Source organism: Geobacter sp. PheSNFMC (genome assembly GCF_059620965.1).
In genome coordinates this window covers 1-52,487 of sequence record NZ_JCAMRN010000049.1, presented here as the reverse complement: position 1 = coordinate 52,487, position 52,487 = coordinate 1, and the positions used below count along the sequence as shown (strand labels likewise).

Genomic DNA, 52,487 nt, shown 5'->3' with positions numbered 1-52,487 from the left:
TATGATATGAGATAGGCCGTGAACACGACTCTCCCATTACGCAAACGTCTCAAGTGGCACCTGGGCGTCTTGGCGGCCATCGTCGCGACCCTGCCGGTACTGCTGCTTCCCGCGCCGGCCGCCGTGGCCCTCGGAGGAGCGGCCGGCGCTCTCGCCTTCCGGCTCCTGGGCAAGGTGCGCCGGAACACCATCGCGAACATCAGAAACGCGCTCCCCGCACTCCAGGCCATGGAAGGGTGGGATCCGGCTGCGGGAACGCCGGAGGAGATCGCCCGGCGCACCTTCGTCAACCTGGGGCGGACCGCCGTGGAGATCATCAAGCTCTGCTACGGCCAGGGACAGGGCCTGGTGGAGAGGACGGAACTGCGGGGAATGGAGCACTACCTGCGGGCAAAGGAGCGGGGCAAGGGGGTCATCTTCATCACGGGGCATTGCGACAACTGGGAGATCGTGGCCCACGCCTTCGGCACCCATTCCGACGGCATGGCCGTGGTGGCCCGCCGCCAGAAATACGAGCCGCTGACAAAGCTGCTGGAGCGGCTGCGCAACCGGCACGGCAACAGTATCATCTATGCCGACGGCGCGGCACGGCAGATCTTTTTCCGCTTGAGGAAGAACGGGGCCATCGGCCTGCTCATGGACCAGGCAGTCCATCCCGGCGAGGGTGAGTTGGTGGAGTTTCTCGGAAGAAAGGCATGGACCACCACCATGCCGGCCCTGCTGGCGGCCAAGACCGGCGCGGCCCTGGTCCCCGGATTCGGGAGGCGGGAGGGGAATCGTCACGTGCTGGAATTCTTCCCCGAAATAGCACCCGACCCCGCCGGCGATCCCATCGCCACCACCAGGCTCCTCAACCGCGCCATCGAGGCGTACATCGTCCGCTACCCGGACCAGTGGCTCTGGGTCTATAACCGCTGGAAGCGGGTACCAACGGAACAGTAGCCGCCCCGTATCCCCTGCGGCAATCCCGCGAGCTAATGGATGGCACAGCCGGGGTGCGGCGGCTCAGATCAGGCCGGGCGCCTCCCGGCAGCGGCCTTCAGCTTTTCCATGTCGAAGATCACCACGCGGCTCCCGTCCACCTCGATGAGCCCCTCCTCCTTCAGCTTGCGGAACGAACGGGACAGGGTCTCGCTCACCGTGCCCAGGCGTGACGCCAGCTCCCCCTTTTTCATGTCCAGATCCAGGTAGGTCGTTCCCTGGAACGAGGTGGACTTGCGCTCGGCCAGCTCCACCAGGTGGGCGGCCAGGCGCGCCGGCACCTCCGCGAAGGTGAGTTCCTCGATCTGCCGGGCAAAGCGGCGCAGCATCAGAGACAGCGACACGATCAGGTTCAGGGAGAAGCGCGGATTGCGCTCCAGCAGCCCCATGAAGCCCTCGCGCGGGAAGAAGATCGCCTCCCCCTTCTCCACGGCCCGGGCCTCGGCCGGGTACTTGCCGTCGCCGAAGAAAGCAGCCTCGGCAAAGGTTTCGCCGGGATGAACGAAGTGGAGGACCTTCTCCTTGCCGTCGGGCGAGACCTTGCAGAGCTTCATGCTCCCCTGGGCCAGGAGGTAAAAACCGTTTGCCGGCTCCCCTTCGGCAAAGACGGTTTCCCCCCGGGCAAAGGGGCGGCGGGCTGCAATGACCGCCACTTCGGCCAGGTGGTTCTCGTCCAGGCCGGAAAAGAGAAGCGATTTCCTGAGGATGTCCCTGATGTCCATGAAATGTCCTTTCAGTCCCGGGCGACCGCGCATCCCCGGGCACCGAGGGTTTGTCTCACCATGAGGCGGAACAGGTGCTCCATGCCCGACTGGACGTCGGGTGATTCGATGATGCCCAGGGCCCGGGCGATGGCCTCGAAGGTGGCCAGCCCCTGGGGATGATTCTCCCGCCGGACGCCCCACTCGGTGGGAGGGCCCGGCGGGAGCCGGACCATCTCTGCGCGGGCGAGGCCGGGCAACCGTCGGCCCATGCGGGACGCCTGGCGCCAGGTGCCGTCGGGCACCACCAGGGTGACGGGCCGTCCGTCCCGTTCCAGCAGTTCCCGGTCCAAGACGGGGACGTCGTCGCCGGGATAGAGCAGAAGGATACGCCGCGCCGGGGTGTCCAGATCGCTCAGGTCCAGGGAGCGGCCCAGTTCCCCGTGGATGCGCAGTTCGCTGTTGGGGAGCATCTCCAGGGCCAGGGGGCCGGTAGCCGTGGTTTTCGAGTATTCCCGGTGGTGCATGACCAGGACCACGCGGGTAGCAAGGGAATACCGCGGCAGCGCCGGGCAGACGCACCGGTGGATATGCATGCGGCACCGCGCGCAGCGCTCGCTCCGTTTCGATCTGGTACCCACGGTGTCTCAGCGCTCCACGAACTCGGCCACGCGCCGGGCAACCAGCTCAGGGGTGAACCCGTACTGTTCGGCCAGCACCTTTTCCGGGGCCGAGGCGCCGAAGCTCTCCAGGCCGATGAACAGGCCGGCCGGACCCAGGAGCCGCCACCAGAGGCCGCCATGCCCCGCCTCCACCGCCACCCGCGGGACGCGGCCCGGCAGGCAGCGGCGCCGGTAGCCTTCCGGCTGGGCCAGGAAGGCCTCCAGGCAGGGGATGGACACCACGCGGGCCGCAACCCCGTTACCGGCCATAATTTCCGCCGCGGCCAGGGCCAGTCCCACCTCGGACCCGCTCGCCATGAGGACCACGGCCGGGGCCGCACCCCCGGAGCGGACCACGTAGCCCCCCTTGGCAAAGGTTCTGGGGTCCAGGGACTCCTCCCGGGCGATGGCCGGCACTTTCTGGCGGGTCAGGACAAGGGCCGTGGGGCCGTCCGTGCGCCGCAGGGCCGCGGCCCAGGCCAGAGCCGTTTCGGGACCGTCCGCCGGCCGGATCACCCGGAGGTTAGGGATGAGCCGCAGGGACGAGAGCTGCTCCACGGGCTGGTGGGTGGGACCGTCCTCACCCACGAAGAGGGAATCGTGGGTGAACACGTACACCGCCTGCTGCTTCATGAGCGCCGCCAGCCGGATGGCCGGCCGGCAGTAATCGGCAAAGACCAGGAAGGTTGCGCCGTAGGGGATGAACCCGCCGTGGCGGGCCATGCCGTTCATGATGGCGGCCATGGCATGCTCGCGCACGCCGAAGTGAAGATTGCGCCCCCCGTAGCTGCCGGGGAGCACGGAGGAGGAATCCTTGATCCGGGTGTTGGTGGAGGGCTCGAGGTCCGCCGAGCCCCCGGCCAGGGAGGGCACCGCGGCGGCGGCCGCCTGGAGGGCCTTGCCCGCAAGGGCGCGCGTGGCGCCGGCTTCGGCTCCCACCGCCGCCAGCAGCCGGGCCTCCAGATCCCTGGGCACCCCCTTTTCCGCCATCAGATCCCAGAGCCGTCCCTTATCGGAATTGCGGCGGCGCCAGCGGCGGAGCTCATCCTGCCAGGCGGCGCGCGCCTCGGCGAGCGCTTCCCGCCTCTGTTCGCAGATCTCCCGAATCCGCTCCGGCACGTGAAACAACTCATCGGGCCACCCCAGGCTCCTGCGCGTGGCGGCGGCCTCCTCGGCACCCAGGGGCGAGCCGTGGGCGGCGGCAGAGTCGTGCTTGCCGGGCGAGCCCTGGGCGATATGGGTCCGGGCGATGATGAGAGAGGGCCGCTCCCGTTCCACCCGGGCCCGCCAGAGGGCCTCGTCCACCTGGCGGACATCGTGGCCGTCAACGGCCTGCACGTGCCAGCCAAGAGCCGCGAAACGCCCCGCCGTGTCCTCGGAAAAGGCCAAGTCCGTGGAGCCCTCGATGGTGATTCGGTTGTCGTCGTACAGGTAGACCAGGTTGCCGAGCCTCAGGTGCCCGGCCAGGGATGCCGCCTCCTGGCTGATTCCCTCCATGAGGTCGCCGTCGCTCACCAGGGCGTAGATATGGTGGGCGCAGGGATCGAATCGCTCGTCGGCGAAGCGGGCGGCCCCCATGCGCGCCGCCAAGGCCATGCCCACCCCCATGGCGAACCCCTGCCCCAGGGGGCCGGTGGTCACCTCCACGCCGGGGGTGTGGCCGTATTCGGGATGGCCCGGGGTGCGGCTCCCCCACTGGCGAAACCGCTTCAGCTCATCCAGGGGAAGGTCGAAGCCGAAGAGGTGGAGCAGGCCGTAGAGGAGCATGGAGCCGTGTCCCGCCGAGAGGATGAACCGGTCCCTCCCCGGCCACTCCGGGTCGGCGGGGTCGAAGCGGAGGTGGGAGTGCCAGAGGAGAAAGGCGTAGTCGGCGGCCCCCATGGGCAGCCCCGGGTGACCGGAGGCAGCGGCTTCAACCGCGTCCACCGCCAGCATCCTGAGGGTATCGGCGCCCAGGCGGGCGTCTTCGTTGGTAAGGCTTACCGCGGCCATGATTCCTCCTTGTCGCCATAACGTACTTCTCAAACGCACGCATTCGGGTACACTGTCAGGACCAGGGAGAATCATGCCATGTCCGACAGACACGACCTCATCATCCTCGGCTCAGGCTCCACCGCCTTTGCCGCCGCACTTCGGGCCCACTCCAGGGGTGCCCGGGTGCTCATGGTCGAAAAGAGCGTCCTCGGCGGCACCTGCATCAACTGGGGGTGCGTGCCGAGCAAGACCCTGATCCACGGGGCGCTATTCTATCAGGAGGGGCGGCTCGGGGCAAGGCTCGGCCTCGGAGAGTGCGGAGACACCGTCGATCCGGCCCCCCTCATGGCCCGCAAGGAAGAGGTAGTAAAGCATCTGCGCACCACCAGGTACCTGGATCTGCTCCGGGATACGCCGGGTCTGGAGCTGGCCAAGGGGACCGGCCGATTCCTGGGCCCCGGCCGGCTGGAAGTGGTGGACCGGGTCTACCGCTGCGACCGTTTCCTCGTGGCCGTCGGCGGCACGCCCCGCATCCCGAAGATACCGGGCCTGGAATCCACCCCGTTTCTCACCAGCCGGGGCGCGCTCCTGCTGAAACGCTTTCCGGCGTCTCTCATCATCATCGGCGGCGGGGTCATCGCCGTGGAGCTGGGGCAGATGTTCCAACGCTTGGGCACCCGGGTGACCATCCTCGAGCACGGGCCGCGCATCCTCGCCCCCGTGGAGCCCGAACCGGCCCTGGCGATACGGAACGTCCTCAGGGACGAAGGAATGGAGATCGTCTGCCGTTCGCCGGTCTGCGCGGTGTCGGGAGACGGCTCCGCAGTGAGCGTTGAGGTCGAGCGCGAGGACGGACGCCGGACCTATACGGCGGAACAGCTCCTCCTGGCGGCGGGGACCGCACCGGCCACCCGCGGCATTGGCCTGGAACTGGCCGGCGTGGAAACCGACAGCCGTGGGTTCGTCAGGGTGGACGAACGGATGAGGACCGCGGCTCCGGGCATCTGGGCCGCCGGCGACTGCATCGGAGGAATGATGATCGCCACGGTGGGGGCGCGGGAGGGAATCATCGCCGTGGACGACATGTTCGCCACCGGCTGCGGCTGCGCCATGGACCACCTGAGCGTGCCCATGGCCATCTTTACCGACCCGGAGGTGGGGGCCGTCGGCTACACCGAACAGGGTGCCCGGGACGCCGGACTCGATCCGATCGTGAGCATTCTCCCCGTGTCGGCCATTCCCAAGGCCCATGTGACCGGGCATACGGCAGGCGTCATCAAACTGGTGGCGGAGCGGGCCACTGGACGGCTGCTGGGGGCGCACCTGGCCTGCCACCGGGGGGCCGAGCTCATCAACGAGGCAGCGCTGGCCATCCGGCTGAGGGCTACGTTCGACGATCTGGCAAACGCCTTGCACGTCTACCCTTCAATAGGAGAGGGACTGCGGCTCTGCGCCCAGGGATTCACGAGGGATGTCAGCAAGTTGTCGTGCTGTGCGGAGTGATGGACCATGGAACCGGGCGGGATCTACGCAAAAAATGTTCAGCTTGACCGGGAATTGTCACAGCGGCTGCACGGGGCGCTCACCTGCGGCAGGGAGGAACTCTTCCAGGTCGTGGCCGACCCCGCGCCCGAGGTGATCCGGGCAGCCCTGCGCAACCCGGCCCTGGACGAAAACCATCTTCTGGTACTGCTGGGGCGGCGGGACCTGGGCGAGGATCTCGTTGCAGCCATCGGCCGCCACGATGCGGTGGCCGAGAGCCACAAGCTGAAGGCGGCCCTGGTGCGCAACCCCGCCACCCCGGCCCAGTTGGTCATGGCCCTGCTGCCCCACCTCTATCTGTTCGAGCTGGTGGACCTCTGCCTTCTCGCCGGCGTGACCCCGGACCAGCGCGTCGCGGCCGAGCGCGCTGTCATCCAGCGTCTCTCCACCACCCCCCTGGGCAACAAGATCACCCTTGCCCGGCGCGCCACCGCATCGATTCTGGACGCCCTGCTCAAGGAGGGCGATATGCGGGTGGTGGAGTCGTGCCTCACGAACCCCCGCCTCAAGGAAGGGTCGGTCTTTCAACTGGTTTCCAGCTCCCGCGCCACCGGCGACGTCATCGCTGCCGTGGCACGCCACCAGTGCTGGAGCAACCGCCCCAACCTGAAGGCGGCCATGCTCAAAAACCCCAACACCCCCACCTCCCTGTTCAGCACCCTCCTCGCGTCCGCCTCGACCATGGAGGTCAGGAATCTGGCCGCCTCGGGGCGCCTGGGCGCCGAGCGCAAGCGCCTGGCAAGCCAGGAACTCAAGCGGCGGGGCTGCTGACCGCCCTATTCATACCACCGCCGCACGACAAAGGTCTTCTCCCCCTGCCCGTCCGCGTCCCTGAACCGGTCCGACGGCGCCCGCCCCTTCATTACCTCGGCCAGCACCTCCCCCAGGGGCCGGACCGCCACGCCGTCCCGCACCCCCGGCACCGGGCCGAGGCGGCTCTCGATGGTCCGTTCCCGGTCCAGCACGATGATCACGTGCCCCTTCCAGACGATCAGGTCCAGGGGCTCCAGCCGGCGGCGGATGGCCGCGGCGGAAAGGCCGGCAATGGGGACGCCCCGGCCGAAGCCGGTGAGCTCGCTCGTGTTCCGGGGAGTGACGCCGTTGGTGGCCTCGTAGAGAAGCCCCGAGCAGTCGAGCCCCTGGAGCCGCCAGCGGCGGTTCGTTTCGGCGGGGAGCCTGCCCGGTGGATGAAAGAAATCCACCATGGCCGGCACCCCGGCGCGCACATTGCCCCCCCAGACGTAACGGCTTCCCCTGGCAGCCAGAAGGCGGGCGATGATCTCGTCGCGGGAAGGGAGCGTCCGGGACCGCGGCGGCGGTTCCTCATCCGTGAGCCGGACGAAACGGTCATCCACGAAATAACCCGTGGCCGATGGATAGGAATAGTCGTCGGTGGTCACCCGGTGGACCACTGATGCGCCGTTTCGGACTGTCTCGTGGACCACGAACACCGTCCCCGGCAGGGCGATGAATTCCAGCTCCCGGATCTGGCCCTGTCGGTCCGTACGCAGGGTCGAGCCGTCCCTGCCGCCGAAGATGCCGGGGAAATCGAGAGTATTGAGGACCGGGGCCGGCAGCACCGCCACAGCGTAATGCTTCGCACCGCCCGCCCGGGCGACGAAGGTCATCATCAGAAAAACGGCCGCAGTTGCGGCCAGAAAGCATCTCTTCACACATCTCCCTTCTTCAAAAAATACACGAGGTAACGCATTAACCACAGAGAGTTCGGAGGGCCAGGGGGAGGATCAACAATCCGTGCTATCAGTGCGCACCCTCACCACCGCAGCTCCCCTCACGCAACCTCAGCCCCCCTGACACACCAAAAAGCAATCAGCCGCAGAGTTTATCCGCGATATCCGTGAACCCTGCGGCAGAAACGCCGTTTATGGATTCACTTGAGAAAATACTGATGTACCGCTGCCCCGGCCAGCCACACGCCGAAACTGGCCGCCAGGACAACCGGCAGCGGGAGATGCCGCCGGAAAAGGACATATGCCGCCACAAAGAAGAGGATGGTTGGGATGATCCCCCAGAGAACTCCCCTGGTGTACCCCTCCATGAGCCGGTAGTCCCCCGGCGATTCGGACCAGAGCCAGAGGAGCACCAGCAGGCTCGTGAGGGGCATGGTGGCAATGAGGCCGCCAAGGGTGGGGAACCGCTTGCCGATCCTGGCGCAGGCAATGATGATGGCAAGGCTGATGAGGGCTTTTACGAGGGTTTGCACCGTTGCCCCCTACTCATCCACCACCACGCTCACGATCCCCCGCAGGTCTCCCGCCGCGAAGCCGGTGGCCCGGTCGCCGGGGTAGCGCGCCTGCAGATGCGTCTTCACCTCGGGAGGGATCGAGTCTTCGGCACCGTGGCAGACGAGGCAGCCGGGTTGCACGAGGATCGGCTTCACGTAGCGCAGGATCTGCTTGCCCCCCACCCGGGCCGGCACGATCATCTCCCCCGGCAGGCTCCCCTGTTCCTTCATGGCGGCCAACCGCTCAAGGGCGCTGCGCTCGAAGGGGTCGGGACTGTTGGCCGGGTTTCTGATCCTGAGCGATGTCCGCCTGATGGACAGATGTTCGGTCCGCGCCAGTTCCGCCGTCAGTTTCTGGGCCTCAGCGAAGCAGACCTTCACCGCCTCTGCCGGTCCCTTCTCCTTCATCACGGTCATGACCCGCTCCCGCAGGGTGGCGGAAAGCCGGTCAGCGGCCATCCGGGCACGGGCGACCGCGTCGCCTTCGGCACCAAAGGCCGGGAGCGTACCGACCAGCGTCGCAAACAGGCAGGTGGCGAGCATGCGTTTCATCTGGTTCCTCCCGAACACGTGGCTCAGGCCTTGAGGATTGCCTCAACCAAGTCGAACAAGGGACCGGGCCAGACACCGAGGGCCAGGATGGCGACGGTCACGGTGCCGAGGCAGACCGCCTCCGCCGGGGTGGGGAGCGGGCCCGGGGCAGCCTCCTCAGCCGGTTTCATGTAGAGGTTCACCACCACCCGCAGGTAGTAGTAGGCCGACGCCGCTGCCGTGAGGATGCCGATGATCGCCAGGGGCGTCTCCCCTGCCCTGAGGGCCGCGAAAAAGATGGCGAACTTGCCGGCAAAGCCCACGGTGGGGGGAATTCCCGCCAGGGCAAACATGGCCACCGCCAGTACCACCCCCTGGAAGGGCTGCCGGTAGCCGATCCCCCGGAGCTCATCCACCTGCTCCAGCGGTCTTTCCTGTTCCAGGGAGGCCAGTGCGCCGAAGGCCGCCAGGCTCATGACCCCATAGGCAACGGCATAGAAGGCCGCTGCCTCGTAGCCCCGTCCACCCGAGAGAAGCGCCAGGGCCACGTACCCCATCTGGGCCACGGAGGAGTAGGCGAGCATCCGCTTCACATTGGGCTGGAGCAGGGCTGCCAGGTTCCCCACGGCCATGGAGAGGAGCGCCAGTCCCCAGAGGGGCGCCCGCAGGGGACCGATTCCCCCCAGGGGGGGCAGGATCAGCAGGAACAGGGCAATGGCCGCGCCCTTGGAACCGGCTGCCAGGAAGGCGGTCACCGGCGTTGGCCCCCCCTGGTAGACGTCCGGGGTCCAGAGGTGGGCCGGGGCCAGCGACACCTTGAAGGCGAGCCCTGCCAGGAGGAGCCCCCATCCCGCCAGGGCGATCCCGCCGCCCGCGGCCGAAGCGGCAACGGCCCGCCCGATCTCCAGGGAGCCGGTGGCACCATAGAGGAGCGCGATGCCGAAGGCCACGAATGCGGCGGACACGGCCCCCATGAGGAGATACTTGAGCCCCGCTTCCCCTGATGCCGGCCGGTTGCGATCGTAGGCCACCAGGATGTAGAAGGCGAAGGTCAGGGCCTCCAGCCCCAGAAAGAGGGTCAGGAAGTTGGCCGCGCTCGCCACCACCCCCATGCCGAAGGCGCCGAACAGGATCGTGGCCGGATACTCCTCTCCCTCCAATCCCTGGCGGTCGGCGTGGTCATGGGCAAGGAGCAGGGACAGGAGCGCGGTCACCGCGAAAAGCACCACAAACGACCGGGCAAACGGCGTGAACGCCACCCCCAGGGTCGGCGCCAGGGGCCGGGGGGGTGTCTGCAGAGCCCAGAGGGCCGCACCGGCGCAGACCGCCACCCCGATGGCGGTCCCGTACCGTCCCGGCACGATCGCACCCAGGATAAGCACGAGGACGCTCCCGCAGGCGAGGAGCAGAAGCGGCATGATGGTCCAGAGATCGGCGATGGTCACGGTGCCACCCCCGTCAGCAGCGCCACCGGCACCTTGAGGATATCCAGGAGCGGTTTCGGATGGACTCCGATGTAGAGGTCGATTACGGCCAGTACGGCCAGCACCGCCCCCTCGCGCAGGGTCAGGTCGGGCAGGCGCAGGGGTTGCCGTTCCGTCTGGAAGAGAACCTCCTGCACGAGTCGCACGGTGTAGATGAGCGGCAGCACGATACCGAGGAAGGCGATCGCGCCGGCTGCCGGCGTGGTCCGGAAGACTCCCACCAGGATCAGGAACTCTCCCACGAAGTTGTTGAGCCCCGGCAGCCCCGCCGAAGCCATGGCGAAGAAGAGGAAGAAAAAGGAGAAGACCGGCATCGTGCCCCAGAGTCCGCCGAACGCCGCCACCTCCCGGGTGTGGGCGCGCTCGTCCAGCATCCCCACCAGGGCGAAGAGAGCGGCGGTGGTGAAGCCGTGGTTCACCATCTGGAGAATGGAGCCCGACAGGGCCACCGGCCCCCAGGAGGCGATCCCGAGGGCGACGAACCCCATGTGTCCCACGCTGGAGTAGGCCACCATCCGCTTCATGTCCTCCTGGGCGTAGGCGATCCACGAGGCGTAGAGGATGCCGATGATTGCCAGCACGTAGAGGAGCGGCGCGAATCCTTTGGCCGCCTCGGGAAAGAGCGGGTAGCCGAAGCGGACCAGGCCGTAGGCCCCGGTCTTCAGAAGCAGCGCCGCCAGGATCACGCTGCCGGCCGTGGGGGCGTCGGTGTGGGCGTCCGGGAGCCAGGTGTGTACCGGAAACAGCGGAAACTTGATGGCAAAGGCCAGCAGAAACGCCCCGAAAAGCCACGGCGCCGCGGCATGGGCAATGGGGGCCTTGGCCAGGAGCGGCAGGGCAAAGGTGAAGGTGCCGGTGGCGTCGCCATGAATGAGGTAGACCCCGATGATGGCCAGCAGCATCAGGAGCGAGCCCACCAGGGTATAGAGGAAGAACTTCACTGCCGAGTAGATGCGGCGGCCGTGTCCCCAGATGCCGATCAGGAAGAACATGGGGATCAGCATCACTTCCCAGAAGAGGTAGAAGAGGACCAGGTCAAGGGCGAGGAATACCCCCATGATCCCGCTCTCCATGAGAAGAATCAGGAAGTAGTGGAGCGTGGCCCGCTCGGTGATGCCACGCCACGAAACGAGCATCGCCACCACCGTGGTGAAGGCGGTGAGCACCACCATGAGGAGGCTGATCCCGTCCATCCCCAGCAGGTACCGGATGCCGAACCGCTCGATCCAGGCGGCGTCTTCCCAGAGAAAATACCCTGCCGCGGCACCCGGCGCCGGCGGCATTCCCGAAGCGGCGAGGAGCCAGCCGGCCAGGGCCAGTTCCGCCACGGCAACCCCCAGGGCGAGGGGGCGAGCCCACTCCGGACGGTTCCAGACCGGCGCCAGACAGAGGCCCCCGGCCAGGGGGAGAAGAATCAGGAGGGTGAGGATGGGGTAGGAAGTCATGAGATCCACCCCCATGCGAGCCACCCCAGAATCAGCGCCAGCCCCGCCGCGAAGCTGAGGAGATAGACTGACACCCGCCCGCAGCTCCAGCGGCCGAATCCCTGGCCGGCCGTGCCGATACCGTCGGCCAGGCGGTCGAGGGAATCGTCGATCACCCCTTCGTCCACCCGGCGCCAGAGGAAGGAGGCGATGGCTTCATAGGGGCGGATGAAGAGGATGCGGTAGAGATGGTCCGCATACCAGCCGTTCAGGAGAAAGGCGGCGATCCCCCGGGGTTCCTCGGCCGCCGCCTCGATCCTGGCCCCGCGCCGCAGGCCCCCGTAGCGGTGGTGGGCAATTGCAAGTCCGGTGAAGGCCACGAGGGCCGCTATTGCCTCAACGGCCATCTCCTCCCCGTGGGAGAGGTGGGCGGCCCCTTCGGTGAGGGCCGTGGCCAGGAAGCGGCCGAGCCAGCCGTCGGCCAGAAACGCGGGGAGGTGGATGAACCCACCGATGAGCCCCAGGATCGCCAGGGGAAGGAGCATCAGGTCCATGATCCGCGGATTACGGTGAATCTCCGTTGCCCCATCGCCCCCGAAAACCAGATAGACCAGCCGGAAGGTGTAGAAGGAGGTGAGAAGCGCCGCCAGGAGCCCCAGGACGAAGAGTCCGCCGTAGAGCGCCCCCCCCTTGGCCCAGACCGCGGCCAGGATGGCATCCTTGCTGAAGAAGCCGCCGGTGGGGGGAAGCCCGGCCAGGCACGCGGCCCCGGCCAGAAAGGCCCAGAAGGTCACGGGCAGGCTCCGGCGCAGGCCTCCCATTCTGAAGATGTCCTGCTCGTGGTGGAGGGCCGCGATGACGCAGCCGGCCCCCAGGAACAAGAGCGCCTTGAAGAAGGCATGCACCAGCAGGTGGAAGGTGGCGGCAGTGACGGCGCCGGCACCGACCCCGAGCATCATGTAGCCGATCTGGCTGATGGTGGAGTAGGCCAGCACCCGCTTGAAGTCCCGCTGGACCAGGGCGCAGGTGGCACCGTAGAAGGCCGTGACGGCTCCGGTGACGGCCACGGCGGCCATGACCGCGGGAGCCCCGCTGAAGAGGGGCGACATCCGGGCCATGAGGTAGACCCCGGCGGTGACCATGGTGGCGGCGTGGATCAGGGCCGAGACCGGAGTCGGGCCGGCCATGGCGTCGGGAAGCCAGATCATCAGGGGAACCTGGGCCGACTTACCCATGGCCCCGGCCAGGAACAGGAGCCCCAGCGCCGTGATGACCCCCACGGGCATCAGGAACCCCATCTGGTTGATCTGGGTGATGGAGGCCGTCTGGAAGAGCTGGAAGCACCAGACAATGCCGATGCCGAGGGCCGTATCGCCGATCCGGGTGGTGATGAAGGCCTTGCGACCGGCAGTGGCGTTTTTCGGGTCGGAGTACCAGAAGCCGATGAGGGCGTAGGAGCAGAAGCCGACCCCCTCCCACCCCAGGTAGAGGAGCGGCAGGTTCTCCGCCAGGATCAGGACCAGCATGGCAAAGACGAAGAGGTTCAGCAGTGCGAAGAACCGGGCCGGACTCTCCTCCCCCGCCATATACCCCACGGCGTAGAGGTGGATCAGGCCGCAGACGAAGGTGATCATCACCGCCATCACCAGGGAGAGTGGGTCCAGGTAGAGGGCAATGGGGGCGGTGAAATCGAAATCCGCCAGCCAGGTGGCCAGCAGCACGGTCTCCGGCGCCTCGTAGGCCCCGAAGGCCAGGACCGTGCAGACGAAGGCACCCCAGACCGCGGCACAGGCCAGGGCCTCGCACACCCGGCGGGGGAGCTTCCGCCCCACCAGCGCGTTGAGGGTGCCGCCGAGAAGGGGCAGCAGGAGTATGAGGGAGAGATAGAGCTTCATCCCTGCAGCTCCCTGAACTCATCCGCATCAACCGCCTTCTTCCGCCGGTGGAGGTAGACCACCATGGCCAGGGCCAGGGACACCTCGGCCGAGGTAAGGGCCATGATGATGAGGGAGAAGACCTGCCCGTCCGCCATTCCCCAGCGGGCCGCGCCCCCCACGAAGGCGAGCATGGCGGCGTTGAGCATCACTTCGATACCGATGAGAAGCATGATCAGGTTCATGCGCCAGACCAGGACGCAGACGAGACCCAGGGCGAAGAGGAGGCCGGCCAGGACCAGGACGTGCTCGAAGGGGACGATCACCGCTCCCTCCTTTTGGCCAGGTAGAGCGCTCCCACCAATGCAAAGAGGAGCTGCATGGAGATCACCTCAACTGCCACCCCGTATTTCCCGAAGAGCGCCAGGGCGAATTCCTTCACGCCGATGGCTCGGCCCGCCGCCGATACCGCCTGGGCGCGGGAGACCAGAAGCGTCAGGACCGAGGCCAGAATCACGGCGCCGAGGGCCAGGGCGGGCCACCAGTCGCGGATGCCGGGGCGCCGGGCCCGCTCCGGCTGCCCCAGGTCCAGCATCATGATCACGAACAGGAAGAGGACCATGATGGCGCCGGCGTAGATGATCACCTCGAACACCGCCACCACCGGCGCGCCGAGCGTGAAGAAGATCACCGCCAGGGCGAAGAACGAGGTGACGAGGTAGACGATGGCGTGCACCGCGTGTCTCTCGGTGATGGCAAGGACCGTGGCGATGACGGTCACAGCGGCCAGTATGTAGAAGACAGTTGGTTCCATAAAAAGTCAACATCCGCCACAGAGACGCGAAGATGCAGAAAAAATCGGGAATCGATGCTTGGGGGCCCACAGAGGACCTGATCTTTTCTCCGTGCCTCTGTATCTCCGTGGCAGGTTCTTTGTTGAAATCACGGCATCAATCCCCGCACATCCACCGGCTCCTCCTCCCGCGCCCCCTCACCCCGGGGCTGGGCGACGCCGATGCCGGCGTGGCGGTAGAAGTTGTACTCCAGGTCCTTGCCGCAGCCGTCGATGAGGAGGTCTTCCTTCTCGTAGACCAGCTCCATGATGTCCCGCTCGCAGATCTCGTAGTCGGGGGTCATCTGGATGGCCAGGGTCGGGCAGGCCTCGGCGCAGAGGCCGCAGAAGATGCAGCGGGAGAAGTTGATCCGGAACCACCGGGCGTAGCGGCGTCCCTCCTCTCCTTCGGCCGCTTCCATGGAGATGCAGTCCACGGGACAGGCAGCGGAGCAAAGGTAGCAGGCCACGCAGCGCTCGCCGCCGTCCGGGTCGCGGGTGAGTACGATCCGCGCCCGGTAGCGGGGCGCCGGCGTCCGCTTCACCTCCGGATACTCCACGGTCACCGGCCTGCGGAAGATATGCTTCCAGGTCACGAAAAGCCCGGTGGCGATGGCTTTGAAATCGGTCAGTATGGGCATGGTTCACGGGAGTGGAGGGACTCCGCCGGAGTCCCTCCACTGGTTCACGCGGCGGTCAGGCGGTGCCCGACTTGGCCCGCTGCGCCTTTTTGATCAGGTCCAGAGTGTCAGGGTGTCCGTTCGCTTCCGCATAGGTCAGGGCCGTATTGCCCAGCTTCATCTTGGCCAGGGGGTCTGCACCGGCCGTCAGCAGGTCTTCCACGCATTCGTTGCATCCGTAATTCGCAGCCAGCATGAGGGGGGTGTGCCATTCGAGATCCCGCGGGTCCACCTGCGCGCCCGCCTCAAGCAGCGCCCGGATGGCTGCCGCCTGACCGTTGGCCGCCGCGTAGTGGAGGGCGGTCTTGCCCTTCTCGCTCTTGGCCTCCAGGTCGGCACCGCGGCCGATGAGATCCCTGATCGCATCCACCTCCCCTGCCTTCGCCGCGTCGATGAGCGGCGTATGCCCGTGCTTGTCCTTGGTATTCACGTTCTCAACCATGACACGTCCTCCTTTGCTTCGTTGCGTGTTGGATTCTCTTCTGCGGAACGATGACCAGTGTGCGAGTGTCAGACCGTGATGCGGTTGTGCGTGGTGCGAACGTTCTCTCCCCCCTTTCTCTCGATGGTGTTTGTCTCTCCGTTACACGAACATCAGTACCCATCCGGTGATCAGGATGTTGAGCAGGGCCAGCGGCGTCAGCACCTTCCATCCCAGGTGCATGAGCTGATCGTAGCGCAGCCGCGGCAGGGTTCCCCGCATCCAGATGAAAAAGAAGGCGAAGGCAAGTGTCTTCACCGAAAACCAGACAAAGGGAGGCAGCAGCGGCCCCTGCCAGCCGCCCAGAAAAAAGGTGGTTGCCAAACCGCCCAGGACGATGATGTTGATGTACTCGCCCACGAAAAAGAGACCGAAACGCATCCCCGAGTACTCGGTATGGAACCCCGCCACCAGCTCTCCCTCCGCCTCGGGTATGTCGAAGGGGATCCGCTTGCATTCGGCTGCGATGCTGATGAGAAAGATCAGGAAAGCAACGGGCTGGTAGGCGATGAACCAGACCCCCTCCTGGGCCGCCACGATGTCCGACAGCCGGAGCGACCCGGCCAGCATCACCGTGGGCACCAGCGACAGCCCCATGGAGAGCTCGTAGGAGATGAGCTGGGCCAGCCCCCGGATGGAGCCCAGGAGCGCGTACTTGGAGTTGGACGCCCAGCCCCCCAGGGCCACACCATACACCGCAATGGAGGAGAGCGCCAAGAAGAAGAGGAGCCCCACATTCAGATCCGCCACCTGGAGCGGGATCTCCCGGCCGAGGATCGTGACCGGCGCCCCGAAGGGAATCACCGCAAAGGTGAGGATGGCCGGGACGGCCGCCATGGCCGGGGCCAGATAGAAGAGCCACTTGTCGGCCCCGGCGGGGCGGAAATCCTCCTTGGTCAGGAGCTTGATGAGATCCGCCAGGGGCTGCAGCAGGCCGAAGGGCCCCACCCGGTTCGGTCCCTTGCGGTCCTGGATCCAGGCCAGGAGCCGCCGCTCGGCGAACACCAGGTAGGCCGCCAGGGTCAGCACCACGAAGAAGATCAGGGCGATCTTGGCCCCGTGGATGACTATGTCGATGGTGGTTTCGGTCATGATTCCCCGCCGGGTTCCGGCAGCGTAAAGTAGAACGTGGCGCCGGCGCCGGGCGTTCCCTCCGCCCAGATGCGCCCCCCGTAGCGGTCGATGATCCGCTTGACCGTGGCGAGGCCGATGCCGGTCCCCTCGAATGTGCGCGCGTCGTGGAGGCGCTCGAAGGGCTCAAAGAGCTTGTCTTTATGGACCATGTCGAAACCGACGCCGTTGTCGCGGATAAAGTAGAACCTCTCTCCTTCCCCCTCGCAACGGCCGAATTCGATAACTGCATTCTCCTTTGGGGCCGTATATTTCCAGGCGTTTCTCATCAGGTTCTCCAGCGCCGCCCGCAGCAACCCCGGGTCCCCCTCGGCAGTGAGTCCGTCGGCGATGATAAATTCCACCGTCCGTCCGGGCTCACCGTCACTCAACTCACGGGCGATGCTCCGCGCCAGGCGGCTCAAGTTCACCGCCTCGCGGACGGCCTCACCCTTCACGCTCCGGGAAAACCTGAGGAGATCGTCTATCAACTGTTCCATCTGCGTTGCCAGCCGGATCATGCGGATGAGGATGTCCCGCCCCGCCCCCTCCAGGCGGTCGGCGTAGTCCTCATAGAGGATGCGGCTGTACCCGTCCAGCCTCCGGAGCGGGCCGCGCAGGTCGTGGGAAACCGAAAAGCCGAATGCCTCAAGTTCGCGATTGGCGGTTTCCAGGGCCTCGGTGCGCTCCCGCACGCGCTGCTCCAAATCCGCGTAGACCCGCACATTTTCCATGGCCACCGACGTCGTGTCGGCAAGGGCCTGAATGACACTGATCTCCTGATCGGAGGGGCGATGGCGCCGGGCCCAGTAGGTGCCGATGGCGCCGATGGGGTCCTCCCCCCGGATGGGGACCATGGCAAGGCTCTGCACGAACGTGGGGCGATAGGCCTCGACGGGTATCCGCTCATCCTGGTAGATATCCTCAATGACCGCCGCCTGCCGGTTGAGCATGACCCACCCGCTGATGCAGTGCTCAAGGGGGAACCGGAGCCCCTTCCAGAGCGGGGCGATGGCATCCTCGTCCGCATAGAAGCAGTTACCGTTTTCCCGCAGGACAAAGGTGGCTCCGTCGGCGTTCACCAACTCCCGGGCGGCGGTCCGGACCACCGCCGTAATCTCGTCGAGGCTGCGGGCCCGGGAAAGCTCCTGCACAACGCGGACGAGCCGCTCCATGAGCCCGCCAAGCCGCCGGTTCTCCTCCTGGGCCGCCATGCGGTCGGTAATGTCCCGATTGCTCCCCCGACGGCCGAGGAACGTCCCGGAGCCATCGTGCACCGGCTGGCAGTGATGGCTGATCCAGCGCACCTCACCATCACGGTTTATGATGCGGAAGTCGATGGGGCAGACCCCTGCCCGGTTCGCCAGGGCGCCCGCCAGATGGTCCTCCACGAGCTTCCGGTCGTCGGGATGGACAATCCGCCGCAGAAGCCCCGAATCATTCATGAACTCATCGGGGCGGTGCCCGGTGATCCGCTCGCAGGCCGGGGAGACATAGCGGCAGACCCCCTCGGGGTCGAGCCAGAACTCCCAATCGGCTGCGAAATCGAGCAGCAGTCTGCAGATGTGTTCGTTCTCCATCGGCGTCCTCAATGGTGTGACGCATTGCCAGGGGATGGCGCCCGAGTGCATGCGCCGCCGCGCCGGGTTGTCTCTCCCATGCGGTCATGACGGCTGAACATGCCATTCACAGTGAACGGGTATTCCCAGGCGCCTGTCCGCTTTGCAATGCCCGTTTCGCCTCAACTATGCCTTTTTCACAAATTCCGACTTCAACTGTATGGCACCGACGCCGTCGATCTTGCAGTCGATGTCGTGGTCCCCCTCCACGAGCCGGATGTTCCGCACCTTGGTTCCGACCTTGACAACCGAGGACGAGCCTTTGATCTTCAGATCCTTGATCACCGTGACGGAGTCGCCGTCACTGAGCACGTTGCCGAAGGCATCGCGCACGACGCGCCGCTCTTCCGGGCTCTCTCCCGAAGCCTCAATTGGCCATTCATGGGCGCATTCGGGGCAGACGTACATGGCGCCGTCTTCGTAGGTGTATTCCGAACTGCATTGGGGGCATGCGGGTAACCTGCTCATGATGCTCCTTTTTCTGGTTTAGTAGTGGATTCTGCCTTCCTGCCGCTCTCCCTGAGGACGCGGCACAACGCGGAAAGTTCAAGGGCACGACGCAGGCGCTCGCCCGGCGTGAGGGATTGCGCTGATTCGCCGGGCTGTTTCTTCCGTGCTTTCATTGTTGCTGAAAGCGACATTTAAAACTCCCACAGCATCACCCCTTCCCCCTCCGGGTCAAGGCCCCGCAGCCGCTCCCATCGCCCAACAAAGGGCTCAGTAACCGCGTCTCCCCCACAGCGCTCAATGAGCTCGGCCACGAACCGCCAGGCAGGGCGGAGCTCCCCGCCGGGGGAGACGCTCCGGTGCACCCGCGGCGGATGGAGCGGCGCGGGCTTGTCGGGGGAGGCGTGGTAGCGGGCCGGGAGCCCCCGGATCGGAAGGCCGGATGCCATGACCTTCCGGAACCGCTGGGCGCGCCCTTCAAAGGTGACGTAGGTGCCGTCAGTCTCCACCCAGGCGGCGGTGGGAAGAACGATCTGGGCACGCCGGACCGTTTCCGTCGGGAGCCAGTCGGCGGCCACCACGAACGGCACGCCGGCCAGGAGCGCCTCGGGGATGTCGGCCTCCACGGCGATGATCCCCTTCACTCTTCCCGAGGCAACGGCCTCGGCCAGGGCAACCGCTCCGTGCTCCTTCATCAGAAGCCCCGCCCCAAAGGCGTTGGGGCCGGGAAAGAGGTACGCGATTTTGGCATCAGTATGGGCAAGTGACTCAGTGGCTGCGGGAGGATTGTTCCTGGTGCCGCAGATGACCACGGCCCTCTCGAATATCGCCAGGGGCACCTCTTCAATGATGCTGAGCTCGATGGCTTCGATGGAAACGGCCAGGGCCTGCGCCAAGGGCGCATGTTTCCCCACCAGGAAGACCGGCGCGCCGCTGCGCCATGCCTGCCGGACCGCCAGAAGCATCATCGGCCCTTCGTCCCGGAGGTCCGATTCGAGGATGACAACGCAGTCGGCCTTGCGTACGTCCGCCATGGATGCCGTCCTGCCGTCGGCAAGGAGGGAAACGGCGGCGGCTACCCGCTCCCCTTCGTCCCGCCCGGCAAAGTAACAAAGGTACTCCGTTCCGATGAGCCCGGCCAGCCGTGCCAGAAGGACACTCCCCTCCAGCGGGAGGCGGGGCGAGCCGATCAGGGCCAGGCGGCCGGGGCCGTAGAGCTCCATGAACTCTTCGATCCGCAGCATGGTGGCGTCGAGGGCCGCGGCCCATGAAACCTCTTCCCCGTCAACCAGCGGCACCCTCGGCCGCGCCGGATCGTTCACGGCGGCATTGGAGAACCGTCCCCGGTCGCAGATGAAGTGGCCGTTCACGGCGGGGTTCTCCCGGGCCATGGTCTTGAGCAGCTCCCGGTAGCGGGCCGCCGGCACGGTGTTGCAGCCGAGGGAGCAGTGGGGGCAGACCGAGGGGGCCATCTCGTAGTCCCAGTAGCGGGCCCGGAACCGGGCGGTCTTGTCGGTGAAGACCCCGGTGGGGCAGATGTCGACGAGATTTCCCGAGAAGGGGGATTCGAGCGTTCCCTCCTGGAACCGGCCGTAGTAGACCCGCCGGGCGCTCCCCATGACCCCGAAGTCGCTGCCGCCGGCATATTCCTGGTAGAAGCGGACGCACCGGTAGCACTGGATGCAGCGGTTCATCTCGTGCTGGATGTGCGGCCCCAGATCCTGGTTCACGTGGGTCCGTTTTTTCCCCTCGAAGCGGCGGATGCCGTGGCCGCCGGCCACGGTGTAGTCCTGGAGGAGGCACTCGCCCCCCTCGTCGCAGACCGGGCAGTCGTGGGGGTGATTCATCATCAGCCACTCGATGACCAGGCTCCGCATCTTCAGGGCCTCGGGGTCGGTGGTGGAGACCACCATGCCGTCCTGGGCCGGGAGCATGCACGACATCTGGATCCCCTTCACCGGCCCGTCCAGCAGCTTCACGGCGCAGAGCCGGCAGGCCCCCACGCTGCCGAGGGCCGGGTGGTAGCAGAAGTGCGGAATCCAGATTCCCGCAGTCTTGGCCGCCTCCAGCACGCTGGTGCCGGGAGGGACTTCGACCGGTATGTGATCGATGGTCAGTTTGGGCATGGTTTCAGGTTACAGGATAATCACCCGTGGTTGTTCCCCCTTGTCGTACTGGAGCGCCGTGACGAGGCTTCCCCAGCCAAGGGTGAGGATGATGCCGATACCGAGGAGAAGTGCCCCAACGGCCATGAAGATGCTCCCCACGAGTACCGCCAGAATCCAGCCGGCCAGGTCCCCCCTGATGGTTTCGAGGCTCCACCGGAAGGCGTCCATGAACTTCATCCGCCGGTCAATAATGCCGTACATGCCGGGCGCGACCACCACCGACAGGATGAACCCCGCCACCTGGCCGATGACCGGCACGTGGTTCAGGGCGAACATGGCCACGACCACGAGCAGGAGGTAGACGAAGAGGTCGCCGAAGCAGTCCCAGGCCCGGAAGATGTCCCCCGGCTCCGCCTTTCCCCCGCGGGCCACCTTGAGTACCGCCCGGGTGTAGCCGGCCAGAAACCCGATGTTGGCCACGGGAATCCACGCCACCAGGGCGAAAACCAGGGAGAGTACGAGGAGATTGCCGAAGTTCCCTGTCCAGAGCCTCGTGGCCCGGGTTACGAGACCGCCGATATCGTCAGCCGGTGCCGTCATACCTTTCCTCCGAAGGGGCAGCGCCCCAGCACGATGTGTTCACGGATCTCGTCCTCGAAGAGCCGCAGGAGCCCCTCGACCGGCCCCATGGCACCGGGCGCCAGGGGACAGAACGCGTAGTTCAGGTACTGCACGTGCTCCCGGAGAATGGCGATATGCTCCTCCCGCCCGGCGCCCGCCTCGATCCGGGCCAGGACGTCCTTCACGAAGGGGAGCCCCTCCCGGCAGGGGGTACACCAGCCGCACGACTCCCGGGCATAGAAGGACACCAGGTTCAGGGTTGCCGCCACCATGCAGGTGTTCCGGTCGAAGACCACGATGCCGCCGGTGCCGAGCCGGGAGCCCGCCCTTGCCACTGCGTCGAAGTCCATGGGAACGTTCCAGTGCTCCCGGGTAAAGAACGGCGTGGACGCCCCGCCGGGGATGCACGCCTTGAACTCCCGCCCCGGCAGCATGCCGCCGCAGGGTCCGTCGATGATCTCGCCCAGGCTCATCCCCAGGGGAAGCTCGAAGCAGGCGGCGTTGTTCACATGTCCGCTCACGCAGAAGAGCTTGGTGCCGGCTGCCTCGGGAATTGTCGCCAACCCCTTGAACCAGGCGGCGCCGCCCGCCACAATGGCCGGGATATTGGCCAGGGTCTCCACGTTGTTCACCACCGTGGGACGCCCCCAGAGCCCCTTCACCGCCGGGAAGGGGGGTTTGCTCCGCGGGTTGGCCCGTCTCCCCTCCAGCGCGTTCATGAGGGCCGTCTCCTCGCCGCAGATGTAGCGGCCGGCGGACTGGTGGACGTCCAGTTCCAGGGAGAAACCGGAGCCGAGGATGTTCTTCCCCAGCAGGCCCGCGTCCTTTGCCTCGGCAATGGCGCGCCGGCAGTTCTCCGCCGCCTCTTCGTAGCCCCGGCGGATGAAGATGAAGGCGTGGGCCACGCCGATGGCGTAGGCGGCCAGGGTCATCCCCTCCACCAGGGAATAGGGGTTCGCCTCCAGGAGTATCCGGTCCTTGTAGGTGCCCGGCTCCATCTCGTCGCAGTTGCAGATGAGATAGCGGGGGCCGGGGATGTCCCGCGGCACGAAGGACCACTTCTTCCCGGTGGGGAACCCGGCCCCGCCCCGGCCCCGCAGGTTGGCGTCGATCACCACCTGCTGGACATCGTTGGGCGACATGCCGGAAAGGGCCTTCTCCAGGGCCGCGAAGCCCCCCTCGGCCCGGTACTCGGCAAAGGTCACGCACCGGCCGGGACGGTTATGTCGGAAGAGAACCTGTTCCATTAAACCCTTTGTTCACCCACCTGCTTCGCCCCCCCTGTTTCGCTCACGCTCGCTTCCCCCTACAGGGTGGGGGGGGATTGAGGGGGGTCTTATTGCTCAACAAGAATGTCCTTCAACACCACCGCGTTGTTGTGCTTTTCATCCTTTGCCGCGAACAGGAGCGTCACCGTCCCGCCGGCCGCCAGCTTCCGGAGTCCATCCAGGAGTTCCGCCTTCGCGTCCAGCTCCCGCCGGTAGCGCTCCCGGAACTCGTCCCACCGGGCCGGGTCGTGGCCGAACCACTGCCGCAACCCGTCGCTGGGGGCGACCTCCTTCAGCCACTCATCGATGCGTGCCTTGTCTTTCGTGATGCCCCGGGGCCAGAGCCGGTCCACCAGGATGCGTTTTCCATCCTCCGGCGTCGGCTCGTCGTAGACCCGCTTGATTCTGATCATGATTTCACTCCTCCCTGGCGGAAAGAACCCGCTGCTCTGCAGCCAGGATTTCTCCGGCCCGCTCCGGTGTCACCCGGCCGTGGAGGGTGTCACCGACCATGAGAGTCGGGGCTTCGCCGCAATTGCCGAGGCAGCAGCAGGGCAGAAGCGTAAAGAGCCCGTCCGCCGTGGTTTGCCCCGTTTCGATGCCGAGCGCCGCTGCCAGGTGCGCCATGAGACTCTCCCCCCCCAGGGCCCAGCAGGAGATGGAGTCGCAGACGTGGATCACCCGCTTTCCCACGGGGCGGCGGTAGATCATCTCGTAGAAGGTGGCCAGCTCCTCCACCTGGAGGGGGGTGAGTCCCAGGAGCTCCGCCGCCTCCCCCACCGCCTCGTCGGTGAGCCAGCCGTAGTGGCGCTGCAGCTCTTTCATCACGTCCACGGCCGCCTCGCGGTTGGTGACGGCGTGGGCGACGCGGGACTGAAGTTCCTTTTTGAGAAGCTCCGGGATCATCGGCGTCACCTGTCCAAATCCGCCAGCACGAAGTCAATGGACCCGATGATGGCCAGGAAATCCGCCACGAGCCACCCCCGGCTCATGAGGGGGAGGGCCTGGATGTGCGGGAAGCTCGGCGTCTTGATCCGCACCCGGTACGGCACGTTGAGGCCGTCGCTCACCACGAAGTAGCCGTTCTCCCCCTTGGGCGCCTCGATGGCGCTGTAGTTCTCCCCCTTTGGCGGCGCCATTCCCCGTGTGGCATTGATGAAATGGTGAATCAGGGATTCGATGTCGTGGAGCGCGTCCCGCTTCTTGGGCAGCACGTAACGGTAGTCGTCGGTGATCCAGCGCCCGGCCGGCATCTCCTTCCAGCACTGTCGGACGATGTGGAGCGACTGGCGGATCTCCTCGATCCGGACCCGGTAGCGGGCCCAGCAATCCCCCCCCTCCTCGGTCGGAACCTCGAAGTGGAAGTGCTGGTAGCCGTTGTAGGGGATCTTCTTCCGCAGGTCCCACTCCACGCCGCAGGCCCGCAGGTTCGGGCCGGTGATTCCCCACTCCAGGGCCTCGTCCCCGGTGATGACGCCCACTCCTTTGAGCCGCGCCTTGAAGATGGGGTTTTCCTTCAGAAGGTCCTCGTACTCCTTGAGCCGGGCCGGCATCCAGTCGAGAAACGCCTTCACCGCCCCGTCCCACCCCTCGGGGAGATCGTCGGCCACGCCGCCGATCCGGAACCAGGAGGGGTGCATCCGGCCGCCGGTGACCATCTCCACGATGTCGAAGATCTTTTCCCGGTCCGTGAAGGTGTAGAAGACCGGGGTCATGGCCCCCACGTCGGCGGCAAAGGTGCCGAGCCAGACCAGGTGGCTGGCGATCCGGAAGAGCTCCGCCAGCATGACCCGGATGGTGATGGCCCGGTCCGGCACGGTGATGCCGCAGAGCCGCTCAACGCTATTCACGTAGGCCAGGTTGTTCTGGACCCCGGCCAGGTAGTCGATCCGGTCAGTGTAGGGGATGAACTGGTTCCAGTGCTGGCGCTCGCCGATCTTTTCGGCACCCCGGTGGTGGTAGCCGATGTCGGTGTCCATGTCCACGATCTCTTCGCCGTCCAGCTTGAGGACGAAGCGGATGATGCCGTGGGTGCCGGGGTGCTGGGGCCCCAGGTTCAGGATCAGGGTTTCTTCGTCAATTCTATCGAAGAAATCAGAGGCCGGCAGGGCCTGATGGCGCCGGGCGTCGTCCGTGGTGTAGGAAGGCATCTCCGTGGCCCGGAAGGGATGATCCTTTCGCAGGGGGTGTCCCTCCCAGTCGGGCGGCATGAGGATGCGGCGCAGGTTCGGGTGGTCGGCGAACCGGATGCCGTACATGTCGAAGGCCTCCCGCTCGTACCAGTCGGCCGCCGGGAAGACGCTTGTCGCGCTCGGGATCTCCGGCGTATCCCCTCGCAGCTCGGCCTTGATCCGCAGATGTCCGGGGATGTGGAAGTTCAGGAGGTGGTAATTGACGGTGAAGTCCGGGAACCGCGATCGCTCCCGGCGGCACGACTCGTCCACGCAGGCCACGTCCTCCAGACGCCGGAAAGGTGCGGCGCTCCGGGTCTTCAGGTGGCGCAGCACGTCCGGCAGCAGCTCCGGCGGGCAGCGGTAGGTGAGCATGTCGGTGGCGTTATCGTCCCGCACCACCCGGTGGCCGAAGACCGTTTCCAGTTCGCCGGCAAGACCGAAGTCGGGGAAGTGGTGCTTCGGGGCCGACGGCCGCCACATCTCGTCGGAGCGGGGCATCGGGAAATCTGGGTGCTGCACCGAGGTCCCCCTGATGGCGATCCCTTCCATGCCGGGTCCCCGGGTGTCGCGGGATTTGGTCACCCCGTCCACCAGCACCGGCCGGGTGGTTCCCTCGCTCCCGCCGGCCAGGTGGAGGACCTTCCTGGCGGGGCGTTCTTCCCGCCTGATTTTTTCCTGGAGCAGCATCAGCCCCTGGAGGAACGCCTCGGGGCGCGGGGGACAGCCGGGAACGTGGACATCTACCGGAATGATCTGGTTCACCCCCTGGACCACGCTGTAGACGTCGTACATACCGCCGGAGTTGGCGCAGCTCCCCATGGAGATGACCCACTTGGGCTCGGCCATCTGCTCGTAGAGCCGGAGGATGGAGGGGGCCATCTTCTTGAAAACGGTGCCGGCAATGACCATCAGGTCCGCCTCCCGGGGGGTGCCCCGGAGCACCTCGGCCCCGAAGCGGGAAACGTCGTAGCGGGAGGTGAAGGAGGTCATCATCTCGACGAAGCAGCAGGAGAGGCCGAAGAACATGGGCCAGAGGGAGTTGGCGCGCCCCCAGTTGATCAGGTCGTCCAGGCGGGCCAGGATGATGTTGTTCTGCGGGACCTCAGTCTCGGACATGGCCCCTCCGTGCACGGGACGGTCCCCAGTCGAGGCCCCCCTTCAGCCAGAGCCAGACGAGGCCGAGAAGGAGGATGACGATGAAGAAGGTGATGTGGACGAGGCCCGGAAGACCCAGCTCGCGCCAGGCCGTGGCCCAGGCGAAGATGAAGGCCGCCTCCACGTCGAAGACGATGAAGAAGATGGCGATGAGGTAGAACGGGACCGGATAGGCGAGCCGGGCCGAACCGGTGGGGATTGCGCCCGATTCGTAGGGGAGTTCCTTGTTGCGGTTGGTGGTCTTGGCGCCGAGCCACCAGGCGGCCAGAAGGAGCATGCCGACCAAGATGGATGCCGCAAGGGTGTAGAGCGCCAGGGGAAGGAACTCGGGCGGCAACGAGGGGAAGAGGGAATGTGATATGCCGGCTGGTTGCATTCTACTCTCCTTGGCGTCGAGTGAAATGCCGAGTTCATACTCTAGCGCAATCGGGACTCATGTCAACGGTTTTGAGGGAAACGCCGATGCCCTGCCACCTTAGCGCAGGGCGCCGCGGATCCGGGAAAGCACCGCCTCCCTGGGTAGTGCTCCGCTCCAGGTGGCGAGCACCTGTCCCTGCCGCAGGAGCACCAGGGCCGGAATCCCCCGGATGCCGAAGCGGGCTGCCAGGTGCGGGTTCTCCTGGGTGTTCACCTGAACCACTGCCGCCGTGCCGGCAAGCTCGCGCGCAACCTCCCGCACCACCGGTGCGAAGTCCCGGCAGAGGGGTCACCAGGGGGCCCAGAATTCAACCAGAACAGGATCATGATAACCGGCGAAGAATGGGTCGAAACTCCGGTCGGTAAGCGGTACCGGCTGGAAATAGAGGGGCGGGAGCACACCGCGGCACCTGCCGCAGCGGCCCGCAACCCCTTCCCTGGATGCCGGCACCCGGTTGGTCGTGCCACAGGCGGGGCAGGCAACGAGAAATGACTGGCCGCTCTCTGCCATGGGAGTTCCCTACGCCCGGTTGGCGAGGAATTCTGCCACCTGGGCCGGATGGGCATCTGCCTTGGCCACCTTGGACCAGTGCTTCACCACCGTACCGTCGGGACCCACCACCACTGTGGAGCGGATCGTGCCCATGGTGGTCTTGCCGTACTGGACCTTCTCGCCGAAGGCACCGTAGGCGGTCATCATGGCGGCGTCCGGATCCGACAGAAGCGTGAAGGGGAGGCCGAAGGCCTTGATGAACGTGTCGTGGGACGCGAGGCTGTCCCTGCTGACGCCGAGAAGCACAACGCCGCGCTCCATCAGATCCTGGTGCAGATCCCGGAAGCCGCAGGCCTCCTTGGTGCATCCCGGCGTATTGTCCCGGGGATAGAAATAGATGACGACCGTCTGCCCCGCGTAGTCTTTCAGAGAGTGCATTTTCCCGTCACTTCCCGCCAGGGTGAAGTCGGGTGCCTTTTGACCTTCCAGCGACATGCGTGCCTCCTTGGTGGATCGAATCCGATAGGAAAAACAGTTTACCCCATTCCCGGTCGTTGTCACCCCCGCCCGTTCAGGAGCGCGGCCACCTCCTCGGCGTAGACCATTTCCTCATCGGTGGGAATCACATAGACCGCAACGGGCGAGTCATCGGCGCTGACCCGCTCCTCCCGGTCCACGGAACGGGCAGTCCGGTTCCGCTCCCGGTCGAGCCGGATGCCGAAACACGCCATATCGGCGAGGGTCTTTTCCCGCACGAGCCATTCCCCCTCCCCCGAAGCAGCGCTGAAGACCACGGCGTCGAGCCGGCCAAGTGCTGCGGCGTAGCCGCCGATGTGCTTCCGGAGGCGGTAGGCCTCCATCTCCAGGGCCAGGAGACACCGCTCATCTCCCGCGATGGCCCGGGCCAGAAACGCCGGCCGGTCCAGCTTGAGGCCGGTGATGCCCGCAGAGCCGCTCCGCTGGTTGAGGATCCGGTCCAGATCACGGGGCGAGAGCTGTTCTTCCTGCATCATGAACGGGGGAATGCCCGGGTCGATGGAGCCGCAACGGGTTCCCATCATGGTTCCTTCCAGCGGCGTGAGCCCCATGCTCGTGTCGATGGAGCGGCCACCCTCAACGGCGCAGAGGGAAATCCCATTGCCGATGTGGATGGTGATCAGGTTGCAGCGGGCCGGCTCGCGCCCCAGAAGCGCCGCCCCCTGCCGCGCCGCATGACAATGGGAGGCGCCGTGGAAGCCGTAGCGTCTCACGCCGTGCTTCTCGTACCACTCCCAGGGGAGGGGATAAAGGTAGGCATGGAGCGGCATTGCCTGGTGGAATGCCGTGTCGAAGACCGCCACGTGGGGGATGCCGGGCAGAGTGGCCATGGCCCCCTCGATCCCCGCCAGGTTCGGGGGGATATGGAGTGGCGCCAGTTCCTCCATGGCACGCACCGCCTCAATGACCTTCCCGTCGATGGGAACCGTGGCGGTAAACCGCTCTCCCCCGTGGACGACCCGGTGCCCCACGGCGGTAATCTGCCCGACCCGGGAAAGGGGGCCCTCCAGGGGGTGGGTCAGGGTGGCGAGAATGAGGGCAACGGCTGCACCGAAACTGGAGCAGTCGGACTCCAGGTGATAGGGGTCACGCCCCGGCACTTCCATGGAGATGAACGAGTCGCCCAGTTCGATCCGGTCCACGTCCCCCCGGGCGAGGACGGTTCGCGTGGACCAGTCGAAGAGCTGGAAGTGGATGGAAAAGCCCCGGCAGTTGAGAATCAGGATAATCATGTGTCTTCCCGTAGCGTGGGATGCGGGGCCGGGTAGCTCCCGGCAACGGCCGCAAAAACGAGAGGGACGCAACCATGCCCGTCCCCTCGCCATTGGTGTCTCGGTATTCAAGACAACTTATTCAGTGTAATGCGATCCAGCGAAAAAAAACAGCCTGGAATTTTCCCCGCCGGACGCTATACTTTATTCAGGTAGCTACCTGAACCAGCACTGCCAAAAGGAGGGGCGGAACCTATCGGGGAAGTTTCAGCCAAACCACAACGTGGGCAGTATGCATCCGGCTACCGTTGACGCCGGAATATCCCGTGAAACGGGAACGCAGAAACAGGAATGGACAGAGGCCCGCCGAACAATGGCGGGCCTTTCATTTTCCCCCCAGCATCCCTTCCAGCTCCAGAAACCCCTCAATAATCCGCCAGAAATCCGCCCAGTCGGGAGGACAGTCATTATGGCCGCAGCTAAGCTCCACCAAGCGCCCGCGCCGGGCGGTACGGGCCAGTTCGCGCCCGTGGCCGACAGGGATGATGTCGTCTTCCGCGCCGTGCAGGATGAGGACTGCTCCACCGTAGGACTCCAGGGCCTTACGGTTGTCGAAGACATCACGCGCCAGAAATCCGGGAAGGAGCATCTGCCGTGCAAAGGGACGGATGGAGGTGAATGGTGACTGGAGGATAAGGGCCGCCAGCGGGCGCCTGAGGCTCAGGGCACAGGCGGCCCCGCATCCGAGCGACCTGCCGAAGGCGATCATGCGGCCGGAATCCGTGTCGGCCCTCCGCACCAGTTCATCATAGGCGGCCACGGCCGCAGCCGTGATTCCCTCCTCTGACGGCGACCCGCCGGAACGGCCGTATCCCGGATACTCCACGAGCATGACGTGCATCCCCATCCTGCGGAACCCCCCGACCTGGTCCGGCAGAACGTCAATCACCTCGCCGTTGCCGTGAAAAAAGAGGACCACCGGACGCCTGCTGCCGGCAACACCGCCCGTGGCCGGCAAAAACCAGGCTTCGACGCGACCGTAAGGGGTTGTGAGCCAGAGGGGATGGATAGCGGGCGAATCGGGTGGCTGGTCGGCCACGGAAAGGGAGCGGCCGGGATAGATGAGGGAGCGCTGGGCCAGGAAACAGAGCAGCGCGTACCCCGCGTAGGCGAGTACGGCCAGCATGACGATCCGGATGAGGGGATGCTCCATGGCTGCCCCATGAATGGCTGTCAGTAATGGGGAGGCGGCGTTTCCTCGCCAGGGGGGCGGACCGGCGACGGCGCCACTGCCAGAAACTGCGTCCGCAGGGACTTCAGCTCATCTTCCAACCGGTCAATGGTCTGCTGCTGGCGGTAGACCACCTCGTTCAGTTCCTGGATGGTGTGCTCCAGATGGGAAAGATGGATCTCGATGTCGGTGATACGGTTTTCCATGGCGGGTTCGCTGTCTGAGCAGGAATGAGGAAAAGGCAGCGCCAGGGCTGCCTTTTCCTCGTCCAGGCACGTAATTGGGCTACTTCTGCGACAGCCGGTGCACGCACTCGACCATGTGGATGGCGTTTTCCGGCGACACCGTCGGCAGGATGCCGTGTCCCAGGTTGAAGATGTGGCCGGGACGGCCGGCGTTCTCGTCGAGCACCCGCTTCACCTCGGCCTCGATGACCTCCTTGGGGGCATAGAGGACCGTGGGGTCCAGGTTCCCCTGGACGGCCATGTTCGGGCCGAGCACATCCCTGGCCTTCCCCAGGTTCACGTGCCAATCGAGCCCCATGACGTCGCCGCCGGCCTTCTGCACCCTCTCCAGCATGGTGCCGGCACCCTTGACGAAGTGGATCACCGGCGTGTTCTGGCGGTTCAGGCCGTTGATGAGCTTGGCAGTGTAGGGAAGGGCGTACTTCTCGTAATCGGTGGGGGAGAGGACCCCGCCCCAGGTATCGAAGATCTGGATTGCTTGGGCGCCTGCCTTGATCTGGGCGTTCAAGTACTCCATGTCCATCATGGTCACCTTTTCCATGAGGGCGGCGAAGACATCGGGAGCGGCGTACATCATCCGCTTGATGTTGGCCCAGTCCTTGGAACCTTTGCCTTCCACCATGTAGCAGGCCAGGGTGAACGGAGCTCCGCCGAAGCCGATGAGGGGTACCCGGCCAGCCAGTTCCCGGCGGAGGATCTTGATGGTGTCAAGGACGTAGGGGACATCCTCCTCGGGGTTGGGGATGCGCAGTTTCTCCACATCGGCCATGGTCCGCACCGGGTGCTCGAAGACCGGGCCGGGCACGAAGTCGAGCTTGAGCCCCATGGGCTCCACCGGGGTGAGAATGTCGGAGAAGAGGATCGCCGCGTCGACGCCCAGGATGTCGATGGGCTGGATGGTCACCTCTGCCGCCAGTTCCGGGGTCTTGCAGAGCTCCAGGAAGGTGCACTTGGAGCGTATCGCCATATATTCGGGAAGATAGCGGCCCGCCTGGCGCATGAGCCACACGGGAGTACGGTCAACGGGCTTGCCCCAGCACGCGTCGAGAAAACGATTATTCATTGAAAACCCTCCTCAGAGAAATTGTCTTTGGAATTTGATCGAAAAAACCCAAAAACGTGAGATTTGCGTCAGATCGGTGCACCCGCCGGGGTGACGAGGACGGCGCCAAGATGGCGTAACTATCGCGGCCCTTACGCCTTCTTCTGGAGGCGTATCGGCACGTAATTGCAGAACGGCTCCTCTTCCAGGTAATCCCCGTAGACCGCGTCGGCCCGGGCCCGGCAGCCGCCGCAGACGTTGATGAACTCGCACTCGCCGCATTTCCCCTTATACGCCTTGAAATTGCGGAGATCCTTGAAGATTTCCGAGTTCTCCCAGATTTCCCGGAAGGGGATTTCCTTCACGTTGCCGGCGGTACGGTGGAAATAGGAGCAGGGTTTCACGTTGCCGAAGCAATCGATCAGGCAGATGGTCTGGGCCGCGATGCACCCTTTACCGCCGCCGGTGGAGAAGGTCAGGGACCGGCGCTCGAACTTCACCCCCTCCTCCTTGGCCCGCATGGGGACCATCCGGTAGTAGTGGGGGGCGCAGGTGGGACGCATCAGGATCTCGTCCTCCAGCTTCTCCTGCTGGTAGTGCCACTCCAGAATCTCCTCATAGTCCTCCTTGGAGATGAGCTCGTTCATGATCTCCTCGCCCCGGCCAGTCGGGACGATCATGAACATGTACCATGCCGTGGCGCCCAGGCTCTTGGCCAGCTTGAAGGTGTTGGCGATATCGTGCTGGTTCCGCTTGGTAAAGGAAGAGTTGATGAGGAATTTCTGGCCGTTGCGCCGGAAAATCTCGGCGGCCCGCACCACCCCCTCGAATGCGCCGGGACACTGGCGAAAATCGTCGTGGACCGCGGCGCTGCTGCCGTCCAGGGAGAGGGACACCATCTTGATGTCTGCCTTCCTCATTTTGGCACAGATCTCGTCGGTGACCAGGGCGCCGTTGGTGGCCATGCACATGCGCAGCCCCAGGGATGTGCCATATTCGGCCAGCTCGAAGATATCCTGGCGCATGAGGGGCTCACCGCCCGAAAGGACAACAACCGGTTTCGAGAAATCAGCGATCTCCTTCAGGAGCTTCTTCCCCTCCTCGGTGGTGAAGTCGCCTTCGGAGGATGTCAGGTCAGAGGAACAGCGACAGTGGACGCACTTGAGGTTGCATTTCTGGGTGGTTTCCCAGGCAACCCACTTGGGAATGAATTCTTCGGCCATGGGTTCTCCGTTCGTGTGACAATCCTGTAAATCCTACTAAAATAACCTCGGCAGCACAAGAAGTTTAGCGGCCGGGGGCCGGTGCTACTCTGCCATCTTTCGATTGAAGATGGCCACCGTGGCGACAAAGGCGGCCAGAGCGGTAATGGCGAGGATGGCAAAGAGGCCGGCATCGAAGGCTCCAGCCAGGAGAGCCCTGCGGGAGCCCTCGAACAGTGCCGTGGTGGGGATGAGCATGACCGTGGCTCGCAGGGCTTCGGGATAGGACGAGACGGGAAAGAAGGCACCGGACAGGAAGATGAGGGGCATGATGACCACTGCCTGGACCTTGCCGATGGTCTCGGGCTTGTCCAGGAGCGTCCCACAGACCGTTCCGGCACAGGAAAAGACCATGGAACCGAGAATGATGAAGGAAAGATAGGCCACCAGGTGGGCCGGGTCGAACCGAACGCCGGTAAGGAGAAAGATGACCGCGGCCACGGCCACCCCCTTGAGGGCGCCCTGGGTGAAGCCGGAGAAGATTTTGCCGATGACGATGTCGTAGACGGTGATCGGGGTGACCCGGTAGGCCTCGATGGTCCGCTGGACCTTGCGGTGGAACCACATGCTCCAGGCACTCTCGTCGAAGGCAGCCGAAACGGCGGTCATGGTGATGAGCCCCGGCGCCATGAACACGGTGTAGGGCACCCCTTCCACATCGGCAATGTAGCCGCGGAGGCCAAAGCCGAAGGCGAGGTAGAAGGTGAGGGGAGCGGCCACCACCGCCGCCAGTTCCGAGAAAAGGCTGCGGCGGAGCACCAGCATGTCGCGTTTCCAGATGGAAAAGGCGCCTGTCAACACGGTTCCCCGCCTCCTGCGGCTCAGGTCACGCCCGGACCGGCGGGAGGCCGACGCTGCTGCGCGTTCAGCCACCATGGCGGTCCGTGGCCTATCCGGCCGTTACTTGTAGTTTTTCCGCCGGAAGAGGCCCGTTTTGATCGAGACGATACGGTCCAGAAACAGGATGCCGTCCAGGTGGTCCATCTCGTGCTGGATGGCGACAGCCTCGAAGCCGGAGGCCGTGATCTCCCGCTCCGTGCCGTCCGCGCCGTCCAGGAAGCGGACCCGGACCTGGGTGGCGCGCTCCACGTCACCCGTGTAGTCGGGGACGCTCATGCACCCTTCGCGCATGACCGCATTGCCCGACCGGTCAACGATCTCCGGATTGACCATGAGGAGCAGCCCGTGGTTGTTGTCCTTGCCGTGGCGGCTGCCCGAGACGTCAATGACGCAGACTCGCAGGGTGACGCCGATCTGGGGGGCGGCAACGCCCACGGAGCCGGGACCTTCGCGCATGGTCTCGACCAGGTCGTCGACCAGCCCCCTGATGGTTTCGTCGATGGCCGCAACGGTATGGCATACCTTCTTCAGGACGGGATGGGGATACTGCAGTATGGTCTGTGCTGGCATGGCGTCAGAGGGAAACCGGTGTGATGGAGCGCACCGAGATCTCCACATTCAGCTCCTTCCTGATTTCTTCAAGCATGGCCGACACCTGGTCCACCGAGATCCCCTCCGGCAGCGCGGCCTCGATCATCATCACGTAGACCGGCTCACCCGCCTTTCCCACCAGCTTGGTGTTGAGGTCGGTGATGTTGATGCCGCGCCCGGCCAGCTCCCTGGTCACCCGGTAGACGATGCCCGGTTTGTCCGACCCATAGACCGACAGCATGCAGATTTCCCCCTCGGGGGCAAGGTATTCCGCCTCATCGGGGGTCATGGTGCGGGCGGAGACGGTGAGATCCATCTCCTCGCCAAGCACCCGGAATTCTTCGAGCAGCCGGTCCTTGGTGAACGGCGTGGGGTGGGAGATGATGAGGATCATGGCAAACTCTCCTCCCAGCATGGTGGAGCTGGAGTCCTCGATGTTGCAGCCGAGCCGGTAGAGAATGCCGGTGGTGCCGGCAACGATGCCGGGCCGGTCCTTGCCGACGACGGAAAGGGCGAAATGGACGATGGAATCCTTGGTCATGGTGTGCCTCCCGGGGTCGATGCCCGGCAAATGTGCCTGCCGATGTGGGTCATTACTCTATAGCAGATGCGGGAGGCCATGGCAAGAACGGCTACCCGGGCCCCAGCCGCTCCCGGATCGTCTCCGGGAGGGAGTCGAAGGCCATCCCGCGGCTTTCGATGAAGCGGGGCATGTCCTGCTGCATGAGCTCTTGGAGCAGGGCAAGGAGCCGGCCTTCGTTGATGCCCAGCCGGTTCATTACCGCTTCCATCATTGCCAGGTCGTTCCGGTTGAAGGGGTGCGGATCGGGCGTGCCCCGGAACGTGGACTGGTCGCGGTTGACCACTCCTTGGGATACTTGCAGAAGAGGTCAGACGCCTTGAGCTTTTCCGGAATGGCTGTTGTTCTCCTCCCGCTGTGGTCGATTCCGTCCGTATGCCGTTGGCCACCGCTCAGGTAACGCAGACGAAATCCTCTCCCTCGCGCAAACCCGCCCTGCGGGCCCAGGCCCGAATTCCATCCCGCGCCCCCCGGGTTCCCACGGTAACGAGGATCTTTTCTGCGCCGCCCCTCATGTCATCCGGCGCCGTCACCGGCGCCCCGTGGAGGATTCGCCCCTGTTTCCGCGGATCCACGTCGAGCCATCGGCTCACCCTTACCCCCTCCCGCGCCAGGGCTCGTTGCCACGCCCTCCCCTCCAGTCCGGCCCCGGCCAGGGTGACGGTGTCCACACCCTGCAAGACCCCCTGCTGCAGGTGATGGATCTTGCAGGCGCGGAGGGCATCGGCGGCATATTCCCCCATGGTGCGGGTCGCGCGCTCGGGGCGTTCCCGCCAGAAGAACAGTACCTCCGGCAGCCGCCCGAACCTGACCCCCCCGGCTGCAAGCCTCAGCCAGAGGTCGTAATCCTCTGCCCAGCCGGTCTTCCGGTAGCCCCCGGCACCTGTCAGAACCTGCCGGCGAACCATGATGCTCGGGTGGATGACCGGCGACTCCACAAAGCGGTCCCGCATGATTTCCTCGTGGGACAGCAGGGCGTTCTGCCACTCTTCATAGGCACGCATACCAAGTCCCACCGAATGGCGGGGAAAGTGGCGAAACCGGGTGGCCACGAGTCCCAGGCCGGGATCCGCGTCAAGGGCCGCGGCCTGGCGTTCCAGCCGCCGGGGGTGGGAGACGTCGTCCCCGTCCATGCGGGCCACCAATTCCGCGCGGCAGTGGGCAAGGCCGTGATTCAGGGCATCCACCAGTCCCGTGCCCGCGTTGTCGAGCACCCTCACCCGCCGGTCCCGGGCCGCGGCCGCGCGCAACAGTTCCGGCGTACCGTCGGTGGAACCGTCGTCCACGACAACGAGCTCCCATGCCGTCAGGGACTGCCGGTACAGGGAGGCCAGGGCAGCGGGCAGGAAGCGCTCTTCGTTGCGGACCGGCATGAGGACCGACACGCGGGGTGCGCTCACGGCGCCTCCGGCATCAGGGTCTGGACCAACTCGGCGGGGAGACGCTTGGGCTTCATGCCCGGCCCGACGCAGACGAGGGTCACCTTGCCCCCAACCAGCAACTTGCCGTCCAGGCAGCGCACCACCTGCTGCCCCACGGTGAAGGAGGTCTTGCCCACCTCGAGCACCTCGGTCTCCACCCGGACCAGATCGTCCAGCATTGCCGGGGCACGGTAGTCGATCTCCATCCGCACGACCGGAAAGATGCAGCCTCGGTCGGCCAGTTCCCGAACCGAAAGTCCGCGCTCCCGCAGGTACTCGCATCGTCCCCGCTCGAAAAAGCCCAGGTAGCGCGCATGATAGACCACGCCGCCGGCGTCGGTGTCTTCATAGTAAATTCGAAATTCCACTCTGCCTCCTCACGAAAAAAAAGAGGCCGTGGGCCTCTTTTTCAGGGCAGTCGGGGCTGCGGTTACTTGAATCTCAGCACGACGCTGGATGTCGTGCCGGTCTCACGCTCCCGCAGTTGCAGTCGCAATTCCTTTGCGCTTCCGGCCTCGGCCGGGAAGAACAGGAAGCCGCTGGCGATGCTGTCAGCCGGCAATGTTTTTCCCTCAAGCCCTTTGTTGCGGATATCTTCGATAATGGTGCGCTCACGCTCGCCCGACGTCCCCTCTGACGCGCCGCCGGCAATGGCGCCGCCGGCTGCGCCGACAGCCGCGCCCTTGCCCACTGCCTCAGCTACGCTGTGACCCGAAACGATGCCGATGGCTGCCCCGAGAATCGCGCCGCCGGCTGCGCCGAGCAGTGCTCCCTTCCCTGCCCCCTTGCCGAAAAAGGAGGCGAACTGGGTCGACTTCTCGATCCGGTCGACCGCGGTTGTGTTGGGAATCACGGGGAAGTAACGGTTCTGGTCGTTCACCAGGAAGGTCTGGCTGGACACGATATCCAGGCTTCTCGTGCCCTTGTTGCTCATGACCACCTGCACTGGCATGACCCCGGTCCCGATCACGTCGAACCCGAAGGCATCGGTTGCTGCGGACGTGTCGGCAAAGGCCTCGCCGCCAATGGTAACGCCGTTCACCACCTGACTGTTGATGTAGTCCTCAGCGGGCCTGAACCCGACGTACTGGCTCCGATAGGAGGTGCAGGCCGAGAGGACGAGCGCCGGCAGCAGCACGGCAGCAATGGTTTTCAGGATGCGTATCTTCATTGTTTTCATCTCCCCTTTCCCCGACTGGCTGGCAGCGGGATTCGGCGGTGCCTCGCTGTTCGCGGGCGCCGCTTTTTAATGATACCACCTGCCGACCGGCGCGCATCAGCAGGGCTTGCTGGACGGGACGCGGGCCGACGGGCGTAAAATGCCGTTGAAGGCGGCAGAGAGGCGGCTTTCAAATTTCAGCCTTGAGCGGCTTTTGCAGGACTGCCCAACTCATTGCCTTCCCTGACGCCAAAAACCGGCGAGAGGGCTATTCTACCTGCCAGATCGTGCTATTGCAAAAAATTAATAAAAACCAATCTCTATCAGGGTACGCGCATCGCCTGAAAAGGGCAGACGATACTCCGCCACCCGGACAACGGTGAGCCCCATCTCCGCCAGAGGCCCGCGCGCGGCATCGGCCTCTTCCGCTCCCCCCTTCCCCTTCATGGCGATGATCGTCCCCAGGGGCATCAAGAGCGGCAGCGCCATCCTGGCAAAGGTGGGAATGTCGCTGAAGGCGCGCGATACGATCCGGTTGAAGCGGCGCCCGAGCACGCGGGGCAGATCCTCGCCCCTGGCATGAACGGCCTCGAACCTCCGGCACCCCAGCAGACGGGCCGCGTGACGCTGAAAGATGATCTTCTTTTCCACCGCATCAACCGACACCGCTGTCAGGTCCGGGAACACCAGGGCCAGGGGCAGGACGGGAAAGCCGCCGCCCGAACCCAGGTCGAGCAGTTCGTCGTCACCGCTCACCAGCCGGCAGAGGGCCAGCGAGTCGACAAAGTGCTTCAGGGCGATCTCCTCGTCACCGGTGATGGCCGTAAGGTTGATCTTCCGGTTCCACTTTTGCAGTTCATTGGCGAGGAGGGAGAACGAAGCGAGCAGCTCGTCGCTGATAGCGACGCCCAGTTCGGCAGCTCCCTCCTGCAGTATCCGGCAGGCCAGGGCGTTCACGACGACGCACTCCCGGATTTGATGGCCACGGACAGGATGGCCACGGCGGCAGGGGTGACCCCCTGGATGCGTGAGGCCTGCCCCAGGGTATCGGGGCGGAAGCGGAGCAGCTTTTCCCGCACCTCGGCGGAGAGCCCGGGGATGACGGCATAGTCCAGACCGGCGGGGATGCGGGTCCCTTCCAGCTTGCGCGCCCGCTCCACCTGGTCCAGTTGCCGCTCGATGTAGCCCTGGTATTTGATCTGGATCTCAACCTGTTCCTTCACAGCCGGCGGAACCAGATCCGAAGCCGGGTCGATCCGGGAAAGCTCAGCATAGGTGATGTCGGGCCGCCGCAAGAGCTGTTCAAAGGTCAAGGCATTGTGCAGATCAGTCATGCCGTGGGTTTCGAGAAACGACGGATCAGCCTCGGACGGCAGGAGTTTCGCGGCACGCACCCGTTCCAGCTCCGCACCGATCCGTTCGCGTTTTTCCAGGAACAGCCGGTACTCCCCGTCCCGGACGAGACCCACGGCATGGCCGCGCTCCCGCAGGCGCAGGTCGGCGTTGTCCTCCCGCAGCAGCAACCGGTATTCTGCCCGTGACGTGAACATCCGATAGGGTTCACGGGTACCCAACGTTACCAGATCGTCGATCATGACCCCGATATAGGCCTCGTCGCGGCCAAGCACCAGGGGCTCCTGACCCCGAACCCGCAGCACCGCGTTGATGCCCGCCACGAGCCCCTGCCCCGCCGCCTCCTCGTAGCCGGAAGTGCCGTTGATCTGGCCGGCGTGATAGAGGTTGCGGACGAGTTTCGTCTCCAGGGACGCATGGAGCTGGATCGGATCAACGTAATCGTACTCGATGGCGTAGGCAGGCCGCATGATCTCCACGTTTTCCAGCCCTTCGATGGAGCGGTAGAGGCGGTACTGAATATCGATGGGAAGAGAGGTGGAGAGGCCCGACGGATAGTATTCCACGGTATCGCATCCCTCCGGCTCCAGAAAACTCTGGTGGCGGTCCTTGTCCGGGAACCGCATGACCTTGTCCTCGATGGACGGGCAGTAACGGGGGCCGACCCCTTCTATGACGCCTGAGTAGAGGGGTGAGCGGTCAAGGCCGCTTCGGATGATTTCGTGGGTGCGTTCGTTGGTGTAGGCAATGTAGCAGGGAAGTTGGGGCCGATCGATCCGTTCCGTGGAAAAGGAAAACGGTACCGGCGGATCATCGCCGTACTGGGGTTCCAACCGCGAAAAATCGATGGTGTTCCCGTCCAGGCGTGCCGGGGTGCCCGTCTTGAGGCGGCCGACAGTGAAGCCGAGATCGCGCAGTTGGTCAGACAGCCCCACCGACGGCAGGTCTCCCGCCCTGCCTCCCGGGTAGTTGGTTAGACCCACGTGGATCAGTCCGCGCATGAACGTCCCGGTGGTGAGGATGACCGTTTTCCCCAGAAAGCGAACCCCGATCTTGGTCACTACTCCCCGTACCTGACCTTCTTCCACCACGAGGCCCGTGACCTCACCCTGCTTGAGCGAGAGCCGCTCCTGCTGCTCCATCACGTGCTTCATTCGGAGGCGGTAGAGCTGCTTGTCCGCCTGGGCGCGGGAAGCCCGCACCGCCGGCCCCTTGCGGGTATTGAGAATGCGGTACTGGATACCGGTGGCATCGATGTTTTTTCCCATCTCGCCGCCCAGCGCATCGATCTCCTTCACCAGGTGCCCCTTGGCGAGTCCGCCGATGGCCGGGTTGCACGACATGAGGGCGATGGCATCCAGGTTGATGGTGAGGAGCAGGGTTTCGCACCCCATCCGCGCCGCGGCCAGTGCCGCTTCGCAGCCCGCATGGCCGGCGCCCGCCACGATGACGTCGTACTGTTTTTCGTAATCAATGAGACCCATGACGTCCCGCCGCCTCCCTTCCCCTTTGTTTCACACAAGCATTTCAGGGATACTGTATCCCAGCCTTTTTCTTTCTACATTCAAGAGGTTGCGGCAAACGTTTCACGTGAAACATTATATCGACCCTTGAGTCAATCTCGACCCGCCCCATGCGTCGCGCGGCGGAGATGAACCTGCAGCGATCGTGCCCTCGGTTGGCGCGCCGGATCACTTGCCAATGCAAAACCGGTCGAAAATTACGTCCAGGATGTCGTCCGGGGTTGTCTCCCCCGTGACCTCTCCCACAGCGGCCAGGGCATCGCGCAACTCAACCGCCAGCAGTTCCAGGGTGAATCCCGACGCAAGCCCCTGCTCGAACGCGGCCAGGTGCATCGTGGCGCGGGACAGCAGATCGCGGTGACGAACCCGGGAGACAGCCACGTACTCGCGGCTGTCAATGGCTGCACCGTGAATGAACGTCTGGAAGATGGCGTTCCTCAACTCATCAATGCCGTGGTCCCGCGAGGTGGAAACCCTTACGGTGGGCACCTGGGCCAGTTCATCGGGTATCTGCACGGCCCGCGGCAGGTCGCATTTATTCTCCACGAGAATGATCCGTTTACCGGTAAGGGCAGCGAGGATCATCCAATCATCATCATCAAGGGGCCGCGAACCGTCGATCACCAGGAGAACCAGATCCGCCTCGGGAATCTTCTCCAGGGTGAGGCGCACCCCTTCCTTCTCAACTATGTCCTCGGTTTCGCGAATGCCCGCTGTGTCGATCATTCTGAGCGGCAGACCGCGGATATTGACCACCTCCTCGATGATGTCTCGGGTGGTGCCCGGCACCGAGGTGACGATGGCCCGCTTTTCCTGGAGAAGGGTATTCAGAAGACTTGACTTTCCCACATTGGGCTTGCCGGCGATAAGGACAGCCACTCCCTCCCGCAGGACCCGTCCCTCATCGAAGCCAGCGATAAGTTCAGCGACCGTTTCGGCGGCCTTTCTCGCATGGACCGTCAATGCATCCTGGGCGGCCGGGTCGATGTCGTCTTCGGGAAAGTCGATGAACGCTTCAACGAGGGCAAGAGCCTGGCGCAACTCGGTCATAACCATGTCGAGCCGTTGGGAAAGCCACCCCTGGCGCTGACGCTGGGCAAGGGCAAGGGCGGCATCAGTCTTGGCCCTGATCACGTCGATGACGGCCTCTGCCTGGACCAGGTCAATGCGGCCGTTGAGAAAGGCCCGGCGGGTGAATTCGCCGGGCTCTGCGAGACGCGCCCCGGCAGCAAGCACCAGCTCCAGGACGCGCCGGGTGACGAGATATCCACCATGACACTGGATCTCCAGCACATCCTCGCGGGTGTAGGACCGCGGACGCACCATGAGGACCGCCATGGCTTCGTCCACGACCTGGCCGGTGTCGAAATCAACAATGGTCCCATAATAAAAACGGTGACTCTCGAAGTCACCGTTGGAACCGCGCCTGAAGACACGGCGGGCGATCGAGGGGGCGTCCGGTCCGCTGACCCGGACGATGCCGACCCCTCCCTCCCCTGCCGCCGTGCTGATGGCGGCTATGGTATCTTCCACGTACATGGGCCGCTACTTGGCCTCCGCCGCAGTGATGCTGCGGTTGATGTAGTACTGCTGGACGATGGTGAGCACGTTGTTGACGAGCCAGTAGAGCACGAGGCCCGACGGGAAGTTGAGGAACATGAACGTGAAGACCACCGGCAGCGCCATCATCATCTTCTGCTGCACGGGATCCATCTGGGACGGCGTCATCTTCTGCTGGATGACCATGGTCACCCCCATGATGATGGGTGTCACATAGTAGGGGTCCTTGGCGGAGAGGTCGGTGATCCAGAGCATGAAGGGCGCATGACGCAACTCGATGGAGAACATGAGCGCCTTGTAGAGGGCGAAGAAGACGGGAATCTGCACGATCATGGGGAGACAGCCGCCCACGGGGTTCACCTTGTGGGTCTGGTATAGTTCCATCATGGCGCGGTTCATGGCCTCGCGGTCATTCTTGTACTTTTCGCGCAACTGCTGCATCTTCGGCTGGAGCTTCTGCATCTCCTTCATGGACTTGTAGCTGGAATGGGTCAGCGGGTAGAAGATGACCTTTATGATGACCGTGATGATGATGATGGCTATCCCGTAGTTCCCGGTGTACGTGTAAAAGAACTTGAGGCTCTGGAGCAGGGGCTTGGCCAGCATGGCGAACCATCCCAGGTCGATCGCCCGCTCCAGGCTGTTGCCCTGCGCCTTGAGAACATCGATATCCTTGGGCCCGAAGAAAAGACGATAGGCAAGTGCCCGGCCCTCACCGGGGTTGAGTGACAACTCGGGTGAGGAAATGGTGTTCTCCAGGTAACCCGAGGCTGTCTTGCGGATGGTCGTTGATGCTATGCTCCCCTCGTGGGCCAGTACGGCAGAGAGGAAGTACTTGTCCGCGAATCCGGACCAGAGCGGAGTCGCATGGGTCTTGGCGCCCGATTCCAGGTCCTTAACCTTGTCCTCGAACAGTTTGTCCTGGGCAAAGGTCGCCGGGCCGAAGGTTTCGAACCTGCTCTCCTTGACCTTCGGCACAAGGGGATAGGTCTGGATGGTCTGAACAGACGAGGACAGACGGGCGCTGCCGCTGTTGGCAACCCGGTATTCCATTTCCAACCCGTAGCCGTCGCCGGAAAAACTGTATGTCTTTGTCACCGTGATACCGGCCGGCGAAACCCAGGTGAAGGAGAGCTGTTTCTTCTCGCCGGGGCCCACGGTGAGTGCATCAGCACTCGGGATGAAGACCGCGTTCTGGTCGAGACCGAAACCGGGCGCGCGGATGCCGGCGGTAAAGTTCGACGGATTGTCCTCGGAAACCAGCGTGACGTTCTTGCCGCCCGGACCGGCTGTCTCATGATACCGCTTCAGGTCCAGGCGCGTGATGCTCCCGCCCTGGGTGGAAAAGGTCACCGAATAGGCGGGCGTGTCCACCGACACGTCCCTGGCGGCAACAGCCGGTTGGGACTGGACGGGAACGGCTGCGGGAACCGGTGCGGCAGCCACCTGCTGGGCCGGCTGGCTTTGCGTTGCAGTGGCAGCCGGCTTCGGTGTCTCCTTCGGGGGCGGCGAAAAGAGTGCCGTGTAGCCGTAAAAGAAGAGAATGGAGAGAACAACAGCTATCAAAGCCCTTTTTTCCATGTCAGCTCCTGATTTATTCGTTACTTGACGGGATCAACGCCGCCCGGATGGAATGGATGACACTTGAGGATCCGGATAGTAGTGAGCCAGAGTCCCTTGACGAGACCGTGCCGTGTGAGCGATTCGTGCGCGTATCGTGAACAGGAAGGGTAAAAACGACAGGTAGGCCCCTTGAGGGGAGACAGGTAGCGCTGGTAGATGCCGATGATGTAGAGAATACCCTTCAGCATTCCAAGCCTGCGAGGCGTTCAACGACCGGGTCAAGCTCCCGGCAGACGCCGTGGTAATCGAGCCGCTCGGCGCCTTTCTTTGCAATGACGTTCAGATCAATGCTCGGAAGGGCATCACGATGGTGTCGGTAATACTCTCGCACGAGCCGCTTGATGCGGTTACGTACCACAGCCGTTCCCACCTTGCGGCTGACGGTGATTCCAATCCGTCTCCGTCCTGTTTCACCCGGGGCCCAAAGAACAATGAAAGCGGACGTATGAAACTTTCGCGCCACTGCGGAGAGCCGAAGAAAATCGGCCCTCCGCAGCAGACGCTCATCCTTGGTGAAACGGAACAGGGTCGAATGTCCTTACTTGCCGCCGATGGAAACCGAAAGTCTCTTCCGCCCCTTGGCGCGGCGACGCTTGATGACCAGGCGGCCGTTCTTGGTTGCCATGCGCACGAGAAAACCGTGGGTGCGCTTGCGCGACGTGTTACTCGGTTGATAGGTCCTCTTCATGGGTTCTCTCCATACTGTGAAAATCGAAGCGTGTTCTCGGGGACTGCAAAGAGGATACTTTTAACCACAGAGACCCTTATATGTCAAGCATTTATTTACTTACCCCATAAAAATTGACCTTGCAAATTGGACCACCGTCTGCTAGGCTGCATCTTCCCAAAACTGCCGTAATGGCCGTAATGGCCACCATTTCAGGTTACAACCCCCCGGTTTTTCGTAGCTATTTAGTTATCAACAGGTGTTGAAAAACCTGTGTATAACTAATGAGTTTCACTATCTCCCGGCGAGTACGGGTTCTGAGCGACTGAGCTTCGCGTTTCCCGAGAAGGTCTGGTTTATGGAAGAGGTTTGGCTCCAGGCACAATCCAATCTCGCTAAGGTTCTCACGCATCAGACCTTTAATACTTGGATCGAACCGATCAAGTATCTCGGATCCAAGAGGAATGTGCTGCTTCTCGAAGCCCCGAACCAGTTCGTCAGGGACCGGGTGAGCGAAAGCTATCTTCCCATGATTCTCGAATCGGTTCAATCCCTTACCGATTCCCAGACCAAGATCGAACTTCTGATCGCAAAACCCAAGCTCGAAAAACCCAAACAGCCTGCGGCCCCCGAAGCCGCTGCCGCGGAACCGGAAACCTGTGCGGGGCCCGATCACTCGACCAACCTGAACCCCAAGTACACCTTCGACACGTTCGTCTGCGGCGGCAGCAACCAGTTCGCCCACGCGGCTGCCCAATCGGTGGCGAACAGCCCGGCCGGCAAGTACAATCCCCTTTTCATATACGGTGGCGTGGGGTTGGGTAAAACCCACCTCCTCAACGCGATCGGCAACCATGTCCTGTCGGTGAACCGCAAGGCGCGGATCTGTTTCTACACGTCGGAAAAGTTCATGAACGAGCTCATCAACTGCCTGCGGTACCAGAAGATGGACCAGTTCAGAAACAAGTTCCGCAAGATGGACATTCTTCTTATCGACGACATCCAGTTCATCGCCGGCAAGGAACGGACCCAGGAGGAGTTCTTCCACACCTTCAACTCGCTCTACGAATCCCACAAGCAGATCGTGGTGACGTCCGACAAGTTCCCCAAGGATATTCCCGGCCTGGAAGAGCGCCTCCGCTCACGCTTCGAGTGGGGCCTCATCGCCGATATCCAGGCGCCCGACACGGAAACCAAGGTGGCGATCCTGCGCAAGAAGGCGGACGCGGACCATATCTCGCTCCCCGACGATGTGGCTCTCTTTCTGGCGTCCAGCTCCACCACCAACGTACGGGAACTGGAAGGAATGCTCATCAGGCTCGGTGCCGTATCGAGCCTGACCGGCAAGAACATCACCCTCGACATGGCCCGGGAAGTCCTCAAGGACATCATTGTGGACAAGTCGAAGGAAATAACGGTTGAAATGATCCAGAAATTCGTGGCCGAGCACTTCGGCCTCAAGGTGGCCGACCTCAAGTCGGACAAGCGGCTCAAGGTGCTGGTGATACCGCGCCAGATAGCCATATACCTGTGCCGCGACCTTACCAAGTCGTCGTATCCGGAGATCGGCGAACGGTTCGGCGGCAAGGATCACTCAACCATCATCCACTCGGTGAAAAAGGTGGAAAAACTCCTCAGCCAGGATTTCGAACTCAGGAATACCGTCGACACCCTGAGGAAAGGGCTGTTGAGCTGAGTGGCAACAACCCTGTGGACAGAGGAGCGGTTATCGACATGCCGTCGCCCCTGTCCGGGCCAGTCCGTGGATAACCCACGCCGTGCCCACAGGACAGCATGCTGAAAAAAACGAGCTGCAAAGGGGCGTTGGACGATTATCCCCATATCCACAGCCCCTACTGTTTCTACTGACGTTTAAAGAAACCATAACCATAATCATGATGACCTGTTGAAAAGGAGGAGCGATGGAATTCACGATTGACAGGGACACCTTCTCGCGGGCTCTCCAGAAGATCCAGGGGATCGTCGAAAAGCGCAACACCATGCCGATCCTCTCCAACGTCCTCATCGAGGCACTGGAAGACCGGATCGAACTGACCGCCACCGACCTGGAAGTCGGGATGAAGAGCTCCTACCCCACAACGGTGGCAGGCCTGGGCAAGATCACCGTATCGGCCAAAAAGCTCTATGAGATCGTCAAGGAGCTTCCCGACGAAACCATCACGTTTCTGACCAAGGCCAACGACTACGTGGAGATCCGCTGCGGCAAGGCCAAGTTCACCATCGTGGGTCTCTCCTCCGAGGAGTTCCCCTATTTCCCCAAGGTGAACGAAGAGAGCTTCATCAGGATCGAAAGCGGCCTGCTGGCCGACATGATAGAGAAGACCTCCTATGCCATCTGCTTCGATGAGACCAAGTACAATCTGAACGGCACCTTCGTGAAGGCGTCCGAGGAGGATGGCCGCTCGATACTTCGCATGGTTGCCACTGACGGCCACCGGCTCTCCATCACCCAGAGGGAATTCAACGGTGTCGTGAGCCCTGAGATGGCCAAGGGGGTCATCTTCCCCAAGAAAGGCATCTTTGAGCTGAAAAAGATGTGCGAGGAGGAGTCGACCCAGCTTTCCCTGGGCTTCATGGACAACAGCGCCGTGATCGTCAAGGGAAACACCGTCGTGGTGATGCGCCTGGTGGACGGCGAGTTCCCGGACTACACCCGGGTGGTGCCCGTGGCCAATGACCGGATCGTCACCGTGGCGCGGGATCCGTTCTTCCATTCGCTGCGCCGGATGTCCATCCTTTCCAGCGAGAAGTTCAAGGGCATCAAGATGGATATCCAGGAGAGCGGCATGGTGATCTCCTCCAGCAACCCGGAACTGGGCGAGGCATCCGAGGAACTGGACGCCGTATTTGCCGGTGATGCCCTTTCCATCCGCTTCAATGCCAAGTACCTCATCGATGTGCTGGCAGTGCTGGATGAGAGCAGCGTGGCACTCCACCTGAAGGACGAGCTGTCTCCGGCCATCGTGAGGCCGGCTGGCGACGACGGTTTCACGGCGGTGATCATGCCCATGCGTCTGTAGGGAGTAGGTATTTCGGAGACGAACAGGCAAAGGCCGCTCCCCGGGAGAGGCCTTTTGCCGTTTCTTGCAGGCCGGTCATTTCATGCACCTGAACACTATCGCCATCAGCGCCTTCCGCAATATCGACCAGATGGAAATCTCGTTCGATCGGCGGTTCAATGTCCTGCACGGTGCCAATGGACAGGGGAAAACATCGGTTCTGGAGGCCATTTACCTCCTGGGGACCATGAAATCGTTTCGGATGGCCAAGGCCCAGGATCTCATCGCCTGGAACGCCCCCCACTCCCTGGTGCGTGGCCACATCGAAAAGGCGGGGGTCAAGCGTGAAATAACCCTCTATCTCGGCCGTGAGGGACGCAAGGCCCGCATTGACCGCAAACCGGTCACCAAGCTTGCGGATTTTTTCGGCGCTGTGAATGCCGTGGTATTTTCACCTGAGGAAATAGGCATGGCTCGCGGCGGCCCCGAACTCAGACGCCGCTACCTGGATCGGGCCATTTTCAACGGCGATCTGGGGTACCTGCTCCTCCACCATGAGTACCACCGGTTGCTCAAGCAGCGCAATGCCCTGCTGAGACGGGGCGAGCGGGACGGTCTGGAGGTCTGGACGATCCAGTTGGCCGAGGCCGGAGCCCGGCTCATGGCAAAGCGAAGGGCCTATCTTGCACAGATAGAGCCGCTGGTGCGGCAGTTTTACCGGGATATCGCCGGTGCGGGCCAGGAGGTGGGACTTACCTACCGCTGCCAGGGATCAGGGGCCGCCAAGGGTGAACGCGATTGTGCGGCGGCCCTCCGGGAGCTCATGGCGGCCCATGAGGCCGAGGAACTGCGCCGGGGGGCCACTGGCGTAGGCCCCCACCGGGACGATGTGGATTTCGTCCTGAATGGCCGGGTCATCCGCCACCATGGCTCCCAGGGAGAGCAGCGGAGCTTTGTCCTGGCCGTAAAAATGGCCGAGATCGAGTACCTGGAGCGGCTCAACGGTGTCCCGCCGGTGCTCCTGCTGGATGATATCTCGTCGGAACTGGACCCCGTGCGCAACGCGAACCTGATGACCTTTCTCCGGGGAAAACGGATGCAGGTCTTCATCACCACCACCGATATCTCGACCCTCCGCCTGGAGGGGATCGACACCCACGCGTCGTTCCGCGTTTCACGTGGAACGGTGACGCCTTCATAGAGGGAGAAGTATGGCTGATCAACAGACTAACGACTACGGCGCGGACAAGATCAAGGTCCTGGAGGGGCTCGAGGCGGTACGCAAGCGCCCCGCCATGTACATCGGCTCCACCGCGGCCCAGGGGCTCCACCACCTGGTCTACGAGATCGTGGACAACTCCATTGACGAGGCCCTGGCCGGCTACTGCAACGAGGTGAACGTCACCATCCATCTGGATGGTTCCCTGACGGTGGTGGACAATGGCCGCGGCATTCCCACCGACATCCACCCCACGGAGGGGAAGCCGGCGGCAGAGGTGGCTCTCACGGTCCTCCATGCCGGCGGCAAGTTCGACAACACCTCCTACAAGGTATCCGGCGGGCTCCACGGGGTCGGGGTCTCGGTCGTGAACGCCCTGTCCAGGAAGCTGGAGCTGGAGATTCGCCGGGACGGGAAGGTGTACCGCCAGTCCTACGCCTGCGGCGACCCCCTCTGCCCCCTGGAGGTGGTGGGAGAAACCAAAAAGCGCGGGACCAAAATCACCTTCCTGCCCGACGACACCATCTTCGAGACCACGGAATTCTCCTTTGACGTTCTCTCCCAGCGGCTCCGGGAGTTGGCCTTCCTGAACGCCGGGGTGAAGATCACCATCAGCGACGAGCGGGAGGAGGGGAAGCACCACGACTTCCACTACGAGGGAGGGATCGTCTCCTTCGTGGAGTATCTGAACAAGAACCGCACGCCCCTCCACCCGAAACCGGTCTACTTCCGGGGGGAGAAGGCCGGCATCGACATGGAGATCGCCTTCCAGTACAACGACTCCTACGACGAGAAGGTCTTTACCTTTGCCAACAACATCAACACCCACGAGGGGGGGACCCATTTGGTGGGGTTCCGGGCGGCCCTGACCCGCACCATGAACTCCTACGCCGGCGCCAACGAGCTCCTGAAAAAGGAGAAGGTCTCCATCTCCGGCGAGGACCTGCGGGAAGGGCTCACGGCAGTCATCTCCGTCAAGATTCCCCAGCCCCAGTTCGAGGGGCAGACCAAGACCAAGCTCGGCAATTCCGAGGTGAAGGGGTACGTGGAATCCCTCATGAACGAGCAGTTGGCGGTCTTTCTGGAAGAGAACCCCAAGATCGCCAAGGACATCATCGGCAAATCCATCGAGGCGGCCCGCGCCCGGGAAGCGGCCCGCAAGGCCCGTGAACTGACCCGGCGCAAGGGTGCCCTGGACATCTCCAATCTCCCGGGCAAACTGGCTGACTGCCAGGAGCGGGATCCGGCCCTGTGCGAACTCTACCTGGTGGAGGGCGACTCCGCCGGCGGTTCCGCCAAACAGGGGCGCGACCGGAAATTCCAGGCCATCCTGCCGCTGAAAGGAAAGATCCTCAACGTGGAGAAGGCCCGGTTCGACAAGATGCTTTCCTCCCAGGAGATCGGGACCCTTATCACGGCGCTCGGCACCGGTATCGGGAAAGACGACTTCGATATCGCCAAGCTCCGCTACCACCGGATCATCGTCATGACCGACGCCGACGTGGACGGCTCCCACATCCTGACGCTGCTGCTCACCTTCTTCTTCCGGCAGATGCCGGAGGTGGTGGAGCGGGGGCACCTCTACATCGCCCAGCCCCCCCTCTATAAGGTGAAGCGAGGGCGCAAGGAGCTCTATCTCCGCAATGAGGCGGCCATGCAGGCCTACCTCCTTGAGGAGGGGACCGAGGACATGGTCCTTTTTCTGGAGAGCGGCGAGAAGACCTACAGCGGCAAGCAGATCATCCCGATCCTCAAGCAGTTGGTGGAGTATCGGACCATCCTGGACAAGGTAGTGCGCAAGGGGATCAACGAGGAGCTCATACGGGTATTCCTGCGGCTCGGCGTCAAGGGGGGGATCGAGGACATGGAGCAGCTGGTGCCGTTCCTGACGAACATCTCCCGGGTCTATGGCGGCGGCGATTTCAGCCCCCTGGACGACGGGCGGGTCATCGTGCGGCTCGGCAACCTCCGGATCGCCCTGGATCAGCATACCCTCGACCTCATCGGTTCCTACGAGTACGGGCTCCTGGTGGAGAGCTACCGGAAGGTCAGGGATATCTTCGGCGACGGCCGGGCCGTGGTCTCCAGCGAGGGAAAGGAACTCTTCGCGACCACCATCGGGCTCGACCTCCTCTCCTTCTTCATGGACAGCGCCAAGAAGGGGCTCTCCATCCAGCGCTACAAGGGTCTCGGCGAGATGAACCCGGAGCAGCTCTGGGAAACCACCATGGAGCCCGTCAACCGGACCCTGCTCCAGGTGAAGATCGAGGACGCCATAGAGGCCGACACCATCTTCACCATCCTCATGGGGGACCAGGTGGAGCCCCGCCGGGACTTCATCGAGCAGAACGCCCTGAACGTGTCGAATTTGGACATTTAGACGATTATGTGGGGGTGTGATTCATCGCGCCCGGGTGCAATGAATCACACCCCTACGGGTGCCATGCCGTTATCGGGCGAGGCATCGTCTCGACCCTACATGTATTTGGAAATAAAGAGGTTTATGAATGCTTGAACAGACCCTGAACAAGACAGCCGTCAACATCGAAGACGAGATGAAGCGCTCGTACATGGACTACGCCATGAGCGTCATCATCGGCCGGGCCCTCCCCGATGTGCGGGACGGGCTCAAGCCGGTGCACCGCCGCTGCCTCTACGCCATGTACGACATGGGCAACGATTACAACAAGCCCTACAAGAAATCGGCCCGGGTGGTCGGGGACGTGATCGGTAAGTATCATCCCCACGGCGACGCGGCGGCCTACGATACCATCGTCCGGATGGCCCAGGACTTCTCCCTCCGCTATCCGCTGGTGGACGGCCAGGGGAACTTCGGCTCCGTGGACGGCGACTCGCCGGCGGCCATGCGGTACACCGAGATCCGGATGGAGCAGTTGGCCCACGAGCTCCTGAACGACCTGGAGAAGGAGACCGTGGACCTGGGGCCCAACTACGACGGCTCCCTCACGGAGCCCCTGGTGCTCCCCTCCAAGTTCCCGAACCTCCTGGTGAACGGCTCCTCCGGCATCGCGGTCGGCATGGCCACCAACATTCCTCCCCACAACCTCTCGGAGGTCATCGACGGGATCGTCGCCACCATCGAGAATCCGAATATCAGCTTCGAGGAGCTCCTGGCCCTCATCCCCGGCCCCGACTTCCCCACCGGCGGGTTCATCTACGGCCGGGAGGGGATCCTCCAGGGGTACCGGACCGGCCGCGGCATCGTCCAGATGCGGGCCCGGGCCTCCATCGAGACCCACAAGAAGACCGAGCGCCAGTCCATCATCGTCACCGAGATCCCCTATCAGGTGAACAAGGCGAACCTCATCACCAAGATCGCCGAACTGGTGCGGGAGAAGAAGCTGGAGGGGATCAGCGACATCCGCGACGAGTCCGACCGGGACGGGATGCGGATCGTCATTGATCTCAAGCGGGACGAGAATCCCCAGGTTATCCTGAACCACCTCTACAAGCAGACCCAGATGCAGACCTCCTTCGGCATCAACATGCTCGCAATCGTGGCGGGACGGCCGCGGGTCCTGATGCTTCGGGATGCCATCGGCCATTTCATCGACCACCGGCGGGAGATCGTCACCCGGCGCACCATCTTTGATCTCAAGAAGGCCGAGGCCAGGGCCCACATCCTGGAAGGGTACAAGATCGCCCTGGACTGGCTCGACGCGGTCATCGAGCTGATCCGCGGGTCCAAGACCCCGGCCGAGGCCAGGGAAGGGCTCATGTCCGGCCTCTTCTCCGACGAGGAGTGGCTGAGGAAAATGGGGCTGCCGCTGCCGGCCATCCATAGCCAGTACCAGAAACCGGTCCGCCTCACCGAGGTCCAGGCCCAGGAGATCCTGAACCTGCGGCTCCACCGCCTCACGGGCCTGGAGCGGGACAAGATCCTCCAGGAGTACGACGATATCCTCAAGTACATCGCCCGGCTCAAGGAGATCCTCGCCTCCGAGGCGGAGATCCTCAAGATCATCGTGGGTGAGCTGCGGGAGCTGAAGGAGAAGTTCGGCGACGAGCGCCGCACCGAGATCGTGGACCGGAGCGCCGAGATCTCCCTGGAGGACACCATTGTCGAGGAGGACGTGGTGGTCACCGTCTCCCACACCGGCTACATCAAGCGGACCGCTGTCTCCCAGTACCGTTCCCAGCGCCGGGGGGGCAAGGGGAAGACCGGCATGAAGACCAAGGAGGAGGATTTCGTCGAGCACCTCTTCGTCGCCTCCAGCAAGGACTTCATGCTCTTTTTCACCGACGCCGGCAAGGTCTACCAGATCAAGGTCTACGAGATCCCCGAGGGGGGCCGGGCCACCCGTGGCAAGGCCATTGTCAACCTTCTGAACCTTCAGGAGAATGAGCAGATCACCGCCATCCTCTCGGTGAAGGGATTCGACGACGAGCGGAACATCCTCATGGCGACCCGGCTGGGGGTGGTGAAGAAGAGCCCGCTGCGGGAGTATGCCAACATCCGGAGCGGCGGCATCATCGCCGTGAACCTGGACGAGGGGGACAAGCTCATCGCCGTGGCCCTGACCGACGGCAGGCAGGACGTGCTCCTGGCGTCGAAGAAC

The 52,487-nt window shown here is 64.0% G+C and carries 52 protein-coding genes; 8 read left to right on the top strand and 44 right to left on the bottom strand.

The genetic code is table 11. The annotated features are described in order from the left end of the window. Window positions 1-18: 18 nt before the first annotated feature. A complete protein-coding gene (locus AC6CDK_RS12070) occupies window positions 19-942 on the top strand; it encodes a lysophospholipid acyltransferase family protein (protein ID WP_039647431.1) in 924 nt (307 codons plus the stop codon). A gap of 68 nt (window positions 943-1,010) precedes the next feature. On the opposite strand, the gene AC6CDK_RS12065 is transcribed toward AC6CDK_RS12070, so the two are convergent. From AC6CDK_RS12065 to tkt, 3 genes are read right to left on the bottom strand one after another with little or no spacing between them, the layout of a single operon-like run. After that, complete coding sequence (locus AC6CDK_RS12065; RefSeq protein ID WP_039647433.1) at window positions 1,011-1,703, bottom strand: Crp/Fnr family transcriptional regulator; 693 nt, start codon at window positions 1,701-1,703, stop codon at window positions 1,011-1,013. Window positions 1,704-1,714: 11 nt separating this feature from the next. Then, window positions 1,715-2,323 (bottom strand): tRNA-uridine aminocarboxypropyltransferase, encoded by a 609-nt coding sequence (locus tag AC6CDK_RS12060; RefSeq protein WP_039647435.1) that lies wholly within the window; start codon window positions 2,321-2,323, stop codon window positions 1,715-1,717. 6 nt (window positions 2,324-2,329) lie between these two features. Then, entirely contained in the window at window positions 2,330-4,336 is a 2,007-nt protein-coding gene (gene tkt, locus AC6CDK_RS12055) for a transketolase (protein ID WP_039647437.1), read from the bottom strand. 78 nt (window positions 4,337-4,414) lie between these two features. Here tkt and merA point away from each other — a divergent pair, with 78 nt between their 5' ends. Together merA and AC6CDK_RS12045 are read left to right on the top strand one after the other, a co-directional pair. Beyond that, a complete protein-coding gene (merA, locus tag AC6CDK_RS12050; protein ID WP_066358217.1) occupies window positions 4,415-5,821 on the top strand; it encodes a mercury(II) reductase in 1,407 nt (468 codons plus the stop codon). 6 nt (window positions 5,822-5,827) lie between these two features. After that, on the top strand, window positions 5,828-6,631 hold the full coding sequence (locus AC6CDK_RS12045; protein WP_066358218.1) for a hypothetical protein: 804 nt from the start codon (window positions 5,828-5,830) through the stop codon (window positions 6,629-6,631). Window positions 6,632-6,636: 5 nt separating this feature from the next. On the opposite strand, the gene AC6CDK_RS12040 is transcribed toward AC6CDK_RS12045, so the two are convergent. The 41 genes from AC6CDK_RS12040 to rpmH form a co-directional block, all read right to left on the bottom strand. Next, window positions 6,637-7,533: an NlpC/P60 family protein gene (locus AC6CDK_RS12040; protein WP_192905883.1), complete on the bottom strand. Its 897-nt coding sequence runs from the start codon at window positions 7,531-7,533 to the stop codon at window positions 6,637-6,639. Between the two features lie 218 nt (window positions 7,534-7,751). Next, window positions 7,752-8,084 carry a DUF3147 family protein gene (locus tag AC6CDK_RS12035; RefSeq protein WP_039647444.1) on the bottom strand — a complete coding sequence of 111 codons (333 nt, stop codon included), beginning with the start codon at window positions 8,082-8,084 and terminating at the stop codon, window positions 7,752-7,754. 9 nt (window positions 8,085-8,093) lie between these two features. Next, window positions 8,094-8,657, bottom strand: coding sequence for a Tll0287-like domain-containing protein (locus AC6CDK_RS12030; RefSeq protein WP_192905884.1), 564 nt, complete (start codon window positions 8,655-8,657; stop codon window positions 8,094-8,096). Between the two features lie 23 nt (window positions 8,658-8,680). Further along, a complete protein-coding gene (locus AC6CDK_RS12025) occupies window positions 8,681-10,081 on the bottom strand; it encodes an NADH-quinone oxidoreductase subunit N (RefSeq protein ID WP_192905885.1) in 1,401 nt (466 codons plus the stop codon). After that, window positions 10,078-11,565 (bottom strand): complex I subunit 4 family protein, encoded by a 1,488-nt coding sequence (locus AC6CDK_RS12020; protein WP_039648441.1) that lies wholly within the window; start codon window positions 11,563-11,565, stop codon window positions 10,078-10,080. Before AC6CDK_RS12020 ends, AC6CDK_RS12025 begins: the two co-directional genes overlap by 4 nt. Then, window positions 11,562-13,439, bottom strand: a complete 1,878-nt coding sequence (gene nuoL, locus AC6CDK_RS12015; RefSeq protein ID WP_192905886.1) for an NADH-quinone oxidoreductase subunit L — start codon at window positions 13,437-13,439, stop codon at window positions 11,562-11,564. The genes AC6CDK_RS12020 and nuoL overlap by 4 nt, the downstream gene beginning before the upstream one ends. Continuing rightward, window positions 13,436-13,744 (bottom strand): NADH-quinone oxidoreductase subunit NuoK, encoded by a 309-nt coding sequence (nuoK, locus tag AC6CDK_RS12010; protein WP_039647449.1) that lies wholly within the window; start codon window positions 13,742-13,744, stop codon window positions 13,436-13,438. Before nuoK ends, nuoL begins: the two co-directional genes overlap by 4 nt. After that, entirely contained in the window at window positions 13,741-14,232 is a 492-nt protein-coding gene (locus tag AC6CDK_RS12005; protein WP_192905887.1) for an NADH-quinone oxidoreductase subunit J family protein, read from the bottom strand. Before AC6CDK_RS12005 ends, nuoK begins: the two co-directional genes overlap by 4 nt. Before the next feature lie 128 nt (window positions 14,233-14,360). Then, window positions 14,361-14,891, bottom strand: coding sequence for an NADH-quinone oxidoreductase subunit NuoI (gene nuoI, locus AC6CDK_RS12000; RefSeq protein WP_192905888.1), 531 nt, complete (start codon window positions 14,889-14,891; stop codon window positions 14,361-14,363). A 55-nt stretch (window positions 14,892-14,946) separates the two neighbouring features. Then, on the bottom strand, window positions 14,947-15,372 hold the full coding sequence (locus AC6CDK_RS11995; RefSeq protein ID WP_039647452.1) for an ankyrin repeat domain-containing protein: 426 nt from the start codon (window positions 15,370-15,372) through the stop codon (window positions 14,947-14,949). 141 nt (window positions 15,373-15,513) lie between these two features. Next, complete coding sequence (nuoH, locus tag AC6CDK_RS11990) at window positions 15,514-16,503, bottom strand: NADH-quinone oxidoreductase subunit NuoH (protein WP_039647454.1); 990 nt, start codon at window positions 16,501-16,503, stop codon at window positions 15,514-15,516. Next, complete coding sequence (locus tag AC6CDK_RS11985) at window positions 16,500-18,101, bottom strand: PAS domain-containing sensor histidine kinase (protein WP_066358226.1); 1,602 nt, start codon at window positions 18,099-18,101, stop codon at window positions 16,500-16,502. The genes nuoH and AC6CDK_RS11985 overlap by 4 nt, the downstream gene beginning before the upstream one ends. A gap of 165 nt (window positions 18,102-18,266) precedes the next feature. Further along, entirely contained in the window at window positions 18,267-18,608 is a 342-nt protein-coding gene (locus tag AC6CDK_RS11980; RefSeq protein ID WP_192905889.1) for a zinc ribbon domain-containing protein YjdM, read from the bottom strand. A 173-nt stretch (window positions 18,609-18,781) separates the two neighbouring features. Further along, a complete protein-coding gene (locus AC6CDK_RS11975) occupies window positions 18,782-20,713 on the bottom strand; it encodes a molybdopterin-dependent oxidoreductase (RefSeq protein ID WP_192905890.1) in 1,932 nt (643 codons plus the stop codon). 9 nt (window positions 20,714-20,722) lie between these two features. After that, on the bottom strand, window positions 20,723-21,295 hold the full coding sequence (locus tag AC6CDK_RS11970; RefSeq protein ID WP_039647460.1) for a hypothetical protein: 573 nt from the start codon (window positions 21,293-21,295) through the stop codon (window positions 20,723-20,725). Further along, window positions 21,292-22,563, bottom strand: coding sequence for an NADH-quinone oxidoreductase subunit NuoF (nuoF, locus tag AC6CDK_RS11965; protein ID WP_039647461.1), 1,272 nt, complete (start codon window positions 22,561-22,563; stop codon window positions 21,292-21,294). The genes AC6CDK_RS11970 and nuoF overlap by 4 nt, the downstream gene beginning before the upstream one ends. Window positions 22,564-22,652: 89 nt before the next feature. Continuing rightward, on the bottom strand, window positions 22,653-22,997 hold the full coding sequence (locus AC6CDK_RS11960) for a DUF488 domain-containing protein (RefSeq protein ID WP_039647463.1): 345 nt from the start codon (window positions 22,995-22,997) through the stop codon (window positions 22,653-22,655). 4 nt (window positions 22,998-23,001) lie between these two features. After that, complete coding sequence (nuoE, locus tag AC6CDK_RS11955; protein ID WP_192905891.1) at window positions 23,002-23,490, bottom strand: NADH-quinone oxidoreductase subunit NuoE; 489 nt, start codon at window positions 23,488-23,490, stop codon at window positions 23,002-23,004. Between the two features lie 5 nt (window positions 23,491-23,495). Further along, window positions 23,496-25,874: an NADH-quinone oxidoreductase subunit B/C/D gene (locus tag AC6CDK_RS11950; protein WP_039647467.1), complete on the bottom strand. Its 2,379-nt coding sequence runs from the start codon at window positions 25,872-25,874 to the stop codon at window positions 23,496-23,498. Beyond that, window positions 25,861-26,289 (bottom strand): NADH-quinone oxidoreductase subunit A, encoded by a 429-nt coding sequence (locus AC6CDK_RS11945; protein WP_039647473.1) that lies wholly within the window; start codon window positions 26,287-26,289, stop codon window positions 25,861-25,863. The genes AC6CDK_RS11950 and AC6CDK_RS11945 overlap by 14 nt, the downstream gene beginning before the upstream one ends. 99 nt (window positions 26,290-26,388) lie before the next feature. After that, window positions 26,389-26,841, bottom strand: a complete 453-nt coding sequence (locus AC6CDK_RS11940) for a thioredoxin family protein (protein WP_082021166.1) — start codon at window positions 26,839-26,841, stop codon at window positions 26,389-26,391. Window positions 26,842-26,850: 9 nt separating this feature from the next. Then, on the bottom strand, window positions 26,851-27,318 hold the full coding sequence (locus AC6CDK_RS11935) for a peroxiredoxin (protein ID WP_039647475.1): 468 nt from the start codon (window positions 27,316-27,318) through the stop codon (window positions 26,851-26,853). 62 nt (window positions 27,319-27,380) lie between these two features. Next, window positions 27,381-28,592, bottom strand: coding sequence for an acetate/propionate family kinase (locus tag AC6CDK_RS11930; protein ID WP_039647477.1), 1,212 nt, complete (start codon window positions 28,590-28,592; stop codon window positions 27,381-27,383). 364 nt (window positions 28,593-28,956) lie between these two features. After that, window positions 28,957-29,784, bottom strand: a complete 828-nt coding sequence (locus tag AC6CDK_RS11925) for an alpha/beta hydrolase (RefSeq protein WP_039647482.1) — start codon at window positions 29,782-29,784, stop codon at window positions 28,957-28,959. A 20-nt stretch (window positions 29,785-29,804) separates the two neighbouring features. After that, a complete protein-coding gene (locus AC6CDK_RS11920; RefSeq protein WP_039647483.1) occupies window positions 29,805-30,008 on the bottom strand; it encodes a SlyX family protein in 204 nt (67 codons plus the stop codon). 79 nt (window positions 30,009-30,087) lie between these two features. Next, window positions 30,088-31,110, bottom strand: coding sequence for a uroporphyrinogen decarboxylase (gene hemE, locus AC6CDK_RS11915; RefSeq protein ID WP_039647485.1), 1,023 nt, complete (start codon window positions 31,108-31,110; stop codon window positions 30,088-30,090). Window positions 31,111-31,241: 131 nt separating this feature from the next. Beyond that, complete coding sequence (locus AC6CDK_RS11910) at window positions 31,242-32,312, bottom strand: radical SAM/SPASM domain-containing protein (protein ID WP_039647487.1); 1,071 nt, start codon at window positions 32,310-32,312, stop codon at window positions 31,242-31,244. An 84-nt stretch (window positions 32,313-32,396) separates the two neighbouring features. After that, window positions 32,397-33,152 (bottom strand): ABC transporter permease, encoded by a 756-nt coding sequence (locus tag AC6CDK_RS11905; protein WP_039647489.1) that lies wholly within the window; start codon window positions 33,150-33,152, stop codon window positions 32,397-32,399. Between the two features lie 99 nt (window positions 33,153-33,251). After that, complete coding sequence (gene def, locus AC6CDK_RS11900) at window positions 33,252-33,761, bottom strand: peptide deformylase (RefSeq protein WP_039647491.1); 510 nt, start codon at window positions 33,759-33,761, stop codon at window positions 33,252-33,254. A gap of 4 nt (window positions 33,762-33,765) precedes the next feature. Then, window positions 33,766-34,323 carry a glycine cleavage system transcriptional repressor gene (locus tag AC6CDK_RS11895; RefSeq protein ID WP_066358227.1) on the bottom strand — a complete coding sequence of 186 codons (558 nt, stop codon included), beginning with the start codon at window positions 34,321-34,323 and terminating at the stop codon, window positions 33,766-33,768. 91 nt (window positions 34,324-34,414) lie between these two features. Next, a complete protein-coding gene (locus AC6CDK_RS11890; RefSeq protein ID WP_226048483.1) occupies window positions 34,415-34,648 on the bottom strand; it encodes a hypothetical protein in 234 nt (77 codons plus the stop codon). A 106-nt stretch (window positions 34,649-34,754) separates the two neighbouring features. Further along, window positions 34,755-35,762: a glycosyltransferase gene (locus AC6CDK_RS11885; RefSeq protein WP_039647496.1), complete on the bottom strand. Its 1,008-nt coding sequence runs from the start codon at window positions 35,760-35,762 to the stop codon at window positions 34,755-34,757. Further along, window positions 35,759-36,151 (bottom strand): YbgC/FadM family acyl-CoA thioesterase, encoded by a 393-nt coding sequence (locus tag AC6CDK_RS11880; RefSeq protein WP_039647498.1) that lies wholly within the window; start codon window positions 36,149-36,151, stop codon window positions 35,759-35,761. The genes AC6CDK_RS11885 and AC6CDK_RS11880 overlap by 4 nt, the downstream gene beginning before the upstream one ends. A 62-nt stretch (window positions 36,152-36,213) precedes the next feature. Then, the gene (locus tag AC6CDK_RS11875) at window positions 36,214-36,954 is read right to left on the bottom strand and encodes a hypothetical protein (RefSeq protein WP_039647501.1); all 741 of its coding nucleotides are present in this window, start codon (window positions 36,952-36,954) and stop codon (window positions 36,214-36,216) included. Between the two features lie 291 nt (window positions 36,955-37,245). After that, window positions 37,246-37,899, bottom strand: a complete 654-nt coding sequence (gene rsmG, locus AC6CDK_RS11870) for a 16S rRNA (guanine(527)-N(7))-methyltransferase RsmG (RefSeq protein WP_039647503.1) — start codon at window positions 37,897-37,899, stop codon at window positions 37,246-37,248. Continuing rightward, a complete protein-coding gene (gene mnmG / locus AC6CDK_RS11865; RefSeq protein ID WP_039647505.1) occupies window positions 37,896-39,779 on the bottom strand; it encodes a tRNA uridine-5-carboxymethylaminomethyl(34) synthesis enzyme MnmG in 1,884 nt (627 codons plus the stop codon). Before mnmG ends, rsmG begins: the two co-directional genes overlap by 4 nt. Window positions 39,780-39,986: 207 nt before the next feature. After that, a complete protein-coding gene (gene mnmE, locus AC6CDK_RS11860) occupies window positions 39,987-41,357 on the bottom strand; it encodes a tRNA uridine-5-carboxymethylaminomethyl(34) synthesis GTPase MnmE (RefSeq protein ID WP_039647507.1) in 1,371 nt (456 codons plus the stop codon). A 6-nt stretch (window positions 41,358-41,363) separates the two neighbouring features. Continuing rightward, window positions 41,364-42,959, bottom strand: coding sequence for a membrane protein insertase YidC (yidC, locus tag AC6CDK_RS11855; protein ID WP_039647508.1), 1,596 nt, complete (start codon window positions 42,957-42,959; stop codon window positions 41,364-41,366). Between the two features lie 20 nt (window positions 42,960-42,979). Beyond that, complete coding sequence (yidD, locus tag AC6CDK_RS11850; RefSeq protein WP_052269454.1) at window positions 42,980-43,189, bottom strand: membrane protein insertion efficiency factor YidD; 210 nt, start codon at window positions 43,187-43,189, stop codon at window positions 42,980-42,982. Continuing rightward, window positions 43,183-43,527, bottom strand: a complete 345-nt coding sequence (gene rnpA / locus AC6CDK_RS11845; RefSeq protein WP_039647509.1) for a ribonuclease P protein component — start codon at window positions 43,525-43,527, stop codon at window positions 43,183-43,185. The genes yidD and rnpA overlap by 7 nt, the downstream gene beginning before the upstream one ends. Window positions 43,528-43,539: 12 nt before the next feature. Then, the gene (gene rpmH, locus AC6CDK_RS11840; RefSeq protein ID WP_039647510.1) at window positions 43,540-43,689 is read right to left on the bottom strand and encodes a 50S ribosomal protein L34; all 150 of its coding nucleotides are present in this window, start codon (window positions 43,687-43,689) and stop codon (window positions 43,540-43,542) included. 337 nt (window positions 43,690-44,026) lie between these two features. Here rpmH and dnaA point away from each other — a divergent pair, with 337 nt between their 5' ends. The 5 genes from dnaA to gyrA all read left to right on the top strand — a co-directional run. Continuing rightward, a complete protein-coding gene (dnaA, locus tag AC6CDK_RS11835; RefSeq protein WP_192905829.1) occupies window positions 44,027-45,364 on the top strand; it encodes a chromosomal replication initiator protein DnaA in 1,338 nt (445 codons plus the stop codon). A 226-nt stretch (window positions 45,365-45,590) separates the two neighbouring features. Continuing rightward, complete coding sequence (gene dnaN, locus AC6CDK_RS11830; protein WP_039647514.1) at window positions 45,591-46,709, top strand: DNA polymerase III subunit beta; 1,119 nt, start codon at window positions 45,591-45,593, stop codon at window positions 46,707-46,709. 82 nt (window positions 46,710-46,791) lie between these two features. Further along, the gene (recF, locus tag AC6CDK_RS11825) at window positions 46,792-47,889 is read left to right on the top strand and encodes a DNA replication/repair protein RecF (RefSeq protein WP_039648443.1); all 1,098 of its coding nucleotides are present in this window, start codon (window positions 46,792-46,794) and stop codon (window positions 47,887-47,889) included. A 10-nt stretch (window positions 47,890-47,899) separates the two neighbouring features. Beyond that, window positions 47,900-50,287: a DNA topoisomerase (ATP-hydrolyzing) subunit B gene (gyrB, locus tag AC6CDK_RS11820; RefSeq protein WP_039647516.1), complete on the top strand. Its 2,388-nt coding sequence runs from the start codon at window positions 47,900-47,902 to the stop codon at window positions 50,285-50,287. Between the two features lie 127 nt (window positions 50,288-50,414). Beyond that, the coding region (gyrA, locus tag AC6CDK_RS11815) for a DNA gyrase subunit A (protein WP_496639843.1) at window positions 50,415-52,487 on the top strand (2,073 nt) is incomplete at its 3' end.

What these genes read in the sequence shown, in the direction of transcription:
- rpmH (WP_039647510.1), bottom strand. Translation starts at nt 43,689, where the DNA reads ATGAAGAGGACCTATCAACCGAGTAACACGTCGCGCAAGCGCACCCAC.
- AC6CDK_RS11925 (WP_039647482.1), bottom strand. Translation starts at nt 29,784, where the DNA reads ATGGAGCATCCCCTCATCCGGATCGTCATGCTGGCCGTACTCGCCTAC.
- AC6CDK_RS11910 (WP_039647487.1), bottom strand. Translation starts at nt 32,312, where the DNA reads ATGGCCGAAGAATTCATTCCCAAGTGGGTTGCCTGGGAAACCACCCAG.
- mnmG (WP_039647505.1), bottom strand. Translation starts at nt 39,779, where the DNA reads ATGGGTCTCATTGATTACGAAAAACAGTACGACGTCATCGTGGCGGGC.
- nuoF (WP_039647461.1), bottom strand. Translation starts at nt 22,563, where the DNA reads ATGGAACAGGTTCTCTTCCGACATAACCGTCCCGGCCGGTGCGTGACC.
- nuoL (WP_192905886.1), bottom strand. Translation starts at nt 13,439, where the DNA reads ATGAAGCTCTATCTCTCCCTCATACTCCTGCTGCCCCTTCTCGGCGGC.
- AC6CDK_RS11950 (WP_039647467.1), bottom strand. Translation starts at nt 25,874, where the DNA reads ATGTCCGAGACTGAGGTCCCGCAGAACAACATCATCCTGGCCCGCCTG.
- yidD (WP_052269454.1), bottom strand. Translation starts at nt 43,189, where the DNA reads ATGCTGAAGGGTATTCTCTACATCATCGGCATCTACCAGCGCTACCTG.
- nuoH (WP_039647454.1), bottom strand. Translation starts at nt 16,503, where the DNA reads ATGACCGAAACCACCATCGACATAGTCATCCACGGGGCCAAGATCGCC.
- nuoI (WP_192905888.1), bottom strand. Translation starts at nt 14,891, where the DNA reads ATGCCCATACTGACCGATTTCAAAGCCATCGCCACCGGGCTTTTCGTG.
- AC6CDK_RS11930 (WP_039647477.1), bottom strand. Translation starts at nt 28,592, where the DNA reads ATGATTATCCTGATTCTCAACTGCCGGGGCTTTTCCATCCACTTCCAG.
- def (WP_039647491.1), bottom strand. Translation starts at nt 33,761, where the DNA reads ATGCCAGCACAGACCATACTGCAGTATCCCCATCCCGTCCTGAAGAAG.
- dnaN (WP_039647514.1), top strand. Translation starts at nt 45,591, where the DNA reads ATGGAATTCACGATTGACAGGGACACCTTCTCGCGGGCTCTCCAGAAG.
- tkt (WP_039647437.1), bottom strand. Translation starts at nt 4,336, where the DNA reads ATGGCCGCGGTAAGCCTTACCAACGAAGACGCCCGCCTGGGCGCCGAT.
- AC6CDK_RS12005 (WP_192905887.1), bottom strand. Translation starts at nt 14,232, where the DNA reads ATGGAACCAACTGTCTTCTACATACTGGCCGCTGTGACCGTCATCGCC.
- hemE (WP_039647485.1), bottom strand. Translation starts at nt 31,110, where the DNA reads ATGAATAATCGTTTTCTCGACGCGTGCTGGGGCAAGCCCGTTGACCGT.
- AC6CDK_RS11875 (WP_039647501.1), bottom strand. Translation starts at nt 36,954, where the DNA reads ATGAAGATACGCATCCTGAAAACCATTGCTGCCGTGCTGCTGCCGGCG.
- AC6CDK_RS11945 (WP_039647473.1), bottom strand. Translation starts at nt 26,289, where the DNA reads ATGCAACCAGCCGGCATATCACATTCCCTCTTCCCCTCGTTGCCGCCC.
- mnmE (WP_039647507.1), bottom strand. Translation starts at nt 41,357, where the DNA reads ATGTACGTGGAAGATACCATAGCCGCCATCAGCACGGCGGCAGGGGAG.
- yidC (WP_039647508.1), bottom strand. Translation starts at nt 42,959, where the DNA reads ATGGAAAAAAGGGCTTTGATAGCTGTTGTTCTCTCCATTCTCTTCTTT.
- gyrB (WP_039647516.1), top strand. Translation starts at nt 47,900, where the DNA reads ATGGCTGATCAACAGACTAACGACTACGGCGCGGACAAGATCAAGGTC.
- AC6CDK_RS12045 (WP_066358218.1), top strand. Translation starts at nt 5,828, where the DNA reads ATGGAACCGGGCGGGATCTACGCAAAAAATGTTCAGCTTGACCGGGAA.
- nuoE (WP_192905891.1), bottom strand. Translation starts at nt 23,490, where the DNA reads ATGATCCCGGAGCTTCTCAAAAAGGAACTTCAGTCCCGCGTCGCCCAC.
- AC6CDK_RS11975 (WP_192905890.1), bottom strand. Translation starts at nt 20,713, where the DNA reads ATGCCCAAACTGACCATCGATCACATACCGGTCGAAGTCCCTCCCGGC.
- AC6CDK_RS11985 (WP_066358226.1), bottom strand. Translation starts at nt 18,101, where the DNA reads ATGGAGAACGAACACATCTGCAGACTGCTGCTCGATTTCGCAGCCGAT.
- AC6CDK_RS11935 (WP_039647475.1), bottom strand. Translation starts at nt 27,318, where the DNA reads ATGTCGCTGGAAGGTCAAAAGGCACCCGACTTCACCCTGGCGGGAAGT.
- AC6CDK_RS11980 (WP_192905889.1), bottom strand. Translation starts at nt 18,608, where the DNA reads ATGAGCAGGTTACCCGCATGCCCCCAATGCAGTTCGGAATACACCTAC.
- AC6CDK_RS11895 (WP_066358227.1), bottom strand. Translation starts at nt 34,323, where the DNA reads ATGACCAAGGATTCCATCGTCCATTTCGCCCTTTCCGTCGTCGGCAAG.
- recF (WP_039648443.1), top strand. Translation starts at nt 46,792, where the DNA reads ATGCACCTGAACACTATCGCCATCAGCGCCTTCCGCAATATCGACCAG.
- AC6CDK_RS11960 (WP_039647463.1), bottom strand. Translation starts at nt 22,997, where the DNA reads ATGATCAGAATCAAGCGGGTCTACGACGAGCCGACGCCGGAGGATGGA.
- AC6CDK_RS12030 (WP_192905884.1), bottom strand. Translation starts at nt 8,657, where the DNA reads ATGAAACGCATGCTCGCCACCTGCCTGTTTGCGACGCTGGTCGGTACG.
- AC6CDK_RS11970 (WP_039647460.1), bottom strand. Translation starts at nt 21,295, where the DNA reads ATGACGGCACCGGCTGACGATATCGGCGGTCTCGTAACCCGGGCCACG.
- AC6CDK_RS12065 (WP_039647433.1), bottom strand. Translation starts at nt 1,703, where the DNA reads ATGGACATCAGGGACATCCTCAGGAAATCGCTTCTCTTTTCCGGCCTG.
- AC6CDK_RS11920 (WP_039647483.1), bottom strand. Translation starts at nt 30,008, where the DNA reads ATGGAAAACCGTATCACCGACATCGAGATCCATCTTTCCCATCTGGAG.
- dnaA (WP_192905829.1), top strand. Translation starts at nt 44,027, where the DNA reads ATGGAAGAGGTTTGGCTCCAGGCACAATCCAATCTCGCTAAGGTTCTC.
- AC6CDK_RS11995 (WP_039647452.1), bottom strand. Translation starts at nt 15,372, where the DNA reads ATGGTTGAGAACGTGAATACCAAGGACAAGCACGGGCATACGCCGCTC.
- AC6CDK_RS12020 (WP_039648441.1), bottom strand. Translation starts at nt 11,565, where the DNA reads ATGACTTCCTACCCCATCCTCACCCTCCTGATTCTTCTCCCCCTGGCC.
- merA (WP_066358217.1), top strand. Translation starts at nt 4,415, where the DNA reads ATGTCCGACAGACACGACCTCATCATCCTCGGCTCAGGCTCCACCGCC.